The sequence below is a fragment of the Faecalicatena contorta genome, assembly GCF_001404335.1.
Classification (GTDB): domain Bacteria; phylum Bacillota; class Clostridia; order Lachnospirales; family Lachnospiraceae; genus Faecalicatena; species Faecalicatena contortus_B.
Window position 1 is genome coordinate 1 of the sequence record NZ_CYZU01000033.1, and the last position, 57671, is coordinate 57671.

Annotated in this window: 45 protein-coding genes and 1 pseudogene (1 of these 46 running past the window's edge); 41 read left to right on the forward strand and 5 right to left on the reverse strand. The window is 44.7% G+C overall.

Translation table 11 applies throughout. From position 1 onward, the window contains the following. The 12 genes and pseudogenes from ARB69_RS15840 to ARB69_RS15905 form a co-directional block, all read left to right on the forward strand. Nucleotides 1–986, forward strand: a pseudogene (locus ARB69_RS15840) (sodium:proton antiporter); the annotation flags it as partial. 85 nt (nt 987–1071) lie between these two features. Then, the gene (locus ARB69_RS15845) at nt 1072–1905 is read left to right on the forward strand and encodes an arylamine N-acetyltransferase family protein (protein ID WP_055154188.1); all 834 of its coding nucleotides are present in this window, start codon (nt 1072–1074) and stop codon (nt 1903–1905) included. A 337-nt stretch (nt 1906–2242) separates the two neighbouring features. Then, the gene (locus tag ARB69_RS15850) at nt 2243–3853 is read left to right on the forward strand and encodes an MBL fold metallo-hydrolase RNA specificity domain-containing protein (RefSeq protein ID WP_055154244.1); all 1611 of its coding nucleotides are present in this window, start codon (nt 2243–2245) and stop codon (nt 3851–3853) included. A gap of 1121 nt (nt 3854–4974) precedes the next feature. Further along, complete coding sequence (locus tag ARB69_RS15865; RefSeq protein ID WP_050642668.1) at nt 4975–6450, forward strand: aminotransferase class I/II-fold pyridoxal phosphate-dependent enzyme; 1476 nt, start codon at nt 4975–4977, stop codon at nt 6448–6450. After that, nucleotides 6431–7285, forward strand: a complete 855-nt coding sequence (gene speE, locus ARB69_RS15870) for a polyamine aminopropyltransferase (RefSeq protein WP_055154246.1) — start codon at nt 6431–6433, stop codon at nt 7283–7285. The genes ARB69_RS15865 and speE overlap by 20 nt, the downstream gene beginning before the upstream one ends. Further along, a complete protein-coding gene (locus ARB69_RS15875) occupies nt 7286–8545 on the forward strand; it encodes a saccharopine dehydrogenase family protein (protein ID WP_050642666.1) in 1260 nt (419 codons plus the stop codon). A 139-nt stretch (nt 8546–8684) separates the two neighbouring features. Next, nucleotides 8685–9827, forward strand: coding sequence for a carboxynorspermidine decarboxylase (gene nspC, locus ARB69_RS15880; RefSeq protein WP_050642665.1), 1143 nt, complete (start codon nt 8685–8687; stop codon nt 9825–9827). Further along, nucleotides 9827–10936, forward strand: coding sequence for an agmatine deiminase (gene aguA, locus ARB69_RS15885; RefSeq protein WP_055154192.1), 1110 nt, complete (start codon nt 9827–9829; stop codon nt 10934–10936). The genes nspC and aguA overlap by 1 nt, the downstream gene beginning before the upstream one ends. Continuing rightward, the gene (gene aguB / locus ARB69_RS15890; protein WP_055154194.1) at nt 10933–11799 is read left to right on the forward strand and encodes an N-carbamoylputrescine amidase; all 867 of its coding nucleotides are present in this window, start codon (nt 10933–10935) and stop codon (nt 11797–11799) included. Before aguA ends, aguB begins: the two co-directional genes overlap by 4 nt. 1033 nt (nt 11800–12832) lie before the next feature. Continuing rightward, nucleotides 12833–13612: an RNA polymerase sporulation sigma factor SigG gene (gene sigG / locus ARB69_RS15895; RefSeq protein ID WP_025657846.1), complete on the forward strand. Its 780-nt coding sequence runs from the start codon at nt 12833–12835 to the stop codon at nt 13610–13612. A gap of 131 nt (nt 13613–13743) precedes the next feature. Beyond that, the gene (locus ARB69_RS15900; RefSeq protein WP_050642662.1) at nt 13744–14397 is read left to right on the forward strand and encodes an HAD family hydrolase; all 654 of its coding nucleotides are present in this window, start codon (nt 13744–13746) and stop codon (nt 14395–14397) included. A gap of 18 nt (nt 14398–14415) precedes the next feature. Then, nucleotides 14416–14679 (forward strand): glyoxalase, encoded by a 264-nt coding sequence (locus ARB69_RS15905; protein ID WP_050642661.1) that lies wholly within the window; start codon nt 14416–14418, stop codon nt 14677–14679. 39 nt (nt 14680–14718) lie between these two features. Here ARB69_RS15905 and ARB69_RS15910 read toward each other — a convergent pair whose 3' ends face one another. Next, nucleotides 14719–15153: a hypothetical protein gene (locus ARB69_RS15910; RefSeq protein WP_050642660.1), complete on the reverse strand. Its 435-nt coding sequence runs from the start codon at nt 15151–15153 to the stop codon at nt 14719–14721. Nucleotides 15154–15326: 173 nt separating this feature from the next. Between ARB69_RS15910 and pth the strand changes: the two genes are divergently transcribed. The 3 genes from pth to ARB69_RS15925 are packed head-to-tail and all read left to right on the forward strand — an operon-like array spanning nt 15327 to nt 20371. After that, nucleotides 15327–15905: an aminoacyl-tRNA hydrolase gene (gene pth / locus ARB69_RS15915; protein ID WP_055154248.1), complete on the forward strand. Its 579-nt coding sequence runs from the start codon at nt 15327–15329 to the stop codon at nt 15903–15905. 5 nt (nt 15906–15910) lie between these two features. Further along, nucleotides 15911–19270, forward strand: coding sequence for a transcription-repair coupling factor (gene mfd / locus ARB69_RS15920; protein WP_055154196.1), 3360 nt, complete (start codon nt 15911–15913; stop codon nt 19268–19270). Between the two features lie 48 nt (nt 19271–19318). Continuing rightward, nucleotides 19319–20371, forward strand: a complete 1053-nt coding sequence (locus ARB69_RS15925) for a peptidylprolyl isomerase (RefSeq protein WP_050642658.1) — start codon at nt 19319–19321, stop codon at nt 20369–20371. A 208-nt stretch (nt 20372–20579) separates the two neighbouring features. Here the strand turns inward: ARB69_RS15925 and ARB69_RS26750 are convergent, their stop codons facing one another. Then, nucleotides 20580–20729, reverse strand: coding sequence for a hypothetical protein (locus ARB69_RS26750; RefSeq protein ID WP_156320712.1), 150 nt, complete (start codon nt 20727–20729; stop codon nt 20580–20582). Between the two features lie 673 nt (nt 20730–21402). Here ARB69_RS26750 and ARB69_RS15930 point away from each other — a divergent pair. Continuing rightward, on the forward strand, nt 21403–21963 hold the full coding sequence (locus ARB69_RS15930; protein WP_055154198.1) for a manganese efflux pump MntP family protein: 561 nt from the start codon (nt 21403–21405) through the stop codon (nt 21961–21963). Between the two features lies 1 nt (nt 21964). Here the strand turns inward: ARB69_RS15930 and ARB69_RS15935 are convergent, their stop codons facing one another. Together ARB69_RS15935 and ARB69_RS15940 are read right to left on the reverse strand one after the other, a co-directional pair. Continuing rightward, the gene (locus tag ARB69_RS15935) at nt 21965–22837 is read right to left on the reverse strand and encodes a metallophosphoesterase (RefSeq protein WP_055154199.1); all 873 of its coding nucleotides are present in this window, start codon (nt 22835–22837) and stop codon (nt 21965–21967) included. Then, entirely contained in the window at nt 22834–23727 is an 894-nt protein-coding gene (locus tag ARB69_RS15940; RefSeq protein WP_055154200.1) for a DUF4474 domain-containing protein, read from the reverse strand. The genes ARB69_RS15935 and ARB69_RS15940 overlap by 4 nt, the downstream gene beginning before the upstream one ends. A gap of 170 nt (nt 23728–23897) precedes the next feature. On the opposite strand from ARB69_RS15940, the gene ARB69_RS15945 reads away from it, so the two are divergent. Next, a complete protein-coding gene (locus ARB69_RS15945; protein WP_055154203.1) occupies nt 23898–24929 on the forward strand; it encodes an SDR family oxidoreductase in 1032 nt (343 codons plus the stop codon). Next, the gene (locus ARB69_RS15950; protein ID WP_055154205.1) at nt 24929–26200 is read left to right on the forward strand and encodes a dicarboxylate/amino acid:cation symporter; all 1272 of its coding nucleotides are present in this window, start codon (nt 24929–24931) and stop codon (nt 26198–26200) included. Before ARB69_RS15945 ends, ARB69_RS15950 begins: the two co-directional genes overlap by 1 nt. 458 nt (nt 26201–26658) lie before the next feature. On the opposite strand, the gene ARB69_RS15955 is transcribed toward ARB69_RS15950, so the two are convergent. Further along, nucleotides 26659–27144 carry an AAA family ATPase gene (locus ARB69_RS15955; RefSeq protein WP_050642652.1) on the reverse strand — a complete coding sequence of 162 codons (486 nt, stop codon included), beginning with the start codon at nt 27142–27144 and terminating at the stop codon, nt 26659–26661. 596 nt (nt 27145–27740) lie between these two features. Here ARB69_RS15955 and ARB69_RS15960 point away from each other — a divergent pair. From ARB69_RS15960 to ARB69_RS16070, 23 genes are all read left to right on the forward strand, one after another. After that, nucleotides 27741–28286: a hypothetical protein gene (locus tag ARB69_RS15960; protein WP_055154207.1), complete on the forward strand. Its 546-nt coding sequence runs from the start codon at nt 27741–27743 to the stop codon at nt 28284–28286. A gap of 71 nt (nt 28287–28357) precedes the next feature. After that, the gene (secD, locus tag ARB69_RS15965) at nt 28358–30514 is read left to right on the forward strand and encodes a protein translocase subunit SecD (RefSeq protein ID WP_055154209.1); all 2157 of its coding nucleotides are present in this window, start codon (nt 28358–28360) and stop codon (nt 30512–30514) included. 147 nt (nt 30515–30661) lie between these two features. Then, nucleotides 30662–32389: an LCP family protein gene (locus ARB69_RS15970; protein WP_242857616.1), complete on the forward strand. Its 1728-nt coding sequence runs from the start codon at nt 30662–30664 to the stop codon at nt 32387–32389. A gap of 26 nt (nt 32390–32415) precedes the next feature. Beyond that, a complete protein-coding gene (locus ARB69_RS15975) occupies nt 32416–34425 on the forward strand; it encodes a polysaccharide biosynthesis protein (RefSeq protein ID WP_050642649.1) in 2010 nt (669 codons plus the stop codon). Nucleotides 34426–34445: 20 nt separating this feature from the next. Next, nucleotides 34446–35648, forward strand: a complete 1203-nt coding sequence (locus tag ARB69_RS15980; RefSeq protein WP_055154211.1) for a DegT/DnrJ/EryC1/StrS family aminotransferase — start codon at nt 34446–34448, stop codon at nt 35646–35648. Nucleotides 35649–35825: 177 nt separating this feature from the next. Beyond that, nucleotides 35826–36521, forward strand: coding sequence for a sugar transferase (locus tag ARB69_RS15985; protein WP_050642647.1), 696 nt, complete (start codon nt 35826–35828; stop codon nt 36519–36521). 13 nt (nt 36522–36534) lie between these two features. Further along, nucleotides 36535–37758 (forward strand): glycosyltransferase family 4 protein, encoded by a 1224-nt coding sequence (locus ARB69_RS15990; protein WP_055154212.1) that lies wholly within the window; start codon nt 36535–36537, stop codon nt 37756–37758. A 16-nt stretch (nt 37759–37774) separates the two neighbouring features. Next, nucleotides 37775–38860: a glycosyltransferase family 2 protein gene (locus tag ARB69_RS15995; RefSeq protein WP_055154214.1), complete on the forward strand. Its 1086-nt coding sequence runs from the start codon at nt 37775–37777 to the stop codon at nt 38858–38860. 30 nt (nt 38861–38890) lie between these two features. Then, complete coding sequence (locus ARB69_RS16000) at nt 38891–40285, forward strand: O-antigen ligase family protein (protein ID WP_055154216.1); 1395 nt, start codon at nt 38891–38893, stop codon at nt 40283–40285. Continuing rightward, nucleotides 40282–41400, forward strand: a complete 1119-nt coding sequence (locus ARB69_RS16005; protein WP_055154218.1) for a glycosyltransferase — start codon at nt 40282–40284, stop codon at nt 41398–41400. Before ARB69_RS16000 ends, ARB69_RS16005 begins: the two co-directional genes overlap by 4 nt. Nucleotides 41401–41536: 136 nt before the next feature. After that, complete coding sequence (locus ARB69_RS16010; protein ID WP_055154220.1) at nt 41537–42535, forward strand: glycosyltransferase family 2 protein; 999 nt, start codon at nt 41537–41539, stop codon at nt 42533–42535. Nucleotides 42536–42546: 11 nt separating this feature from the next. After that, nucleotides 42547–43572, forward strand: a complete 1026-nt coding sequence (locus tag ARB69_RS16015; RefSeq protein WP_055154222.1) for a glycosyltransferase family 2 protein — start codon at nt 42547–42549, stop codon at nt 43570–43572. A 5-nt stretch (nt 43573–43577) separates the two neighbouring features. After that, nucleotides 43578–45041 (forward strand): flippase, encoded by a 1464-nt coding sequence (locus ARB69_RS16020; RefSeq protein ID WP_055154252.1) that lies wholly within the window; start codon nt 43578–43580, stop codon nt 45039–45041. A 3-nt stretch (nt 45042–45044) separates the two neighbouring features. Next, nucleotides 45045–46907 (forward strand): hypothetical protein, encoded by a 1863-nt coding sequence (locus ARB69_RS16025; protein WP_055154224.1) that lies wholly within the window; start codon nt 45045–45047, stop codon nt 46905–46907. Nucleotides 46908–46994: 87 nt separating this feature from the next. Further along, nucleotides 46995–48314 (forward strand): UDP-glucose dehydrogenase family protein, encoded by a 1320-nt coding sequence (locus tag ARB69_RS16030; RefSeq protein WP_055154254.1) that lies wholly within the window; start codon nt 46995–46997, stop codon nt 48312–48314. 17 nt (nt 48315–48331) lie between these two features. Next, nucleotides 48332–49312 (forward strand): glycosyltransferase family 2 protein, encoded by a 981-nt coding sequence (locus ARB69_RS16035; RefSeq protein WP_055154256.1) that lies wholly within the window; start codon nt 48332–48334, stop codon nt 49310–49312. A 5-nt stretch (nt 49313–49317) separates the two neighbouring features. Then, entirely contained in the window at nt 49318–50337 is a 1020-nt protein-coding gene (locus tag ARB69_RS16040) for a glycosyltransferase family 2 protein (RefSeq protein ID WP_055154226.1), read from the forward strand. Nucleotides 50338–50352: 15 nt separating this feature from the next. Continuing rightward, nucleotides 50353–51306 carry a glycosyltransferase family 2 protein gene (locus ARB69_RS16045; protein WP_055154228.1) on the forward strand — a complete coding sequence of 318 codons (954 nt, stop codon included), beginning with the start codon at nt 50353–50355 and terminating at the stop codon, nt 51304–51306. Continuing rightward, entirely contained in the window at nt 51307–53106 is a 1800-nt protein-coding gene (locus ARB69_RS16050) for a hypothetical protein (RefSeq protein WP_055154230.1), read from the forward strand. 21 nt (nt 53107–53127) lie between these two features. Continuing rightward, the gene (locus tag ARB69_RS16055; RefSeq protein ID WP_055154232.1) at nt 53128–54639 is read left to right on the forward strand and encodes an MATE family efflux transporter; all 1512 of its coding nucleotides are present in this window, start codon (nt 53128–53130) and stop codon (nt 54637–54639) included. Nucleotides 54640–54650: 11 nt separating this feature from the next. Beyond that, nucleotides 54651–55682, forward strand: a complete 1032-nt coding sequence (locus ARB69_RS16060; protein ID WP_055154234.1) for a polysaccharide pyruvyl transferase family protein — start codon at nt 54651–54653, stop codon at nt 55680–55682. Between the two features lie 18 nt (nt 55683–55700). Continuing rightward, nucleotides 55701–56906 carry a Coenzyme F420 hydrogenase/dehydrogenase, beta subunit C-terminal domain gene (locus ARB69_RS16065; protein WP_055154236.1) on the forward strand — a complete coding sequence of 402 codons (1206 nt, stop codon included), beginning with the start codon at nt 55701–55703 and terminating at the stop codon, nt 56904–56906. A 3-nt stretch (nt 56907–56909) separates the two neighbouring features. Next, a protein-coding gene (locus ARB69_RS16070; protein ID WP_055154238.1) for a glycosyltransferase crosses the window boundary here: on the forward strand, nt 56910–57671 show its 5' portion. Its footprint extends 237 nt past the window's final position; only the first 762 of its 999 coding nucleotides appear in the window; it begins with the start codon at nt 56910–56912; its stop codon lies off the right edge, out of view.

Genomic DNA, 57671 nt, shown 5'->3' on the forward strand with positions numbered 1-57671 from the left:
TAGTGTTTATGAACACGCACCAGCTGAACCTGAATGAGATCCGTGGATTCGGGCGTAAGAAACCGTTCTTAAACCTGGCCTTTCTGATGGGGGCCTTAGGGATCGGGGGCATCCCGTTCTGGAACGGGTATATCAGCAAGACTCTGCTCCATGAGAGCATCATCGAGTATTCCAAGGCCCCGGTGTTCGTGTTTGTGGAATGGATGTTCCTGATCAGCGGGGGGCTGACGGTGGCGTATATGCTGAAGCTGTATGTGTCGGTGTTCTGGGAGAAGAATGCAGACCCGGCAAGGCAGGCGGAATTTGACGGCATGGGGAAACATTATATCAATAAGCAGAGCATGTTTGCGATTGGCGTAAGCGCGGTGGTCTTGCCGATCCTGGGGATGACGCCGGTGAAAACGATGGAAGCGCTGGCAGGGGCGGCCCAGGGCTTTATGCGGATGGAAGGGGAGGCACATATCCCCCACTTCTTCAGCATGGAGTGCTTAAAAGGGGGGCTGATCTCAATCGCCATCGGGGCCCTGGTGTATCTGCTGGTGATCCGGAGGGTGTTCCTGCGCAAGAAGGAAGGGGGCGCCAGCACCTATGTGGATGCGTGGCCGAAATGGCTGGATCTGGAGAACCTGGTGTACCGTCCGCTGATCCAGCGGGTGCTGCCGTTTATCGGGATCTTTGTGTGCCGGATCGGGGATTCACTGGTAGACGGCCTGGTGGTGGCGCTTAGGAAGACGCTGTATAGGGACCGGAAGATCCCCTACCGTACGGGTTCGCTGCCGAAAGTGGACACGGCCATCGGGAAGCTGCTGGATCAAGGCGCGGCGTACTTAAAGAGGCAGGAGGAGAATGTGTCATATCGGAGGAAGCTGGGAATCCGGGCGCTGGAGAGGAAGGAGAGCCGGGATATGATCCGCTACAGCCTTTCTTATGGGCTGCAGCTGGCGGGGATCGGGATGATCCTGATCCTGGTGTATCTGCTGCTGTAGGGCAGGATAGCTGAGGAAGAAAATAAATGGGGAACGACCATTTATAATAAAAGAGAAATAGAAGAGAAAGGATTGGTATCAGAATATGGAAGAAGTAAGAGATATAATCAAAAAATTTTCTCCCGAACAAATCAATCAATATCTGGACCGTATAGGAATGCCTCCGGTGAAGGAACCTACCAGAGAAGTATTAGACGAGCTGATCTATCGCCATCAGTGCACGATCGCATTTGAAAATCTAGACAGCTACGACTTTCATAAGGAAGTATGCCTGGATGGCGACTATTTGTTCCAGAAAATTATCCAGGGAACAAGAGGCGGTTACTGCCTGGAGTTAAACGGCTTATTTTACCGTCTGGTGGTCAGCCTTGGATATGATGCAAGGCCATGTTTTACAAGGGTTTTACTGGGAAAAAATGACCTGAGATGGCCGGTTGACCACAGGGGAACCCTGGTAAAGCTGGACGGTATAGAATACTTTTGTGACGTCGGTCTTGGCGGGCCAATGCCGTCAGGCGCGCTAAACATCGAAACCGAAGAATGGCAGACCTTAGGAGATGAGTCATTCCGTGTCGTTCCCTGCATGAGAGGCTGGTTAGCAATCCATCGCAAAACCCGCATCAAACAAGAAGTCGAACCGGGGAAAGCACCTCAGACCGAAAGAATTGAAGTGGTCATATCCGACATCGCATGCTTTGACACAGACTTCAACTTCTTAAACTACTATAAATCGACTAAAGAAGAGTCTTTATTCTGTGCCCACAGAGTCTTTAACCTAAGAATCGACGGTGGGTATCGGTCGATAAGAGACGATATGTATAAAGAGGTAACAACAAAAGGCGTTGTTATAGAAAAAATCAGTGAGCAATTGGAAGAAATAGAACCATTGATAAAGGAAAAGTTTAATATAGAAATATAACTGACAACGAAACCAGCTCCAAAAGGTGTACCGCTGTAACAGTTCAGGCTTGCCTGAACTGTTAAGTACCGCTTTCTACCCCATCCACTTTCCATAAGTACGGACTACTAGTACATCATAAAATATGTAACTGCCACTTAAGCTGAGATAAATTTTCGAGAGTGCTGCTCCACAAACGCAGGCAAAGCGGACTACGCGAGGCTTGGGGAGCAGTGCTATCAGCAGTGCTATCGGAAATTTAGGTCGGCTTAAGTGGCTGTTAATTATTATTTATTATATGAGGTACTAGTTTTGGGCAAAAGATGATACAATGAAAAGAAAAGGGTTGGTGAAGCTTATGAAACTGACATTTATTGGAGCAGCCCATGAAGTGACGGGAAGCTGTCATCTGCTGCAGGCGGCAGGTAAGAACATTCTGATTGACTGTGGCATGGAACAGGGCCCGGATCTGTATGAGAATCCGGGGCTTCCGATTCCGGAGACGGATATCGACTATGTGTTTTTAACCCATGCGCATATTGATCATTCGGGAATGCTGCCTTTACTTACGAAAAATGGGTTTAAAGGCCAGATTATCACAACTTATGCAACGGCCGATCTGTGTAACATTATGCTTCGTGACAGTGCGCATATTCAGGAATTTGAGGCGGAATGGCGCAACAGAAAGGGCAGGCGTGCAGGGCAGCCGGTGTATGAACCCATCTATATGCTTCAGGATGCGCTGGATGCGATAGAACTGATTGTACCCTGCCAATATCAGGAACGTATCCGGATCTGTGATGGCATTGAAGTACGTTTTACAGACGTGGGGCATCTGCTGGGATCTGCGAGCATCGAAGTATGGGTTGCGGAAGACGGTACTACAAAGAAGATTGTATTTTCCGGAGATGTGGGCAATACAAATCAGCCGATTATTAAAGACCCAAGTTATACCGAGTCAGCCGACTATGTGGTGATTGAGTCCACCTATGGGAACCGCGTCCATTCTGCAGAAAAGATCGATTATCTGAAGGACTTTACAAAGGTGCTGCGGGAGACTTTTGAGCGCGGCGGCAATGTGGTCATTCCCTCCTTTGCAGTCGGCAGAACACAGGAGATGTTGTATTTTATCCGTGAGATTAAAGAACAGAATCTGCTGAAAGAATACCCGGATTTTGAGGTTTATCTGGACAGTCCGCTGGCCATTGAGGCGACAAAAGTCTTTACAAAAAACATGCGGGAATGCTTTGATGAGGATGCAATCAAGCTGGTAAATGAAGGAATCAATCCTTTGGTATTCCCTGGGCTGAAGACCTCGACCACCAGCGAAGATTCAAAAATGATCAATTTTATCGAAAAGCCAAAAGTGATCATATCTGCTTCCGGCATGTGCGATGCCGGCCGCATCAGACATCATCTTAAGCACAATCTGTGGAGGCCGGAGTGCACGATTTTATTTGTAGGATATCAGGCAAATGGCACGCTGGGAAGAAGGCTGCTGGATGGAGACAAGAATGTCAAGATATTTGGTGAGCCTATCGAAGTACGTGCCCGGATAGAAAGTCTTCACGGGGTCAGCGGCCATGCTGATATGAATGGCCTTCTGGACTGGCTGGGAGGATTCAAAACACCTCTGGAGAGAGTTTTTGTCGTACATGGTTCAGACAAAGTAACAGAAGAATTTGCAGAAACGATACAGGAGAAGCTGGGGCATCCAACCTGGGCGCCATTCCCGAGCTGTGCAGTCGACCTGTTAACCAACGAAATTCTGGACGAGGGCGTCAAAATCCCAGTCAAGGCGAAGAAACCAACCCAGAAGAAGGCGGACGCAGCATTCGAAAGACTGCTTGCGGCAGGCAAGAGGCTTCTGGATGTTATTTACAGAAATCAAGGCATCGCAAACAAAGACAAGGCCAAATTCGAAAACCAAATCAACAACCTCGCAGACAAGTGGGATAGCTGGGAGTAAGGGCGGGGGGGAGGTCGCTGCAGCGAATCCCAAAGTGCAAAGCGTCCCGGGAACCGGACACAGGGGTGTCTGGAAACGGGTATGGCAGTAAGCTGGAGTAGAGCAAAAAGTAAGGAAAACCAGGGCAACCTGGCCACATCACGTGAAGCCCTGATGGCTTCACGCGCTGGGGCCAGGGATTCTTGTGATTTGTGATCACAAGAATCACCCTGGTTTTCCTTACTTTTTACTTTACTCCAGCTAACAGCCATACCCATGTTTCCAGACACCCCTGTGTCCGGTTCCCGAAACGCTTTGCACTTTGTGATTTCCTGCAGCTAGGTGCCTCCAGGCGGGGGGGCGAATGGTAAACGTTTTGACGGCTATTAGGGTGAAAGGGGATTATGTCTTCTCTTTTATTAAAGGTCTGATGCAGCATAAGAAAACGCAGATTCAACTCAATCCGCTGCTCCCATCTGGTTGCCCTACCGGGGCATGAGTTATACTTCTGACTGGATGAACACAGCCTGTCCGGGATGGTGGATTTGGCGGCAGAGGGAATCCCCCTGCATGCATTCCCTCTGCCGCCAAATCCACCATCCCGGACAGGCGTCCCCTCATCCATTCTTTCACAAACTCATTCTCCAAAAACTATTGACTTTTGGTTGTGATATGCTAAAATTATCGTGACATGCATAGATACAATCGTTCTATCATGCAAATATAGGCCTGACAGTTTTTTCTGTGAAAAGCTCATCGGACAGGGCTGGCCGCTGCCGCGGGTGGCGATAGCGCCACATTTATTGATCGAGTTAAAAGCTCAGTTTTATAAGTTGGTTACTTTATAACCTGCAAATGCATACCACTTGTGAAATGTTCAATAGAGGAGTAGTAAAAGTATATTTGCTGTATAGACTCTGATAAGAGGACAAATTGATTGTATACGCTGTGCGGATATTCTATCTTTCCGGAGGAAAGGCGGACTTTATTACCCATAATGTATATGACAGGTAGTGTTGCTTTTGCACACTGCCTTTTTTATATAGGTAATTATTTTGGAATTTCTTATTGCGAATGTTTTCTGTTTTGTGTTATATATCTGCAAAACTTAACGAAATCACAGATACACAGGAGAAAGAAGAATGGATAAAAAGCGACAATTACAGGCACCGATTTACAGCGCTCTGGAGCGTTTCCGCAAGCAGCGGGTCGTACCTTTTGACGTGCCGGGCCATAAAAGAGGCAGAGGGAATCCGGAGCTGGTGGAATTGCTGGGGGAAAAATGCGTCGGAATCGATGTGAATTCCATGAAACCGCTGGATAATCTCTGTCATCCGGTTTCTGTAATCAAGGAGGCGGAGGAACTGGCGGCGGATGCGTTTGGCGCGGCACATGCTTTTCTGATGGTGGGCGGAACGACCTCCTCTGTGCAGAGCATGGTTCTCTCCGCGTGCAAAGCGGGGGATAAGATTATACTGCCCAGAAATGTACATAAAAGCGTGATCAATGCGCTGGTGCTTTGCGGGGCCGTTCCGGTATATATTGACCCGAAAGTAGACCAAATGCTGGGGATTCCGCTGGGAATGGAGCTGGAGGACGTACGCAGTGCGATTGAAGAGCATCCAGATGCCTCCGCGGTCTTCGTTAATAATCCGACTTATTATGGAATCTGTTCTGATATCAGGAGCATTGTGGAGCTGGCGCACAGCAAGGGAATGCTGGTGCTGGCAGATGAGGCTCACGGGACGCATCTTTATTTTGGTCAGGGCCTGCCCTGTTCTGGTATGGAGGCGGGGGCGGATATGGCCGCGGTCAGCATGCATAAGTCCGGAGGGAGCCTGACTCAGAGTTCCCTGCTGCTTCTGGGACCGGGCATGAACGAGCGCTATGTGTCCCAGATCGTGAACCTTACGCAGACGACCAGCGCTTCCTATCTGTTAATGGCAAGCCTGGACATCTCGAGGAGGAACCTGGCGTTAAGAGGCGAGGAGACTTTCCAGAAGGTGGCCCAGATGGCGGAATACGCCAGGGAAGAGATCAATGGGATCGGAGGGTATTATGCCTATGGCTCCGAACTAAAGAATGGCGGCAGCATCTTTGATTTCGATGTGACCAAGCTGGCTGTCTATACGCGGGACATCGGGCTGGCTGGGATTGAGGTTTATGACCTGCTGCGTGATGAGTATGACATACAGATTGAATTCGGGGATATCAGTAATATACTGGCCTACATATCTATCGGGGACCGGCTGCAGGACATCGAGCGTCTTGTGGGGGCGCTGGCGGATATTAAGAGGCTGTACCGGGAGCCAAAGAAGAATGTTTTTCTGGCGGAATATATCGCCCCGGTTGTGGTAACAACGCCGCAGCAGGCATTTTATGCGGAGAAGGAGAGCCTGCCGATTGAGGAGACCGCGGGAAGGGTCTGCGGGGAATTTGTGATGTGTTATCCCCCGGGAATTCCAATTCTGGCTCCGGGCGAACAGATTACGGAAAAACTGATCCACTATATCCGGTTTGCGCAGGATAAGGGATGTTCTATGCAGGGGCCGGAGAGCCTGGATCTTTCGAGGCTGAATGTGCTAAAGGAGGTTGGCGATGGATTTTTGGGTAAGTGAGATGCATACCAATAATGTAAAGATCTCGATTCGTGCAGAGAGGCAGCTGTTTAGCGCGCAGAGCGAATTTCAGCGGCTGGATATTTTCGAGACGCCTGAATTCGGAAAAGTACTGACTTCGAACGGAAACGTGATATTTACGGAGAAGGATGAATTTATTTACGATGAAATGATTGTCCATGTGCCCATGGCGGTGCACCCTCATGTCAAAAATGTACTGGTGCTGGGCGGCGGGGACGGCGGAGTGCCGAGAGAGTTGTCGTATTATGATGAGATAGAGCATATCGATGTGGTCGAGGCGGACCAGCTGTTTGTCTATGCGTGCCGGGAACATTTTCCGGAGGATGCAAACGGGCTGGATGACGACCGGGTGTCCATGTATTATGAGGACGGACTGAAGTTTCTGCGCTCCAGGCAGGACGCCTATGACCTGATCATTAATGACTGTACGGATCCTCTGGGGCATGCGGCGGGGCTGTTCACCAAGGAATTTTATGGAAGCTGTTTCCAGGCGCTCCATGAGGACGGGATCATGGTGTACCAGCATGGAAGTCCATTCTATGCTGAGGACGAGGAAAGCTGCCGGATCATGCACAGAAAAGCATACCGCAGTTTTCCCGTAAACCGGGTCTATCAGGCCCATATCCCCACCTGCCCTGCAGGGTACTGGCTGTTCGGCTTTGCATCGAAAAAGTACCATCCACTCAGAAACCTGGATGCAAAGAGGTGGAGAGAACGGGGAATTCAGACGAGTTACTACACGACAAACCTACATACAGGGGCTTTTATGCTCCCCAAATATGTGGAGGATTTATTAGAAGAGGAGGAAGCTTGAATGAGCAGAATATTAGTGATCGGCTGTGGAGGCGTTGCTTCGGTTGCCATTAGGAAATGCTGTCAGAATGAGAAGGTGTTTAAGGAACTGTGTATTGCAAGCAGGACGAAAGAGAAGTGTGATGCACTCAAAGAAAAGCTGGAAGGGAAAACATCCGTAAAAATTACAACCGCGCAGGTGGACGCAGACCATGCATCGGAGGTTGCGGCATTGATCCGCAGCTATCAGCCGGATGTGGTTTTGAATCTGGCGCTGCCATATCAGGATCTCTCCATCATGGAAGCCTGTCTGGAGTGCGGCGTCCATTACATCGATTCCGCTAACTACGAGCCGGAGGATACGGATGATCCCGCGTGGCGTGCAGTCTATGAAAAACGCTGCAGGGAGAAAGGATTTACTGCGTATTTTGATTACAGCTGGCAGTGGGAGTACAATGAGAAATTTCGGGAAAAGAATCTCACCGCGCTGCTTGGATCCGGATTTGACCCTGGGGTGACAAGTGTATTTACCGCCTATGCAATGAAACATTATTTTGATGAGATCCATACGATTGATATACTGGACTGCAACGGCGGGGACCACGGCTATCCGTTTGCAACCAACTTCAACCCGGAGATCAATCTGAGAGAGGTGTCTGCAAACGGGAGCTACTGGGAGGACGGCCACTGGGTAGAGACTGAACCGATGGAAATAAAGCGCACCTACGATTTTCCACAGGTGGGCCAAAAAGAGATGTACCTTCTGCACCATGAGGAGATAGAATCTCTGGCCGTGCATGTTCCGGGAGTGAAGCGTATCCGTTTCTTCATGACCTTTGGAGAGAGCTATCTCACCCATATGAAATGCCTGGAAAATGTAGGGATGCTCTCCACCAGCCCGATTGTTTTTGAGGGAAAGGAGATTGTTCCCATTCAGTTTCTGAAAGCGCTGCTTCCGGATCCTGCCACACTCGGGCCGCGCACAAAGGGAAAGACGAATATTGGCTGTATCTATACAGGCGTGAAGGACGGACAGGAGAAAACCATCTATATCTATAACGTGTGCGACCACGAGGAATGCTACCGGGAGGTGGAAAGCCAGGCTATCAGTTATACCACAGGGGTACCGGCGATGATCGGGACTGCATTGGTTGCTTCGGGTATCTGGAATAAAAGAGGCGCTGTGAACCTGGAAGAACTGGATCCGGATCCGTTTATGGATATGCTGAACCAGTACGGCCTTCCCTGGGTGGTGAATGAAAATCCTGAAACCGTGGAGTAGGGAAACACATATCCGGCAGGAGGTGCGGCAGGCCGCAGAATCATGAAATTTCGTAACAGTTCAGGCCTGTCTGAACTGTTACGAAATGGCGGTGGCAATTTCTTTTATAAAAGCTTAATGAAAACACGAGGAAAGAGTATTGAAAGAAAACTTATTAAGAACAGAAGAACTAAGGACACCGGTTTATCTTGTAGATGAAGCAAAACTGGAGCATAATCTGGAGATACTTGAAAACGTGCAGGAGGAGACCGGATGCAGAATCCTTCTGGCCCAGAAAGCATTTTCCATGTATCGGGTGTATCCGATGATCCGGCGTTATCTTGCGGGCGCTACCGCAAGCGGACTGTATGAGGCGAGGCTGGCTGCGGAGGAGATGGGCGGAGAGAATCACGTATTTTCTCCGGCGTATACTGCAGAAGAGATGCAGAAGCTCTGCGAGATTTGCAGCCATATCAGCTTCAATTCGATTGCACAGCTTGAGCGCCACCGGACATTGTGGGAAACGAAGGGGATCAGTGCAGGGCTTCGGATTAACCCGGAGCATTCTACACAGGAGGGGCCTGCCATTTATGATCCCTGTGCGCCGGGATCGAGGCTTGGAATCCGGCGGGAACAGTTTCCCAAGCGGCTTCCGGCAGGGGTGGAAGGCCTGCATGTCCACACCCTCTGTGAGCAGGATGCGGCCCCGCTTGTGGAGACGTTCGAGGCGGTAGAGGAAAAGTTCGGGGAATACCTTCACCAGATTCGATGGCTCAATCTCGGAGGCGGGCACCACATCACAAGGCCGGGATATGATATTGCAGCATTGAAGGACCTGCTCTGTCGGATACGGGATACCTACCATGTACAGATTTATCTGGAGCCTGGGGAGGCGGTTGCACTGAATGCCGGATATCTGATCACGGAAGTGATGGATATTGTGGAGAATGAAACTCCGGTTTTGATACTCGATGCATCCGCAGCCTGCCATATGCCGGATGTGTTGGAGATGCCTTACCGCCCGCCGCTGAGGGATAGCGGTAAACCGGGGGAAAAGGCAGTAACGTGCACGCTTGGCTGCAGAACCTGTCTGGCGGGGGATGTAATCGGAGATTACAGCTTTGATGAAATGCCCGGAATCGGGGAACGCCTGGTGTTTGAAGATATGGCGATCTATACGATGGTGAAAAATAATACCTTTAACGGTATGCCGCTGCCGGACATTGCGCTTCTCAGAAAAGACGGGATGTGCGAGGTTATTAAACGGTTTGGCTATCAAGATTTTAAGGAGCGTTTATCCTGATGAATAAGTTGACAACGCCGCGGGAAGACGGCTATTTTATGCCTGCGGAATTTGCCCCTCACGAGGCTGTTATTTTAATCTGGCCGGTGCGGCCGGGAAGCTGGGGAAAGAATCCAGAGAGGGCGAAGAAGGCATTTTTAGAGATTATACGAGAGGCGTCCCGGAGTGAAAAAGTATATTTACTGGCAGACCGGGAACATGAGGAAGAGGCGGTACGCGCGGCAGGAGGGTTTGCTGAAATTCTGACAGTGGAGAGCGATGATGCCTGGGCCAGGGACGTGGCCCCCACCTTTGTCACCAATGGAAGGGATGTCAGGGGCATCAGCTGGCGTTTTAATGCCTGGGGCGGCAGCACAGACGGCTTGTATGCTTCCTGGGATAAAGACGATGCGGCTGCAGGTGCGATTCTGGACAAACTGGGCTATTTTTGCTACGATGCGGGAGATTTTGTGCTGGAGGGCGGTTCTATCCATTCTGATGGGGAAGGCACCATATTGACAACAAAGAGCTGCCTGCTTAGCCCCGGCAGGAATCCGCAGCTGTCAAAGCTGCAGATCGAGGAAAAATTAAAAGAATATCTGGGAGCCGAAAAGATACTGTGGCTGCCCAGGGGAATCTATATGGATGAGACGAATGAACATGTGGACAACGTCTGTGCATTTACTGCACCAGGAGAGGTTGTGCTTGCCTGGACAGATGACCGGGAGGATCCCCAGTATGAGCTTTCCAGGGCCTGCCTGGATTATCTGGAAAAACAGACGGATGCAAAAGGCCGCCGGCTGACCGTGCACAGGCTGCCCATACCCGATGTACCCGTGAGGGTGACACGGGAAGAAGTGGAGCAGTTTGTATTTGAAGCCGGAGAAGATATGCGGGAAGCCGGGGAACGTCTGGCCGCCAGCTATGTGAATTTTTATTTTACCAACGATGCCGTGCTGGTGCCTCAGTTCGGTGGTGAGAATAAGGAAAGTGACAGGCGTGCGCTGGAGATACTGCGGCCCCTGTGCCCCGGACGCAGGGTGACAGGGATAGACAGCAGGGCGATTCTGCTGGGAGGCGGCAATATCCACTGTATTACCCAGCAGATTCCAGAAGGAGGAGGACAATGAGTGAGGTTACGGTTGCAGTGATTCAGATGCAATGTACTGCAGATGTACAACAGAATATGAGAACAGCAGAACGGCTGGTCAGGCAGGCGGCAGAGCAGGGCGGTCAGGTGATTCTGCTTCCGGAACTGTTCGAGCGGCAGTATTTCTGCCAGGAACGGCGATATGAATACTATAACTATGCCCTTCCGACAGAGGACAATCCTGCGGTGCGTGCCATGCAAAGCCTGGCAGGTGAGCTGGGGCTTGTGATTGTGGTAAGTTTTTACGAGCGGGCGCAGAACACCTTGTATAACTCTGCAGCTGTGGTGGATGCAGACGGCAGCCTGCTGGGAGTGTACCGGAAGACACATATCCCGGACGATCATTTTTATCAGGAAAAATTTTACTTTACACCGGGAGACACCGGATTTACCGTATGGGATACAAGATATGGCCGGATTGGGGTCGGGATCTGCTGGGATCAGTGGTTCCCGGAGACGGCCAGATGCCTGGCTCTGAAAGGAGCCGATGTGATCCTGTACCCAACTGCCATAGGCAGTGAACCGATTCTGGACTGTGACAGCTCGGGACATTGGAGAAGAGCCATGCAGGGCCACGCGGCGGTCAATATCGTGCCGGTGGCGGCTGCCAACAGGTTCGGATTGGAAAAAGTAGAGCCATGTCCGGAAAATGCGGGCCAGAGTTCCAGCCTGGAGTTCTATGGCAGCAGTTTTATAACCGATGAAACAGGAGTCGTTCTGTGTCAGGCGGGCAGAGATACGGAAAACGTGCTGTGCGCCCGGTTTGATTTCGAGAAGATCAGAAGAGAAAGGCTGGAATGGGGGCTTTTCAGGGATCGGCGGCCAGAGTGTTATTGGAGTTGACGAGATGTCGACTTGGCGGCGGATGGGGCCGCACCGTAAAGGGATAGCCGGGAAGCGCCGGAAGAGTATATGCCCGGCGGAAGTGCACCCCGTACATTAAGAAATTCTAAGCAGAAAAAGGCAGAAAATTGGAGCACAGCTGACACATCACGAGAAATCGGATGATTTCTCGCGCTGGGTCAGCAGAAAACGTGCTTCGGAAGCACGTTTTCTCTCCAATTTTCTGCCTTTTTCTGCTAAGAATTTCTAAGATGTACTCCAGCACTTCCGCCGGGCATATACTCTTCCGGCGCTTCCCGGCTATCCCTTTACGGTGCTGGGTTCATCCAATCGGCAGGCAAGAGCCGTTCGTCAGGTGGGCTCCAAACGGGGGCAGTGTATGAATTCGTTTGGTGTAGCGACGTATCCCCGGTACATAGAAAAAAATTATCTTTTGCAAAGGGCGATGTGATGTGCTTACAGCGTAACTTTTCATACTTCCGAAAGTTATACCTTTCCAATTAATAATAAATGGAGATTTTTTTGTTCCGCCAAACGAATCAATACGCCGCCCCGGTTCCGAGCCACCCGAGTTGACAAGCATAACTACCAATTGGATGCACCCAGCGAAATGAAGGGAGAGACGCAAGCCTCCCAAGTGCACATATGCCGTTTCGAGGTGCTAAAGCGGACCTTAGAAATTCTTGGAAGCCGGCAGCTGAAAAAGTAGGGAAATTTTGTGATCACCGAATCACAAAATTAGGCGGCCCAGCGCGAGAAATCATCAGATTTCTCGTGATGTGCCGCCGGTGCCCTGCTTTTTTAGCTGCCGGCTTCCTAGAATTTCTTAGGTCCGCGTCCGCATATCGAAACGGCATATGTGCACTTGGGAGGCTTGCGTCTCTCCCTTTATTTCGCGCCCCCCCTTTCATCAATTCCCCGTTCATTTGTCAAGGTCTAAAACTTTTTTTAATTTGCGCATCTTCGAATAACCCGCCTCTAGATTGAGAATGATTTTACTAGATTCAAATTTTCATCTAGGAGGATTTTTATTATGGCACTGAATAAAGTTGAATTGTGTGGGGTTAATACGGCGAAGCTTCCGCTCTTAAAGGAAGAAGAAAAAGAAGCTTTGTTTGTGAGAATCAAGGCAGGAGATGAGGAGGCCCGTGAGGAATATATTAAGGGCAATCTCCGCCTCGTTTTGAGTGTGATCAAGCGGTTTTCCAACAGCAATGAGAATGCGGATGACCTGTTTCAGATTGGCTGCGTGGGGCTGATGAAGGCGGTGGATCATTTTGACCCGGACAGACTGGTGAAGTTCTCTACTTATGCGGTGCCCATGATTATCGGAGAAATCAGGAGATATCTGCGGGATAATAATTCCATCCGGGTGAGCCGCTCCCTGCGTGATACGGCCTATAAAGCGATTTACGCAAAGGAAGGCTACATGAAGAAACATCTGAAAGAACCTACCGTGCAGGAGATCGCCGAGGAGATCGGAATCTCAAAAGAGGATATCGTCTTTGCACTGGATGCGATTCAGATGCCGATGAGCCTGCACGAACCGGTATACAGCGACGGAGGCGATACGCTCTATGTGATGGATCAGGTCAGTGACAAGAAAAACAAAGAAGAAAACTGGGTGGAGGAGCTGTCCCTTGAGGCCGCTATGGAACGCCTGAATGAAAGGGAACGTTATATTATTACTTTAAGATTTTTCGAGGGAAAAACGCAGATGGAAGTCGCGGAGGAGATTAAAATATCCCAGGCTCAGGTGAGCCGGCTGGAGAAAAATGCGCTCAAGGTCATGAAACAGTATCTGCTGGGCTAAAATAAGCTGCCGTGCATACCATGGCCCTGCACTGAAACAAAAATATATAGAATCCCTGTATTTTATGGTTGAAATTTCCATGACTTCATACTATTATAAACGTAGACTAAAGGAAGGTATGGAGAGGAACCATGTATAAGATATGCATTTTTGATTTAGACGGAACTTTAACGGATACGTTGGATTCTCTGACTTTTTCTGTGAATGAGACATTGAAGGAGATGGGGCTTTCCCCGATCACCAGTGAACAGTGCCGCATGTTTGTAGGAAATGGAGCAAGGGTATTGATGGAGAAAGCGCTGTGGGAAAGCGCCAAGGCTGGTCCGGAAAGGCTGGACGAGGCAATGGAGATATACGGCCGTATATTTGACGCTAACTGCACATATCATGTAATACCATATGACGGTATCTTAAAGCTCCTGGAGGGCATGAGGGCACGCGGTATCTGTCTGGCAGTGCTGTCAAACAAACCTGACAGGCAGACCGTGCATGTGGTGGAAGAGATATTCGGCAAGGATACGTTTCAATGGATTCAGGGCCAGAAAGAAGGCATACCCAGAAAGCCGGATCCTTATGCCGCCCTGCAGATCGCCGGGAGGTTTGGGGCTGAGCCGGAAGAGTCACTGTATGTAGGGGATTCGGAAGTGGACATTGCAACCGGCAGGGCAGCCGGGATGAAGACGATAGGAGTGTCCTGGGGCTTTCGGGGAAGAGATGCGCTTGCAGAGGCGGGAGCCGTGCATGTTGTAGATTCTCCGGAGGAGATTCTGAATTTGATTACTTAAAAGGGAGGGAAAAGAGTCATGTATGAATATGATGACGAGTGTCTGCTTACATTTTTAAAGAAGCAGTCTCAGCTATTTGATGAGCCGGTGGCAGAGACCATCGAGGCAGCGGAGGCTTTCCTGGAGGAATGCATGGCCGCAGTCGTGGATTCCCTTGATGAGGTGAGGGAATATTTTGAGGAAAGCGGGATTGACGTGGATGGAATGTCGGACGAGGAATTGGAAGAGGCGTCCGAGGTCTTTGCACTTCCGAACGGACAATATCTAATTGTGGAAGGTTAATCCGAATACTTAAAGCAATGAAGCACAAAAGCCGCAGCATCATTTCACTGCGGCTTTTTCTGTGGCCTCTTTTATGGCGTCCAGTATAACCTGAGATGTGTAGGGGGTGTCGTCTGACAGTGAGATATCCTCCAGGGACTGCTTGTCGTAGACCTGATCTGCTATATCTTCGATTGCCGGCTGAATCAGAGGAAACATGGTGGTCATTGCCTCATCCAGATTGGAAAATCGGATGGAATTGATGTGGGACTCATCCACGGATACTTCCACTTCCAGATTTGTATTGTTTAACGTCAGCGTCGAGGTATAGACTCCCGGAGTATACTGCTTTTTCGCATCTGCACTCTTATCTTTTCCGCCGGGACGGAACATGACAATCAGCAGTATGATCAGAAGAATGCCAAGTGCCGCGAAGACTGCCGTATAGATGATTTCTTTCATATGCAGAACAATAATTTTTGTTTTGGAACCCATTGAAGAGACCTCCCGTGTTAGTCAATTTTACTTCCCTGTAATGGGCAGGTAAGGAAAACTGTCCATTGCGCTTTTTATAAGTGTATGACGTGAAGGGAAAAAATATTCGCGTCTTTTGCGTGACAAATAGAATGGCATCCTGTAAAATGGATAAGAATGAAGAGGTGAAAAGGATGTATATCATAGCAGGTCTGGGAAATCCGGACAGACAATATGAAGGTACGAGGCATAATGTGGGATTCGAAGTGATAGATACCATTGCTTCGAAATATAATATAGCAGTGGACACGAAAAAACACAGAGCCTTCATTGGCAAGGGTGTGATAGGCGGGCAGAAGGTGATTCTGGCAAAGCCGCAGACATATATGAACCTGAGCGGAGAGAGTATTATCAGCCTTGTGGAATATTATAAGATTGATGAAGAGCAGGAATTGATCGTAATATACGATGATGTCAGCCTGGGGGTCGGGAAGCTCCGTATCCGTGCAAAGGGCAGTGCCGGCGGCCACAATGGAATCAAGAATATCATTGCTCATCTTGGAAGTGAGGTATTTCCCAGGATTAAAATAGGAGTTGGTGAGAAACCGCCCAAATATGATCTGGCGGACTATGTACTCGGACATTTTACCAAAGCGGAGCACGAGTTGATGGAGGAAGGTTATGGGAATGCGGTCCATGCCGTAGAGATGATAATATCCGGTGAGATTCAGGCTGCAATGAATGAGTATAACCGGAAAAAGAAGGAAGAGTAGATAATATGCAGGCTTTTTTAGCGCCGCTTGCCGAGCTGGCGGAGTACAAGGAGATATTCGGCAGACGAAAGAAAAACAGCGGAGTTCTGCAGATTACAGGCTGCGTCAATTCCCAGAAAACACATTTGATGTATGCATTGAGCGATGGTTGTTATTATAAAATCATCGCTTTTTCTAGTGATGAAAAGGCAAAGAAGGCTTATGAGGAATACCGGTTCCTGGATGAGAATGTGTATCTGTATCCGGCGAAGGACCTTCTGTTTTACCATGCGGACATTAAGGGAAAGTACCTGATCAAGCAGCGGATGGAGGTGGTACGCGCCATACTCGAGGCGGAGGAAATGGAGAGCATGGATGAGGGCGGAATCACGGTTATCACAACGATGGACGCTTTTTTGGATGGTATGCCTTCTCTGCGGGAAATTGCAAAGCGCAGGATCCATGTGGAGGGGACGGGGACACTGGATTTTATAAAGCTGCAGGAAAAGCTTTCCGCAATGGGGTATGAACGGGAGGTTGAGATCGAAGGCCCCGGGCAGTATGCGGTCAGGGGCGGTATACTGGATGTGTTCCCTTTGACGGAGGAGCTTCCGGTCCGCATTGAACTGTGGGGGGACGAGGTGGATTCCATCCGGACATTTGATGTGGAAAGCCAGCGGTCGATCGAGAACCTGGATAATGTGGACATTTATCCCGCAGCGGAATTTCTTGGAGAGCGAGGAAAAAGCGTTTCTTTTCTGGATTATTTCCCAAAGGAAAAGAGCCTGTTGTTTTTGGATGAGCCTCTGCGTCTGGCAGAACATGCGGATGAAACCGCGGAAGAGTATCTGAACAGCCGGAAAAACAGGGAAGAAGCCGGGATGCAGGAGGAAGAGGAACCGGAAATTTTTTCAACGAAGGTGATTGTAGATAAGATGAACCAGTATTACGGCATCGGTCTTACAACGCTGGAATCTAAATGCGGCGGTTTTCATGTGCGGGATACCTACAGTCTGCAGACGAAAGGGGTCAATCCCTACAATAACAGCTTCGAGATGCTTACAAGGGACCTGAAGCGCCTGAAAAGAAGCGGTTACCGGGTGATACTGCTTTCCGGTTCCCGGACCCGGGCAAGACGGCTTGCCGAGGATCTGCGGGATTATGACCTGAGCAGTTTTTACAGCGAGGATCTGCACCGGGAAGTGCAGCCCGGGGAGATCATGGCCGCCTACGGACATGTTGCGGAGGGGTACGAGTACCCGATGCTGAAGTTTATGGTGATATCCGAGACGGATATTTTCGGGAAGCAGAAGCGCAAAAAACGGCGCAGGACCTATGAAGGCCAGAAGATCCAGAATTTTTCCGAACTCAAGGTAGGCGACTATGTCGTTCATGAAAATCACGGCCTTGGGATCTACCAAGGGATTGAGAAGATTGAAGTTGATAAAGTAACCAAAGATTATATGAAGATTTCCTATGCTGGCGGAGGGGCGCTGTATATTCTGGCTACCCAGCTGGATCTGATCCAGAAGTACGCCGGTGCGGATGCGAAAAAGCCGAAACTGAACAAGCTGGGCACCAGCCAGTGGACAAAGACAAAGAGCCAGGTGCGCAGAGCTGTCAGGGCAGTGGCAAAGGATCTGGTGGAGCTTTATGCGGCAAGGCAGGAGTCCCAGGGATTCGTATATGAACCGGATACCGTGTGGCAGAAGGAATTCGAGGAGATGTTTCCTTTTGAGGAGACCGATGACCAGCTGCAGGCGATTGCGGACACAAAGCGGGACATGGAAAGCAAAAAGATCATGGACCGGCTGATCTGCGGGGATGTGGGTTACGGAAAAACAGAGATTGCGATCCGGGCGGCATTTAAGGCGGTACAGGAAGGGAAACAGGTAGTCTATCTGGTACCGACCACGATTCTGGCCCAGCAGCACTATAATACCTTTGTGCAGCGGATGCGGGATTTTCCGGTCAGGGTAGACCTCCTGTGCCGGTTCCGCACATCGGCTCAGCAAAAGAAGACAGTGGAGGATTTAAAAAAAGGGCTGGTGGATATTGTGATCGGCACCCACAGAGTGCTCTCCAAGGACGTACAGTTTAAAGACCTGGGGCTGCTCGTGATCGATGAGGAGCAGCGTTTTGGCGTTACCCATAAAGAGAAGATCAAAAAGCTCCGGGAGAATGTGGATGTGCTGACGCTGACAGCAACGCCGATCCCGAGGACACTCCATATGAGTCTGATCGGGATCCGGGATATGAGCGTCCTGGAGGAGGCCCCTATGGACAGAATGCCGATCCAGACCTATGTCATGGAATACAACGATGAGATGGTCCGGGAGGCCATAGAGAGGGAACTGTCCAGGGACGGGCAGGTATACTACGTCTACAACAGGGTGAGTGATATCGCGGATGTAGCGGGGAGAATACAAAAGCTGGTGCCGGATGCAGCCGTTTCCTTCGCGCATGGACAGATGAATGAACGCCAGCTGGAAAACATTATGTATGATTTTATTAACGGGGATATTGATGTTCTGGTGTCCACAACGATCATCGAGACCGGGCTGGACATCTCCAACGTGAACACCATGATAATCCACGATGCAGACCGCCTCGGGCTGTCACAGCTGTATCAGCTCCGGGGGCGTGTGGGCCGTTCCAGCCGGATGGCCTATGCATTTTTACTGTACAGAAGAGATAAGATGCTCAAAGAAATGGCGGAAAAACGTCTTGCGGCCATCCGGGAATTTACGGATCTGGGATCCGGGTTTAAGATCGCGATGCGGGATCTGGAGATCCGCGGAGCAGGCAACCTTCTCGGGGAAGAGCAGCACGGCCATATGGAAGCCGTGGGGTACGACTTGTACTGCAAGATGCTCAATGAAGCGGTGAAGCAGCTTAAAGGCGAACTGGAGGAGGATGTCTACACCACAACGATGGACCTCAATATTGACGCTTATATTCCGGAATCCTATATCCCGAACGAATTTCAGAAGCTGGATATATATAAACGGATTGCCAGCATCGAGAACGAGGAAGAGATGGATGATATGATAGAAGAGCTGATTGACCGTTTTGGGGATATTCCGAGGAAGGTGCAGCAGCTTTTGAATATTGCTGGTCTGAAAGCGCTTGCCCATTCCGCCTATGTGACCGCGGTCGAGCAGAAAGGGGATGCTTATCAGTTTACCATGTATGAAAAAGCGAAGGTACAGCCGCAGAAAATCCCGGGTCTTTTACAGGCCTATCATGGGAGCCTGGTGTTCAAAGCAGATACTCCTCCGTACTTCCTGTACCAGAAGAAAGGACGCAGCGGAAGGGAGAAGGATGAGAACGTGCTGGAATTGGTGAAAAAGGTGTTAAATGACATAAAAGGCTTGTTAGAATAAGAAAAACAAGCTATAATAATGAAGTTAAAATGTACGTAGGAGGATGTTATGGGACAGTTCAAAAAAAGAGTGATGATCATGGCTGCTGCGGGCCTTATCGCGGTTTCTTCCCTGGCAGGGTGCAGCCGCTCTATGAATAATGATGCCGTAGTTGCCGAAGTAGGAGAAGACAAGATTGTGCTGGGGGTTGCTAACTTTTATGCAAGGATGCAGCAGGCACAGTATGAGACATATTATGCCGGGATGATGGGAACCACCGGCGAGGCCATGTGGACACAGGAAGTAGAAGAGGGCAAGACCTATGAGGATACGACAAAGGAAAGTACCTTGAAAGCAATCGAGGACATGTATCTTCTGAAGCAGCACGCGGCCGATTATCAAGTGGAACTGACCGATGATGATAAAAAGGCGATTAAGAAGGCAGCAGAATCCTTTGTGGAAGACAACACGCTGGAGGATAAAGAGGTGGTGTCTGGTTACGAGAAGTACGTCAAGACATTTCTGGAGTTGGCTACCATTCAGGCAAAGATGAATGCTCCGATGAAAGAAGGCGTGGACGAAGAGGTTTCCGACGAAGAAGCGGCGCAGAAGAGTATGCAGTATGTGCTGTTCTCCTATAATAAGACAGATGGGGAAGGCAATTCAGAGGCCATGACGGACGATGAAAAGTCGGCCCTGAAAGAGACAGCAGAGAAGTTTGCAGAAGATCTGAAAAACAGTGACGGTAAGGATCTGGAGGCAGCGGCTTCAGAAGCAGATCTGGAAGTACAGACAGCAACCTTTGATTCCGAATCCACATCGCCCACGGCTGACCTGGTAAAGGCAGCAGATGCGCTGGAGGAAGGCGATGTAACCGGCATCGTAGAATCTGACAACGGAATCTATGTAGCAAAGCTGACCAGCAACCTGGACAGAGAGGCCACAGATGCAAAAAAGGAATCCATTGTGGAGGAAAGAAAGCAGGAACAGTACGATTCCCTCCTGGAACAGTGGAGAAAAGATACAAAGATAACAGAACATGAAAAAGTATGGAAAAAAGTAAAATTTGAAAAACAGGGTGTGACTATCGTACAGAATGAGGAAGAGGGGGCGGACGAATAGTTAACGAGTTTTAGTTTCGTTGGCGGAGGGGGACGCTTCATGACAGGGCTGCCGGGAAGGGACTGGGGCTGTATATGCCGTTTCGGTATGCACCCGTGCTGCTAACTGCTTCTAAAAAAAACGATGCCGGATATACGGGCACGGAGAACACATCACGGGGAATCTGATGATTCCCCGCGCTGGGTTCTCCAAAAACTTGATTTGGAGATCAAGTTTTTTCCCGTATATCCGGCGTCGTTTTTTTAAGAAGCAGTAAGCGCACTCCAGCATACCGAAACGGCATATACAGCCCCAGTCCCTTCCCGGCAGCCCTGTCATGAAGCTGGTTCATCCAATCGGGAGGATAATATACATTCATTTGGGGCCTCTGGACGGGAGCAGCGGATTTGAACTGGCTATGCGCAGCGGATCGCACTCCAGGGAGAGATATGCTTTTGTCTGTTAGCCGTCCTGTTCCATGCCAAGCGTCCCCCATCAAAAAAATATTTTATACTTGAAGTTTTCCTGATGGGATGGTAAAATATTAGGAGTTCGTGAGGGAGTAATTAGCGTAGTGCATACGTGGTAAGTCAACATACTGGCCGAGGAGGTCTGGCTTATCTTAAATAATGAGACTCATGTACAGTTTTTTGCTGTACATGTGTCTCTTTTTATGTTGCAGCGCAGGCTAGTACAGCAGTGCATTAATCTTTCAGTAATAAACGCCTGATATCTGCGCCAGAGTTGTGCCTGCTTTCGCGACGGCGTAGTGGTTCCTACGTCTAGCGAAAGCAGGTACAGCTATGGCGTAGAGAGCAGGTGCTTATTGCTGAATTATTCGTGCAATGCTGTACTAGTACATCGAATAATAATTAACTGCCACTTAAACCAATTTAAATTTCCGATAGCACTACTCCACAAGCCTCAGCGTAGCCCGCTACGCCTGCGTTTGTGAAGCAGCACTCTCGAAAATTTATATCGGCTTAAGAGTCAGTTACTTATTTTTCGATGTACTAGCACGTGGGAAGGTTCACAAAGGAGGAAGATGACAGATGGGAATTATTGAATTGTTTTTATTGGCGGTAGGTTTATCAATGGATGCTTTTGCGGTGTCTGTCTGTAAGGGGCTGGCGATGCCGAAGATTACCGTGAAAAAGGCTTCCGTTGTGGGGCTGTGGTTCGGTGGTTTTCAGGCGCTGATGCCGCTGGTGGGGTACTTTCTGGGGGTGCAGTTTAAAGATAAGATTACGGCTATTGATCATTGGATTGCTTTTATTCTGCTGGGCATCATTGGATTTAATATGATCAGGGAGGCGTTGTCCCCGGGCTGCGAGGCGGCCAGCGATGCGCTGGATGTCAAAACGATGTTCGTCCTTGCTGTTGCAACCAGCATAGATGCCCTGGCTATTGGTATTACTTTCGCTTTTCTTCATGTAGATATTATATCAGCGGTTTTCTTTATCGGAGTGACAACCTTTCTCTTATCTGCAGCCGGCGTGAAGATCGGAAATGTTTTTGGAACAAAGTATAAGGCTAAAGCGGAGCTGGCGGGGGGCGTGATTCTGATCTTGCTGGGACTGAAAATTCTGCTGGAGCACCTGGGGGTTCTTTAAATCAGAAATCCCAGTTTTCCCCCAGCGTTTCGCGCGCAACATACAGGGTGCGGTCTTCTCTGGTGCGCAGCGTCCATTTTACCAGCGTCAGGCGACGGTTTTGGATTTCAATGCAGGTAATGCAACGGGGGTGTACACAGCTGCCGGTATTGAAGTAGGGAGAGGCATCCGATCCGGTCATAGGGCGGTGGGTATGGCCTGCTATGAGTACTTTCTGTTCCCTGAGTGCCCAGTCGGAGAGACGCTTTTCTACTTTTTTCTTCCTGGAATAATTTCTGGCGGCACTGGTTGGATCGGATACCCCAAGCGCCTCCAGCGGCTTCCAGAGGTACCGCACGAGAAATCTTGCGGCCGGGCTGCCTGTACTGTTTAGAAAATCAGCCTGGTGTCCGTGGGTCAGATACAGATCTCTCCCATGTTCCATATCTTTTAATATCACCCCCTGAAGATAGCACATATCAGGAAAGAGAGGGACTTCGTCCGCCTGTCCGCTGGCGTGGTATGTGGAACAGTGTTTTCGGCAGTAGCCGCAGTGGCGTTTGCTCTGGTCGTGGTTTCCGTAAAGCATATACAGCCGTCCTTTGTTTTTAAATTCCCGGAGCAGCCAGAATACATTACTGTGAATGTCTATGATTCTGGAAAATGACCTGTTTTCCCACAATTCATCTCCGTCACCCAGTTCAATATATGAAAATCCCCTCTCATAATAGTAATTTAGGGCCGCAAAATAGAGGTTCTGATTCTTTAGAAAATTGTCGTTGTGATCACCGGTGCCGCGATGGCAGTCACTGATAAGCACAAAACGTGAGGTGCTGTATAAGGGGACTTCCGGTGCTTCTGAAAAAGCACGCGAAATCCTCTGATACCAGCTCATGAGTGCCTCCCGGTTCTTTTTCCAATTCTGCGGATGCGAAGTGTCTTCCGAAACAGAAAAGGAGACAGATAATAGAGGAAAAGAAGCCTGTCAGCGGTGCTGTAAAACGGCCTGGTTATCCAGAGGTACAGTCGGCAGGCCAGCCTAGATTTCCACATTACATAGCTCTGTACCCAGGTATCCCATGGAACGCCCGGCACTTTGGGGTCAGTGAGGTAAAATTGTACGGTAGTGCCGTAGACCAGGATTTCACTGTCTTTATAGCCCAGCCCAATGAGGGCGCGGGTAAAAGAGCGGCACATAGATTCTTCCGGAAAAGTCAGTACCGCCTCCAGAAGCAGGTCCTCCGGCTGCGTACAGGTACCCATGACAAATCCCCCCGGCCGCCAGTGGGTCTGGGACAGATTGAAAAACGGGCATTCTGGTCCGATCAGCCTGAGCCGGACAGGCAGCATTTCTTCCGGTTCTGCGGCTGGAAAGATTGTCTGGCGCCGCAGCGCAGGCGGTATGATCGTATCTGCATGGCAGATTCCGGCCTCGGCCCCGGTACTGATCCCATACTGCCCCTTCCAGAACTCGATCAGCCAGGTCCTACCCCGATAATTAAAGTAGACGGGCTCACGGTCAAAAACCATGTTTGCAGACAGGGCTGTCTGGTCGTAAAATTCCCCGCAGCCGGATTCTTTTTGCCACGCGTCCGTACTGGTAGTAAAAATATCCTGTACAAACTGATACGTGAAGCCGAAAGGCTCCGCGAGTTCATTCAGGAGGCTGCATTTTTTCGTGCAGGACATTTTCCGGACCTTTGTCAGGCTCCGTTTTCTGCGGATGCAGAAAAACGCGCAAAGTAATAGCAGTATTACAATGATAGAAGTGATGATAAGATACATACGCAAAATCCTACAGTGATTCTTCCTATATTATATGCAAAATTCTGTAAAATGGCCGTAAAACCTTGAAATTTGGGGGAATCCCATATATAATACACGGGTTGTGGATATGACAGGAACAGTGTACAGCTGGGAATCAATTGAGGACTTTACGGAAGGGAGAAGAGCGAATGGGATACGACTATGGGAAAATCTGGGTTGCAGGCGCGGCCGGACGTGTGGGTACGATGATACACAATATGCTGGATATGCGGGATGTTGAACTCCTGGAGACAGATGTGGAGGAACTGGATATTACCTGTGCAGCTGAAGTGAATTTGTTTGGCAGCAGAAATCGTCCGAACACAATTATTAACTGTGCGGGAATGACGGATGTACAGGAATGTGAGGATAATATAGAACAGGCCTACAAGGTAAACGCATTGGGTGCGAGAAACCTAAGCGCCATTGCCAGAAAAATTGATGCAAGGATCATTCAGATATCAACAGATGATATTTTCTGGGATAACAGCTGCAGGAGTTTTCACGAGTTTGATACGCCAAATCCGAGAACGGTCTATGGAAAATCAAAGCTTGCCGGGGAAAATTTCGTCAAAGAACTGGCGCCTAAGCATCTGATAATCAGAAGCTCCTGGGTATATGGAAAGGAAGGGCATAACTTTGTAAATTCCATTATAGAGCAGGTTCAACATGGCGGCATTATCGAGGCTGCCATCAATGAATATGCATGTCCCACCAGCGCAAGGGAGCTGTGCAAGGTAATCCTGCGTCTGATCAAGGAAGAGCAGGAGGGAATCTACCATGCAGTCTGCAGCGGGTCCTGCAGCCGCTATGAACTGGCGCAGGAGATACTGCGGATCATGGGCAGACAGGATGTTAAGCTGGAACCGGTAGAACTGGAAGAACCTGGGCAAGAGCCTTGCAGGTATACAGAGAACTGTGGAAGCACGTATATCCAAAGTGCATCCAGCAACTCATGCACTTCGGGCGGATCTGCAGAAAACTGCGGAATAAGGTATACCCAAAGGGTACCCCGCAATGCATGCCCTACGGGCGGATCCGCAGAAAACTGCGGAATAAGGTATACCATTCTGGATAATATGATGCTTAGGATGTGCGGAATTGAAGAGCCGGGACCGTGGCAAGCCGCACTGAAAGAGTATTTACAGGAGCTTAACCTGCAGGAAGGAGCGGAAATTTAATGGAAGAGACAAAGAAGAAAAAATTTGGTCTTACGACATTGATTTTCATCAGTCTGCTGCTCGGTGCGGCGGCAGGGATTATACTCCACTATCTGGTGCCGGCAGGATATACCAGAGATACCGTTATCATTAACGGGATCTTTTATGTGATCGGCAATGGATTTCTCAGGGCTATGCAGATGCTGGTTGTACCGCTTGTGTTTTGCTCTCTTGTCTGCGGCAGTATGGCGATAGGGGATACAAAGACGCTCGGGAAGGTGGGCGTTAAGACGATTATTTTTTATCTGTTTACTACGGCAGCGGCGATCACGTTGGCACTGGGGATCGGCAATCTGATCAATCCTGGAGTGGGGTTGGATATCAGCAGCGTGGAAAAAACAGAGACAGCAGCTGCAGAGGCAGTCAGTTTTGCGGATACTATCCTGGAAATAATTCCCAAAAATCCGATACAGGGATTGGCGGAAGGGAATATGCTTCAGATTATATTCTTTGCTATATTTGTGGGGATTCTGCTGGCGAAAAGAGGAGAGCGCGCAGCGTCTGTTTCTCAGTTCTTTGCCCAGTTCAATGACCTGATGATGGATATGACGATGGCGGTGATGAAGGCCGCCCCGATCGGGGTGTTCTGCCTGATCGCAAAGACCTTTGCCGGAATCGGATTCGATGCATTCCTTCCCATGCTCAAATATATGGCGGCGGTATTTTTAGCGCTGCTGCTGCAGGGGTTCGGTGTATACCAGATCCTGCTGAAAATATTTACAGGGCTGAACCCTGTTAAATTCGTAAAGAAGTTTCTGCCGGTTATGGGATTTGCATTCTCTACGGCAACATCCAATGCTACCATACCGCTATCCATAGAAACGCTGGATAAAAAAATGGGAGTGTCCAAAAAGATATCCTCCTTTACGATACCGCTCGGAGCAACGATCAATATGGATGGAACAGCAATCATGCAGGGAGTGGCTGTCGTTTTTGTGTCCCAGGCCTTTGGAATCAGCCTGTCGCCGGCGGATTATATTACGGTGATCGCAACCGCTACATTGGCGTCAATCGGAACGGCGGGAGTACCGAGCGTCGGGCTGATTACACTCTCCATGGTGTTCAATGCGGTCGGGCTTCCGGTAGAGGGAATTGCACTGATCATGGGCATTGACAGGATACTGGATATGACGAGAACGGCGGTTAACATAACGGGGGATGCGGTTTGCACAACTATCGTGGCACATCAGAATAAAGAACTGCGCAGAGAGGTCTTCGAGAGGGGAGTTTGACGCCCAGCGAACCGCAAGAGGAAGGATGCCCTGTGAGATGCGGGACGGAATGCGCGGCAAGGTCTGTGCTGTTTTGCAGGGCGACCCGCAGGCGAACCAGCAGTAGGAGAAAAAAGACAGGATTGCAGAGAACCAGAGACATTCACCGCTTAAGCTGATGCTTAAGCGGCTCAGGTCTCTTTGGAAATTGCTTTGGAGAGCAATTTCCATCTCTGCAATCCTGTCTTTTTTCTCTTACTGCTGGTAAGCCTGCTCTACGCCCTGCAAAACAGCACAGACCTTGCCGCGCATTCCGTCCCGCATCTCACAGGGCATCCTTCCTCTTGCGGTCCGCTGGGCTGGTGCATCCTGGCGGGAGTGGGAGAAGCGAATTGAACTGGGGGACGGGGGATGTGCTGGACTCGGCAGGGCTGTGAAGCTATAATGGATAGCTTTTTTCAGGCGGTTAAATATTTTGTTTATATGTACTCTAGTTTTTCGAAGTAATGCATCAGGATGTCGGCGCAGTTTTCTACTCCTAGTTCGGAGGTGTCCAGGATCATGTGGTAGTCGTTTACATCACCCCAGGTTTTGCCGGTGTGTTCGTAGTAGTAGGCGGCTCTTTCTTTGTCGGTACTCTCGACTTTTTCTTTGGCTTCCTCGTGGGTGAGGGATTCCAGCTCCATGATGCGGGATATACGGTCTTCTTTGTCTGCGCAGACGAAAATATTCAGGACGTTTAGACGGTCTTTCAGAATGTCGGATGCGCAGCGGCCGAGGATGATGCAGGGGCTTTTGGCAAGTTCACGGATTGCTTCGGCTTCTGAGTCGTACATTTTGTCATCTATTGTATGTTCAATGTAGGCTTTGTCGTATACCGGGATGTTCAGTCGCTGGGACAGCTCATTTGCAATGATACTTGCTCCGGTACCAAAACGGCGGCTCATTGTAATTATTAATTTCATAGTTTTTCCTCCTTCGTGTATACACTTGGGTTTGGCTTATGGGTCTATGTGTTTCCTTATTATAACACTGATGTGCGGAAAAGTGTAGATTTTATTGCTTAGAAATCTTAGTATTCGCGGGTGGGGGACGCTGAGAAAAAGGGGAGGAAGGTTTCTGCCGGGGCTGTATATGCCGTTTCGGAAACCGGCCGTCCGCTAAGAATCCGTAGAAGAAAAAGCGGGAAAAACAGAGGGATCAGCGGCATGCAACCCGAAATTTGATAATTTCGGGTCTTAGGCCGCCTCGGAATTTGATACGGACATCAAATTCCGCCCTCTGTTTTTCCCGCTTTTTCTTCAACGGATTCTAGTACGGACTTTAAGGCTTCCGAAACGGCATATACAGCCCCGGCAGAAACCTTCCTCCCCTTTTTCTCAGCTGGTGCATCCGGGCGGTAGGATTTAATTTCTAAGGAGGGAGTAAATCCGGGAGAGGCTTATGTGTGTTTCTTTGGTGTTGCTTTGTCTTCTGAGGAGGGGATAAATGATATGTGAGGGACTTGTATTTTTAGAAATTTGGTGTTGTGATAAAAGGGGAGGGAGGTTATAATGGGGCTGTGACAGAAATCGGCGGGAAAGGCGGGAAGGGCATCGTGAAGAACAGGAATCAGAGAGCGGCTGTGGTTGTTTTGATTGTTTGTATGGTGTTTTTTGCGGCTTTGGAGAGCGTTGGCGGATTTCGGGCGGGCTGTCGGAATGAAGGGAGCGGTGCGCTGCAGTCTGCTGCAGCTGTTTTGGGAAACGATACATGTGCAGAGCGTTTGGGAGAAGGATTCCGGGCTGGCGGATGTGGGTATGCGGGGCAGCGGATGGACGGGGGAGACAGCCTGCGTACGGGGAGTTTGGATTTTATGCCTGCTTCGGAAGCGAAGGATACGGTTTTTATGCGCGGCGGCAGGATGGATGAGGATTCTGCGGAGCCTTCTTTGTTTTTTGTTGAAGTCTTTCTTATATTAAGTGTTTTTCAAATTCTTCTGGATGGCAGGATGTGGTCTGCGGTTCAGTCTTTTTGCATGGGTTTTCAGAATTATGCCATGCTTCAGGTTCATATTATCCAGCAGCGGGACGGGAAAAAGGGCCGGCTTTCTTATTCTTTTTCATAATGAGTGTTCATAAGTGAAAATAGGGAGGATCCTCAGGGGATCATCTGGTTGAATAAGAGGAGGCTAATACTTTGAAAGAACATAAACGAAATATATGGATTGTGCTGTGTGTAACCGCAGTGTTTCTTTATGCTGCCATTTTCGGACTGGGCAGTGATTTTAAGGGTGCGGTGGATATGCGTTTTGGGATTGATATACGGGGCGGTGTGGAAGCGGTCTTTGAGCCGGAGGGTGTGACAGAGACTCCGTCCGCAGAGGATCTGGATGCGGCGAGAACGGTGATAGAAAACCGGCTGGATGCGCAGAATATTTTGGACAGGGAGGTAACTGCAGACAAGGAGCATGGGAATATTATTGTACGGTTTCCATGGAAGTCGGATGAGAAAACATTCAATCCGGAGGCTGCCATTGCTGAACTGGGTGAGACTGCGAAGCTGACCTTCAGGGACTCACAGGGGAATGTTCTGGTAGAAGGCAAAAATGTTGCGGACAGCAGTGTGGTTAAGAACAAGCAGACAGGAGAGTATGAAGTGTCTCTTGAATTTGATAAGCAGGGGGCAGAAGACTTTGCAGATGCCACGGAGAAGCTGGTCGGACAGTCCATGGGCATTTATATGGATGAGGAACAGATATCCAATCCAGTGGTCAGGGAAGCAATCAAAGGCGGGCAAGCCGTGATCAATGGCATGGGTTCTCAGGAAGAGGCGGAAACGCTGTCTGAAAAAATTAATGCGGGGGCGCTGCCGTTCTCTTTGAAGACGACGAACTATAATACCATCAGCCCGACGTTGGGAAGCGGGGCTCTTAAAGCGATGACAACGGCTGCGGCCACGGCCTTCATTCTGGTCTGCATTTTTATGATTTTATATTACCGGCTTCCGGGGACGATCGCCTGCCTGGCGCTGGTATTTCAGATGAGCCTTCAGGTTCTGGCTTTGTCTGTGCCCCAGTATACCTTAACACTGCCCGGGATTGCAGGGCTCATCCTGTCCCTGGGAATGGCGGTGGATGCAAATGTGATCATCAGCGAGCGGATCGGGGAGGAGCTGCAGAAAGGCTCCAGTATCCGGACGGCAGTGCGGCGCGGCTATAAGAATGCTTTTTCTTCCGTACTGGACGGAAATGTGACGACCGCGGCAGTGGCGGTGATCCTGATGATTTTTGGCTCGGGTACCATGCTGAGTTTTGGCTATACTCTGCTGACGGGGGTACTGATCAATCTGGCAGCAGGCGTATGGCTTTCCAGGGTCATGCTGAGTTCTGTGATTCTTTATCCGGGATTCCAGAAGCTCAAACTGTTCCGTGTAAAAAAGGAACGGAAAGTGATCGACTTTCTCGGCAAGCGTAAAGCTATCCTGATATTTACGGTATCCGTGCTGGTGGCCGGAAGCATTATAAGCGCGGTGAGGGGTGTAACGCTGGATACACAGTTTACCGGCGGGGTAATTTTAAAATATACCTGTGAGGGCACGCCGGATACGGAAAAAGCTGCCAAGGCAGTCGAAGGCGTATTAGATCGTCCTGTCAGCGCCCAGGCGGGAGAGGATTTTGTGTCGGGGCAGGAGAAGCTGGTTTTGAATCTGGGAGGCAATCAGGGTATTTCACCCCAGGAGCAGGAAAAGGTGCTGCAGCAATTGCAGGCAGTTCAGCCGGAATTAAACTATCAGTCATCGGAAACCTATGCGGTGGAACCATATATCGGAGCCAGGGCTCTGAAAAATTCTGCAATTGCCATCGTTTTGGCCGCTCTGTTTATTGTTGTGTATATCAGACTGCGTTTTTCCGCGCTGTCGGGCTTTTCTGCGGGAGTGTCGGGAGTGATTGCTCTTCTGCATGACGTTTTCATTGTATTTCTGGTATTCGGAGTTTGTAAAATACCCTTAAATGATGCGTTTGTATCAGTAACTTTGACAATAATCGGGTATTCTATTAACGATACGATCGTACTGTACGACAGAATACGGGAGCATATGAGCGGCCACACAAAAGAAGGCCTGGTTCCGCTTGTGAACAGGAGTATAACGGAAACATTAGGGCGTTCTGTTAATACGGCGTTTACCACGGTGCTGTGCGTGGCAATTGTGCTGGTGTTTGCAATCATTTATAATATAGAATCTATTAAAATATTTGCACTTCCTATGCTGATCGGTATGATCAGCGGCTGCTATTCCTCAATCTGCGTAGCCGGAGCGGTCTGGGTTACCTGGAAGGAACGGAAAAAATCTTAATATTTGCGTAATATAATATTAATAAGTTTCCATCCTGTTGCGAAAAATGTTGAAAAATGCTATTATGTTTTGGTATGTAACTTAGTTTTGCATATAGAAAGTATATAAATTATTGAAATAAGATAAAGAAATGGAAGGGGCATACCGATGGGCCAGAATAAAATGAGCGATAGCGAAAGAGAGGCGTACAGGAGAGAGCAGGCCAGACAGCGCCGCAGAATGGAAGAAAAGCAGAAAAAGACGGTACAGGGGAATCCGGCCAAATCTGTGGCCAAAGGAGGCAAAAGCGGCAATGGTAAGAGCAAAGCTGCAAGGCCGGGAAGCGCCGGCAGCAGGAATGCGGCGAACGGCGGCAGACCCTCCGGGGGAACAGGTAACGGCAAAAAAGGCAATTCCGGCAGGCATCCGGCGCCAAACAAAGTGAGCAGACAGGTAGGGCTCGTACTCTGCGCAGTTCAGCTGGCTGTAACGCTGGTGTTTATAGCCGCATTGTTTGTTTTGAATATGCTGCCCATGAAATATCTGGGGATTATTATTGCGGTCCTTGTATTACTTTGGGTACTTCCGCTTTCAAGCCAGCTGATATCTAAGAAAAAAGCGATTGCCGGAAAAGTGCTGAGCGTGCTGATGTCCATCGTGCTGATCCTGGGATCCTATTATATATTTAAGACAAACGGCACTGTAAAGGACATTAGCGGCGGCAATAAAAAAGTCGATAAGATGGTTGTCGCTGTACTGGCGCAAGACCCCGCAGAAAACATCAAGGATGCATCCGGCTACGACTTCGGCGTACAATACGCGATGAAGGGCGACGATGTGAAATCTACGGTGGATATCATCAATAAGGAAGTGGGCAGCAGCATCTCGACGGTAGAATACAGCAGCCTGAATGAGCAGGCGCAGGCGCTGCATGACGGCGCTGTGGAAGCGATCATTTACAACGATGCCTATACGGCTATTTTGGAAGAGGCATTTACAGGATACAGCGACAGCGTAAAGATTATTTATACCCATGAAATTACAAGCAAGCTGGAGAATACTGCAGCTGACGTAAAAGTAGATGATGACTGTTTTACAGTCTATATAAGCGGAATCGATGTATTTGGCGCGATTGAGACTAACAGCCGAAGCGATGTGAATATCATTGCGGTTGTCAATCCGACGACGCACCAGATCCTGCTTGTAACGACGCCGCGTGATTATTATGTAGAGATTCCGGGTATTTCGGGCGGACAGCTGGATAAACTAACTCATGCAGGAATTTACGGGGTGGATGCATCAATGGCGACGCTGGCGAAGCTGTACGATACGGATATCGACTTTTATGCAAGAGTGAACTTTACATCCCTGGTACAGATGGTGGATGCACTCGGCGGTGTGGATGTCGTTTCGGAACAGGAATTCAACACCAGTTATGATTCAGGCCTTGAGATGTATGTGGCCCAGGGAGTCAATCATTTTAACGGACAGCAGGCGCTGGCATTCTCCAGGGAGAGACAGAATGTAGACGGCGGGGACTTCCAGAGAGGAAGAAATCAGCAGGCCGTCATCACTGCGATGATCAAGAAGGCGATATCACCGGCAATCCTGACAGGCGCAAACGGTATTCTGAGCAGCATCAGCGGGAATGTAGACACGAATATGTCCCAGGAGCAGATTCAGGAGCTCATTAAGAGCCAGCTGAATCAGCCGTCCGCATGGAATATCAAATCCATGTCGGCAACGGGAACCGGGGATGATCAGGAATGCTATTCCTCTCCGGGAAGCATCCTCTATGTAACGCAGCCGGATCAGAATTCAATTAACGAGATTAAACAGGCCATTGACGCAGTGGAGGCAGGAGAAACGCTGCCGGATTCTGAAGTGGCACAATAAAATTCTAAGATACCGAGGAAAAGAATATGATGAAACTGTTAAAAAAGTGGGATCTTTCGATTATCTATAAAGCATTGCTTGTAGTTTTGGATATCGTATTTATCAATGCCAGTTCCTTTCTGGCATTGTGGATCCGCTTTAATATGCAGATCAGTGAGATACCTGCCGAATATTACACCTCTGTGCTGGATCTGGTCGTAGTTAATACGATTGTGACCGTTGTGATCTTTGCTGCCTGCAGATTATATACAAGCCTTTGGAGATTTGCGAGTATCAAAGAACTGGTATATGTGATTGAAGCCTGCCTGGCATCGGTTTTGTTTAATATTCTGGCCTATTATCTCACTTACAGGACCATATACAGGGGATATTTTCCTCTTTATGTTGTTGCCTTGTTTCTGCTTACCTGCCTGAGCCGGTTTTCATACAGGCTGGCAAGGCTCTTGTACCGGGGGAATATTCACGGGAGGCATGTGCGCAATACCATGATTATCGGAGCCGGCGAGGCCTGTAATGTGGTGATGAAAGAACTGGAACTTAGTACGGAGCTGGATGCAAAAATCTGCTGTGTAATCGATGATAATCCAAGAAAACGAGGTACATTTATCCACGGAGTTAAGGTAGTGGGCGGCAGGGAAGAGATCCTGCACAGTGCGGAAAAATACCGGATTAATGAAATCATCATTGCAATCCCAAGCGCAGATAAGCGGGAGCGGCAGAAAATCCTGGATATCTGCCAGAAGGTGCCGGACTGTGAGCTGAAGATTCTTCCCGGCGTATACCAGCTGGTAAATGGAGAAGTCAGTGTATCAAAACTGCGCAATGTAGAGATTGAAGACTTGTTGGGAAGAGATCCGATTCGAATTACGACGGAGAAAATCGGGCGGTATGTGTCCGGCAAGGTGGTACTGGTGACAGGCGGAGGCGGAAGCATTGGAAGCGAGCTGTGCCGCCAGATAGCGGCAAACGGTGTAAAACAGCTGATTATTTTTGATATCTACGAAAACAATGCCTATGATATCCAGCAGGAACTGAAAGCAAAATTTCCGTATCTGGATCTTGTGGTGCTGATCGGATCGGTCAGAAACGGAAGAAAGGTGAATAGTGTTTTTGCCCAGTACCGTCCCGATATTGTCTATCATGCGGCCGCGCACAAGCACGTACCGCTGATGGAGGACAGTCCCAATGAGGCGATCAAAAATAACGTCTTTGGAACTTATAAGGTAGCGCTTGCGGCGGACAGGTACGGTGTTGATAAATTTGTGCTTATTTCTACGGATAAGGCGGTTAATCCGACAAACATTATGGGCGCCTCCAAGCGGATGTGCGAGATGATTATCCAGGCCTTTAACAACCGTTCAAAGACAGAGTATGTTGCAGTGCGTTTTGGAAACGTGCTGGGCAGCAACGGAAGCGTGATTCCGCTGTTTAAGAAACAAATTGAAGCAGGCGGGCCGGTTACCGTGACCCACCCGGATATTATCCGCTATTTCATGACGATTCCGGAGGCCGTCTCACTGGTTCTGCAGGCAGGGGCCAGCGCTAAGGGCGGAGAAATCTTTGTGCTGGATATGGGCCAGCCGGTGAAGATTGTGGATCTGGCAAAGAACCTGATCCGGCTGTCGGGCTATACACTTGGAATGGATATTGAAATTAAGTATACCGGACTGCGGCCGGGAGAGAAGTTATATGAAGAACTTCTGATGGCAGAAGAAGGTCTGGAGAATACGGAAAATGAAAAAATACACATCGGAAAGCCGATTGAATTTGATGAAGAAGAATTTTTAAACGATCTGGAGGATTTATATCGTGAGGCATATGCGGAGACCGACCGTATGAAATATATTGTCCACAAGATTGTTCCGACCTATCATCTGCGGGATGCAGATATTATCAGGGATCAGCAGATACAGGCCGGATGGAATAAAGATTTTTCAGACACCCGTTCCAAACTGCCCAGCGCTTTTTTGGACAGAGGGATTGCGGATGCAGATATACGGACAGACAGTCCCAAATCCAGAAAAAACCTATCATAACAGGAAAGAAGGCACAAAATATGAAGGTACCATTTTCACCACCGGATATTACCGAAGAAGAAATTACAGAGGTTGCGAAGACCCTGCAAAGCGGCTGGATCACTACCGGGCCGCGGACCAAGGAATTCGAACGCAGAATCGCGGAATACTGCGGTACACGTAAGGCTGCCTGCCTGAATTCCGCTACCGCCTGTATGGAGATGACACTCCGCGTGATGGGAATTGGAGCAGGAGACGAAGTGATTACGACTGCATACACGTATACGGCTACCTGCAGCTGTATCTGCCATGTGGGGGCAGTTCCTGTTTTAGTGGATACGCTGCCCGGATCCTATGAAATGGATCCAGAGAAAGCGGCGGAGGCGGTGACGGAACGCACAAAAGCAATTATATGCGTGGATCTGGCCGGCATTATTTACAGCAGATACGATGAAATCTTCCGTATTGCCGAAGAAAAAAAACAGATCTACCGGCCGGCTAATGAGCGGCAGGAAGCGCTTGGCCGTATTCTTGTGATGGCAGACGCCGCGCATGCATTTGGCGCGCGCAGGGAGGGCAAAAAATGCGGAGAGATTGCGGATTTCACCTGTTTTTCATTTCATGCAGTTAAAAACCTGACTACAGCCGAAGGCGGGGCGGTGACCTGGTCCGATACATTGCAGAAGGCAGGTCTGGACGCGGAAGGACTATACAGGGAATATATGCTTCTTTCCCTTCACGGGCAGTCCAAGGATGCTCTGGCAAAAACACAGGCAGGTGCTTGGGAATACGATGTTGTGGCGCCTTATTATAAGTGCAACATGACGGATATTATGGCGGCTATAGGACTGGTGCAGCTGGAGCGGTATCCGGAGATTCTGGAGAGAAGAAAAAAAATCATCGGCATGTATGATGAGGGGCTGGTAGAAAGCCCGGTGCAGGTGCTGACACACTATGGAGAGCATCATCAGTCCAGTGGACACCTATATCTTGTACGTGCGCTTGACAAATCACGTGAAGAGTGTAACAATATTATAACAGAATTGGCAGAAGCTGGAATTGCGTCCAATGTCCATTACAAACCACTTCCGATGCTGACCGCTTATAAGAAGATGGGATTTGACATACAGGACTTTCCGAATGCTTATGCACAGTTTGAAAATGAAATTACGCTTCCGCTTCATACCTGCCTGACTGATGAACAGGTGCAGTATGTATCCGATACATTTCGGGCGCTGCTATGAGCGCGGATATAGCATTACGATAGAATAGAGATCCAATGTTAAGAGCCCTTCGGGACTTGGGACATGATGAAAGATGTATGCTACTGTGCACGCCCGCAGGGTGTAACAGTAACAGGTGTATAGGAATGTTATGACAGGGCGTAGCAGCCGTTATTCTTACAATCAGGAGTAAAAAGAATGATCAGATGGGAACAGCTGCCGGATTCGATGAAGAACAAGACACTCCGGCCTTATTATGATAAATTGAAAAAAAAGAAGTTCAGTCTGTGTATGAAACGCATCATGGATCTTCTTTTTGCAGTGGTTTTGACCGTTGTTTTAGCACCGGTCATGGCTGTGCTTGGACTATGGATAAAATTGGACAGCAGAGGGCCTGTCTTTTACAGACAGGAGCGGATTACACGATATGGGAAACCATATCGTATTTTCAAGTTCAGGACTATGGTTGCAGATGCGGATCAAAAGGGGCCTTTAGTCACCGGCAAGGCGGACAGCCGCATCACAAGGGCAGGAAAGATGCTCCGCAAATGCAGGCTGGATGAGCTGCCGCAGCTTTTTAATGTACTAACCGGGGACATGTCTTTTGTTGGAACCAGGCCGGAAGTAAGAAAGTATGTGGAGCAATATACCGATGAGATGATGGCAACGCTTCTCCTTCCCGCAGGAATCACATCCCGTACCAGTATTATCTTCAAGGATGAGGATTTGATGATGGAAAAATATCTGAGGGAGACGGGGAAATCGGTGGATGAAGTATATGTGGATCATATACTTCCCGTGAAAATGAAACATAACCTGCAGTATCTCCAGAACTTTCATTTCTGGGGAGATATCAGGGTAATGATAGATACAGTACTGGCAGTGATAAAGTAGAGGGGGATATACGATGAAGAAGATAGCAGTCATTACAATGGGGGTAAGACTGGATGGAGAAAAGGGCTATACCCGATTCCGCTACCTTTGCGATTTTCTGACAAAATCGGGATATCAGGTGGATTTGATCACGACCACATTCCAGCATTGGGAAAAAGCCCAGCGGGATATGGAAAAGATTAAAAAAGAGGATTACCAGTTCGGTATCAAGTTTATATATGAGCCGGGATACAAGAAAAATGTGGATCTGAAAAGAATCCGCAGCCATAAGATCGCAGCAAAGAATCTGACGGCGCTGCTGGAGAAGGAAGGGGATTATGATCTTCTCTATGCGGAAATTCCGCCCAATGATGTGGCGCTGGCGGCAGCCGAATATGCGAAGCGGCGGGGCATTCCTTTTGTGGCCGATGTAAACGACCTTTGGCCGGAGGCCATGCGGATGGTGCTGGATATTCCCGTGGTCAGTTCTATTTTATTCCATCCACTGCAGAGAGATGCAGAAAAGGTCTATTCCCTGGTATCGGGAGTCATCGGCACATCGGATGAATATAGAGACAGGCCGTTTCAGAATCAGAAGAGGGAAGTGCCTAAGGCCACGGTTTATGTAGGCAACGAGATCTCAGAATTTGATAAAGGCGCCGAGGAGAATGACGCTCTGGTTGCAAAGACAGAACATGAGTTCTGGGTGAGCTATGCCGGCACAATCGGAACCAGCTATGACATCCGTACCATGGTGCTGGCTGCGGAAGAACTGGCAGGAAGAGGCAGGCAGAATATCCGGATCAAGATACTGGGCGGCGGCCCGATGAAAGATGAGTTGGAAGCGCTGGCGCGGGAACGCCAGATCTACAATGTAGAATTTGTTGGTTATGCACCCTATGATAAAATGGCAGCTTATCTGAAAAAGTCGGATATTCTGGTCAATTCTTTTGTAAGAAAGGCTCCGCAAAGCATTGTTACCAAGATCGGTGATTATCTTGCCGCCGGCAGGGCAATGATTAATACATGCATGAGTCCTGAATTCAGAAGAAAAGTAGAGGCGGACGGCTTTGGCGTAAATATCGAACCGGAGGATGTCAAGATTCTGGCGGATGCGATCGAAGACTTGTATGAGAATGAAGAAAAGCGCCTGGAAATGGGGGAAAAAGCAAGAAAGATTGCGGAGGAACAGTTTGACAGGCCCAAATCATACAGAAAGATAGAAGAGTTAATCAGGGAACTGACAGAAAAGAACTAAATTGAGAGGTACATTTATGGATATAAAAGAGGCAAAAACGCCTTATTTTTCCATCGTTATGCCTGCGTACGGCGTGGAGAAATATATAGACAGAGCGATTCAAAGCATACAGAATCAGACATTTGACAATTGGGAGATCCTGGTAGTAGATGACTGTACTAAGGATGGAAGCGGAAGGATTGCAGAAAAATACGCCTCGGAGGACTCCCGCATCCAGGTGATACGCCATGAGGTGAACAGGGGGTTGAGCGCAGCACGCAATACCGGAACCAGAGCGGCCCGCGGAGAATACATCTGGTTTATGGATCCGGATGATTATGTGGATCCTGCCCTGCTGGCGCAAGTGTATGCCTCTATCGAGAAAAATCCCGCGCAGGCAGTGCTGTTCGGTCATATTGAAGAATACTATGATAAGAAGGGGCATCTCCAATATACACATCCTATCTGCCCGGAAGAACATTATTACCGGTCTGCTGAAGAATTCCGGCCCCATATAATAGAGCTGGAACAACAGACACTGTATGGGTATGCCTGGAACAAGTTTTATCTGCTTTCCTATATCCGGGAGCTGAAGCTGGATTATGAAAATGTCAGGCTGATCGAGGATATCGTCTTTAATGTTAAATATTTTATGGATATAGAAAGATTGAATATTCTGTCCATTGTGCCGTATCATTACGGCAAAAGGATGGAAGCGAATCTGACGAATAAGTTTGTACCGGATTATTTTAAACTCCACAGGCAGCGGATTGAGATGCTGTTTGACCAGTTTTCCTACTGGGGGATCTGTACGGAAGAAGTCAGGAGTATTCTGGGGAGCCTGTATGCAAGGTATATTCTTTCCGCTCTGGAAAGAAACTGTGACAGGCGTTCAGGAATGAATCATGCACAAAGGTATAAGTGGTGTAAGGGGGTGTTTGCCCAGGGCCTGTTCAATGAATTGATACCGATGGCACGGGCCAAGGAAAGTGTGACGCTTCGGACTGCACTGATGCTGTTCCGCTGGAAGAAAGCAATCCCATGTTTGATGATGGGGAGGGGAATCTATATGGTAAGGAGATTTCTGCCTATGGTTTATTCGAGGGTGAAATCAGGACGTTAACGTGTTTTAAAAATAACTGCAAGGAGAATTATGACAGAGAATAAGAGATTTAAACAGGTACTTTTTATATTTAAGATGTATTATATGATTTATTTACTGCTGGCTTTCAATGCCTTTGTAAACGGGACTGTATGGATGAAGTATGCGACGATTTTATCGGCGGTCTGGGGAGCGGTGCTGGGGCTTTGGATGCTGAAGGATTACCGGCTTTATCTGAAGGTTCCGAATCTTTGGCCCCTGGCTGCGTTCTTGCTGAGCGCGGTATTCAGTGCGGTTATGAATATAAGGTATGGATATCTGGAGAATATAGAAGGCCTTGTATGGATGTTTATCTCTTTGTTTATTATATATATACCGACCTGCACGTATAGCAGGGAAGAGGTATTGAAGGAATTGAAAATTACGGCGGCGGTGTATGTTGTCTACTGTACCGTTGTTCATATAATCAGCCTTTCTATGGTGTATTGGGGCAGGAATATGGGATATACAGACCCTCTGGGGACAGAGCACATCGTAGGATTCAACTGGGGACGGCTTTGGGGAATCTATGACGAACCCAATAGGGGATCTGTTATCGCGCTGGCGGCAGTATTTCTGGCAGTTTATCTTTTCTGGATATCCAAAAGGAAAGCCGGGCAAGTTTTCTGGGTATTCAGTATCATGGTGCAGTTCCTGTTTCTTGTATTTTCCGATTCCAGAACTGGGGAGGTCGCTCTGGCTGCCGGTCTGTTTGTAATGGCAGGTCTCTGTCTGTACCGCCGGTTTGGAAGATTCAAAGGAAGGGCTGCGGCAGCGTTCGCTGCGGCGCTGGTGATCGGATTGGCAGCAGTTGCGGGAACCATGGGATTTAAACAGGTCTATAATACTGTAGATAAAAAAATAGAAGCAGTGCACAGGGCAAAGAAAAATATTCCAAAGAAGAGCAACTCAGGAAGGAAAGCGATCGGGCGGAAAGCCGATCTTGCGCATGACCTTAGTAATGGCAGAATGGGAATTTGGGAAAGCGGTCTTGAGATCATAAAGGCATCTCCGGTATACGGCGCCAGTTACCGCAATATTACGGAATTTGCAGAGGACCGGTTTCCGGAAACATATCTTGTGAAGAATTCTTTGGGTATCAAATATGACTCTATGCACAGCATGGTGGTGGATACGGCTACGGCACAGGGCGCTTTGGGCATAGCAGCGCTTATATGGCTCATGGTTAATACGCTGTTGTATATGAAGAGAAAGGTAAAGGGAGCGCCACCTGATATCTTCAGACCTGCGGTGGCTGTTTTCACGGTAATGGTTTCTATTTCGGCGGCGGCCACGGTGCTTTCCACGATCTTTTATGTGAATTCACCGGAGACATTTTGTTTTTGGCTGTGCTTTGGATATTTCATTGCCCTGCTACAAACAGGGCATAAGGAAGAGGCAAAATGAAAAAGGTTTTAATTGGATTTATTATGGATGGTACAGGCGGAGGGATTGATGGATATCTGCTTAATTTTCTGGAAACCGCCGGGGGAGAGGATGTGCAGATGGATTTCCTTACCAACCATATCGATGAGGGGCTGCGGCAGCGGCTCGAAAAGTATCATTCCCGTTTATTTGAGATTCCCAGCCTGCGCCACCCTTTTAAACAGTATGCAAAGGTGTGCCATTTGATCCGGAATAACCACTATGATATCGTTTATTTAAATATATCTACGGCAATAGATTGTGTGGCAGCTCTGGCAGCAAGAAAGTGCATGGTAGAGAAACGGGTCCTGCATTGCCATGCCAGTGGGAATGACTGTGCAAATTCACTGAAACGACTGGTCTTTAACTGCATTCATAAAATATGCAGACTGTTTTTGTACCGGACAGGCACCGAGTTCTACGGTGCTTCCAGACTGGCCGGAGAGTGGGCATTTCCGAAAAGAATCGTGGATTCGAATCGTTTTCATGTAGTAGTGAGTGGAATTGATACCCAAAAATATACATTTAATCAACACATCAGGGATGACGTGAGAAGGGAACTACAAATAGAGGACTCTTTCGTGGTCGGTCATGCTGGTACGTTTACCTATGTGAAAAATCATGGGTTTCTTCTGGAAGTATTCCGGGAAATCTATAAAAAAGATTCCAAGGCCGTTCTTCTGCTGATCGGAGCAGGAGAGGAAATGGAAATCATAAAAAAGAAAGTGCGGCAGTATGGGCTGGAAAGCGCGGTGCGTTTGACGGGCTGGAGGAATGATGTGGACAGGCTTCTTCAGGGCATGGATTTTTTTGTTCTTCCGTCTCATTTTGAGGGTCTTTCCATGATCAGTCTGGAAGCACAGGCTGCGGGGCTGCGCTGTGTATTAAGCAGTGGTGTGCCCGAAGAGGCAAAGATCAGCAGGGAGTGTTATTTTCTTCCGTTAAGCGCAGGTGCTGATAAATGGGCAGAATTTATATTAGCTCACAGGGAATATGACCGAAATAACGTGAAAATAGATATGGACAGCTGTTTATTTGACCTTAATGCCCAGAAGGCTGTTCTGAGAGGAATATTATACCCAAAGGGCACCCCATAACTCATGCCCTGCGGGCGGGTCTGCGGAAAAGCCGCAGATTAATATATAGAATGGCGGCAGCTGTTTCTGGATTTGAACAGCTGAGAACCATAAAAAACTGGTGATAAACTCTGCCAGGAAGTGAGGAAATATACACATGGTATTGGTAAGTGTTGTAGTTCCTGTGTATAATGTGCAGGATTTTCTTGAAAAGTGTGTAAAAAGTATAAAAGCACAGACATATCAGGAGTTGGAAATTATACTGGTGGATGATGGGTCCACGGATCGCAGTAATGAGATGTGTGACAAATTTGCACAGGAAGACTCCAGAATTCGGGTAATCCATAAGAAAAACGGGGGACTGAGCGATGCACGAAATGTGGGGGCAGGACAGGCTGCAGGAAAATACCTTTTTTTCCTGGACAGTGATGACTATGTGGGCAGCAGGCTAATTGAGAAAGCAGTGGCGGCAGCAGAAAAATTTGACAGTGACATCGTATATTTTGACTATAAACGGATGGAACCAAATGGGGATGTTGAGGTATGTGCCTGTAATCTCCCGGAGATGCGTCCTATCAGCCTTAAGACGAACCCGGAGCTGATGCTGCAGACACTTTCTGTGTGTGCGAAACTGTTCCGCCGGGACTTTTTTACCAAAACAGGCCTGTTTTTCCCGGTAGGATACCGCTATGAGGACCTGGGGACGATTCCCAAATTAGTTCTCACGGCAGACAATGTTGTATATTTAAGAGAACCGTTGTATTATTATATGATAAGGGAAGGCTCTATTACCACCGGCACGGAGGATGAAAAGAATTACACCCACAGAAGAAAAATGGTGGAGGGGGTTCTGGACTATTATCGGGAAAACGGACAGTTTGAGACTTTCCACAGGGAACTGGAGTATCTGACATTTTATAATATGTATTTTATTCCTGCCAGGGAAATGATATATCATGACAGGAAAAGTCCCTATGTGAAAAAGTGCAGGGATTTAACCGCAAAACTGTTTCCCGGGTTTCGAAAGAATCCTTATATAAAAAATATGGGCAGGAAAGAAAAAATACAGTTCTGGATACTGGAAAAAGGGCAGTTCTGGATGATGAATGTACTGTCCTGGGCGAGAAAACAGTCGGACAAGATGAGAAGACGATAGGAGAAAAGACAATGGATAAGGTATTATCAGTAGTTATTCCATCATACAATGTGGAACGTTTTTTAAGGCAGACACTGGATTCTTTTCTGGATGAAAGAATATTGAAGGATATAGAAGTGTTGATTGTAGATGACGGCTCTTCAGACGGTACGGCTGCAATAGGAAAAGAATATGAGAACAGATATCCGGACAGCATCCGCCTGATTTCGAAGAAAAACGGCGGGCATGGTTCTACAATTAACCGGGGGATAGAGGAATGCAGAGGGACATACTTTAAAGTGGTCGATGGCGATGACTGGGTAGATAAAGATGGATTTGTCTGTATGGTGGAGAAACTGAGAACGTGCAGCGCAGACTATGTTGTATGTAATTATTATGAGGTGGACGATCAGACAAAAGAGAGGACACCGCGTGAGTTTAAAATGCTGCAAAGGGAACAGGGCAGCGGGGAATACTGGGATTTTAGTGATATTGTAACAAAGACACAGATCCCAATGCATTCGCTGGCAATCCGCTCGGCAATTCTCAAGGAACATCATATCCGGCTGGACGAGCACTGTTTCTATGTTGATGTAGAATATATTTTGTATCCGGTTCCTTATGTGGAAAAGGTTGCTTATTTTGATATTTATGTTTATATGTACCGTCTGGCTCAGGCGACTCAGAGTGTCAGCATGCAGGGATATCAGAAGCACATACAGAATCATATAGATGTGATCATGCATCTGACAGATTTTGTTACGGAATATGCAAAACAAGAGGGGAGCCAAAAAGAAAAAATTGAGTATATTTCAAAACGGATTGCGGAGATGGTAGGGGAGCAGATTACGATCTTCATGAGTTATCCGGTTGAGAATGAGGAAATGAAGCAGAAATTTGTAGAATTTGACAGGGAGCTGCTTGCGAAGAATCCCGAGGTTTACAGGCTTGCGGGGCTTGAGAGCGGAACGTTAAGTCTTTTGCGGCGGACGGGGTTTAAGGGATATAAGACGATAGTGAAAATGGGGAAAAAGAGAAACGGGATGGAGGAAGCATAATGGCCCTGAAGGTAAATTCGGTGAAGTTTAACTTCATTATGAATTTCATACTGACGGCATCTTCTATTTTATTTCCGTTAATTACCTTTCCTTATATATCCAGGACACTTTTAGCGGCAGGAAGCGGAGCGGTATCGTCGGCAGCATCGGTGCTGACATATTTCGCGATGTTTGCATCGCTTGGGATCCCAACTTATGGAATCCGTGCCTGTGCAAGAGTACGGGATAATAGGGAAGAACTGTCAAGAACCGTTCAGGAGCTTCTTATCATCAATACGGTAACAACGGTGCTGACGTATGCTGCATTCTTAATTCTCCTGGCTGTTGTCCCTAAATTTGCAGCAGAAAGAGAACTGCTTCTGATTAACAGTGTATCGCTGTTTCTTAATGTTATAGGAGTGTCATGGCTTTACAGTGCATTGGAAGAGTATGGGTACATTGCAAGCAGAACTTTGATTTTTAAAGTGATATCAATCGTATTCATGTTCCTGATGGTAAAGAGCCCGGATGATTATATTGTCTACGGCGCTATCAGCGTGTTTGCGGGAGGCGGTTCTTATGTGTTGAATTTCCTGCGTTTACGCAGATATGTGGATTTAAAAAAGACACAGCGCTACCGTTTTAAAGAGCACTTAAAACCGATTATGATTTTTTTCGCCACTTCAGCGGGAATCAGTGTATACACGAATCTGGATACCGTTATGCTGTGGATGATGAAGACAAATGTAGATGTAGGATATTACAATGCAGGCATTAAAGTGAAAACAGTTTTGACCACTCTCATTACATCATTAGGGACGGTACTTTTGCCCAGGTTATCCTACTATGCAGAAACAGGAAATAAAGAAGAATTCTACAAGATTATAGCAAAAGCCTGTAACTTTGTTGTACTATTAGGTACTGGGGTAACTATTTATTTCTGGATGTATGCAAAGGAGTCTATCCTACTGCTGGCCGGAACAGATTTCTACGGAGCTATTGCACCCATGAAATATCTGATGCCTACGGTGATTTTAATTGGACTTTCTAATATAACGGGGATACAGGTGCTTATACCTACAGGGCGGGAACAGAAAGTCCTATATTCTATCCTTGTCGGTGCAGCAACTGATTTTGTTTTAAATTTAGTGTTGATCCCCTATATAGCGTCAGACGGTGCAGCAATTGCAACTACCGTGGCAGAATTTGTCGTGCTGTTGGTACAATGCGTCTATTTGAAGGATACGCTTTCTAAAATTGTAAAAGATATCAGTATACGGAAAGTGTTGGTCGCGTCTGCGCTTGCAATGGCTGGTGGTGTGGTTGTACAATTATTGAATATTAAGAATCTATTTTTGGAGCTGTTCGTATCGGCAGTAGTGTTTTTCGGGATATACGGGGGAATGCTCGTAATGCAGAAGGAAAGTTTTGTATGTGAGATATTAGAAAGCAGTTATCAAATGATAAGGAATAAACTGAACAGGAGATAGAAAATGGAACAGCATAATAAAGGATGGTTCAAGAGAACTCTTCAGTCGATTTGCAGAAATAAATATATATGGCTGGCATTTGCCATAGCATTTTTACCGAGGCTTCCTTTTGTGCTTCAATCCGTACCAGTATCTATTGGCGGGGATGAAATCTTTGCAATGGGGCCGGCGGCAAAGCTGGTTGGATATGACTGGAGTGGGGTTATGCAGGACTACCGCTATTATGGGTATGGGTATACGGTGCTGCTGGTTCCATTTTTTAAATTGATACATGATCCGATCTTACTGTATCGAATGATCGTTTTACTGATGGCTTTAGCTCAGAGCGTCAGTGCACCAATCTCATATCATTTGATGAAGCAGTATTTTCATGTGGACAATGAAAAAATATTATGCGTTTCTTCTATATGCTGTTCCTATCTGGTAGCTGTGAGAGCTGTATATACTTATCCAGAGTTCATCTATGTTCTGGTAATGTGGCTGCTGGCTTGGGTGCTGCTGCGGATGAATTCATGTGTAGATGATTATAAGAAAAAGATTATATATACAGTTGTTCTGGTTTTGGTTCTGTTCTATGCTTCAACTGTACATTCACGCGCAACGGCTGTTTGGATGGCTGTGGCATTTGGGGTTGTTTATTATGGGTGGGCTTATCGGAAAACTTTAGTATCAATTCCAGTGTGCCTTGTGATGGGGACAGGAGCCTTTGTTGTTAGCCAAAAAGGGATGGAGGCTGTGTTAGATTATTTCGTGAAAGCATCCAGTTCTGGTATTGCTAATACAGGAGTTTCTTTTTCAATAGGATATTTGCTGGAAGACATAAAATCATGGCCGGCATGGGTTAATATTATTATAGGACAGTTGAACGAAGCTGTTATTGTAACCGGTGGTTTGGCAATATTTGCGGTCATTGCCATTCTGATTCTTTTGTGGAGAGGCCTAATAAGAGCAAAAAGTAATATGGCAGAAGTTTATCAAATGAGTCCATATATGGTAGTTGGAAGTATTTTTATGGCTGCTGTAATTGTTACAATCGGAGGACAATCAATTAGTTGGCTTGGTGGTGTGACGAGTGCAATGTTTTATGAGGGGGATCCTGATGCATTTCGTGCAATAACTTATTTCCGCTATTATGGGGCCTATGTTGGTCCGTTGCTGATGGCAGGTATCGCCTATTTTTATCATAAAAGACAAGCACTCGGCAAATTATATCCGGTTGTCTGTGTGACTGCCGCATTGCTGCAGGGGTATTGGGTTGTGTGTATCTTGCCTTTTATCAGTGAGTTTAACGGTTCCTGCTGGGATTTTGCACCTTATTCATTAACCAAAGGATTTGAAGATGTGATTAGGCTTCGCACTTATCTGCCAGGTACATTTATAGTATTCCTTATTTTGCTTATCAGTTATATTTTATACAGGTATAATAAAACACATATAATACTAGGTTTATTATGCATTATGCTTATTTATTGTTATTGTTTCAATGCTTTGTATCATGAGGGATACCGGGGGCAAAAAAATTATACTTATGTAGATGATAGCGTACAGCTTCTTAATGACCTTAAGAAAGAAGCGGTTTTACCTGATAAGATATATGTTGAGGATGGCCGTGTAGGAGGAATTGGACAGCAGACAAAATATCTATATCAATTCAATTTATTAGACAAGCCTGTAGTTTCTGCTGAACCGCCAAAAAATGAGACGGAAGCTATCTTTTTGTGTCAGAATCCAAAGGAATGGTCGAAACTTATAGATGAGGGATATTTATGTGGTAAGATAGCAGAGCATGAATACATTTATGTGCTCGGAGATCAACTAAAGGAAAAGATAGGAGAAACTGGTATAACATTGACAGCCGGTTATTAAGGGTAGAAATTATGACGGAAGTGTGTTATATTATTTAAGAGCATGTCGAAATTTGCCAAAAAACAAATGAAGAATGGGGAAGGTGAAATGAAGATAGCGGTTGCTGGTACTGGGTACGTAGGTCTTGTTACAGGAGTTTGTCTGGCTAGTAAAGGACATGATGTTACGTGCGTGGATATAGATAAAAAAAAGGTGGAGATCATGCAAACGGGAAACTCTCCCATTTATGAGCCAGGGTTGTCGGAATTGATGACGGAAAGCTTAGAGCATCTTACATTTACGACAGATTATCAAGAGGCATATCAAGATGCCGAAGTGATTTTTATAGGGGTGGGGACTCCAGAGAAGCAGGATGGTTCAGCAAATCTATCCTATGTATATAAAGTTGCTAAGCAAATAGCAGAAAGTGCGAAGCAGGACTGTGTTGTTGTCGTGAAGTCGACCGTGCCGATTGGAACGAATGATAAGATCGAAGCTTATATTCACGACAAACAGAAAAATGATGTGAAGATTTATGTGGCATCTAATCCGGAATTTCTTTCTCAGGGAACTGCTGTGAGGGACACTTTACATGCGGCCAGGATCGTAATCGGCGTAGAAGATAAAGTCCCTGGGGAAATATTAAAGAAGGTATATAAGGAGTTTGATGCGCCTAAACTTGTTGTGAAGAGAAGAAGTGCGGAAATGATTAAGTATGCATCTAATGATTTTCTTGCTTTGAAAATATCCTATGTTAATGAGATTGCTAATCTGTGCGAGATTGTTGGGGCAGATATAGAAGAAGTAACTGATGGAATGGGTTATGATGCCAGGATAGGAAATAAATTTTTGAATTCTGGCATTGGCTATGGTGGCTCCTGTTTTCCAAAAGATACGAAGGCTTTGAATTGGCTTGCTAATTTTAATGATAACGAAATAAGAACCATTCGTGCTGCAATAGAAGTGAATGAAAATCAAAAGTTTAAACTGATAAAAAAGGCGAAAAAGTATTATGATGATTTTCTGTTTTTAAATGTTGCTGTTTTGGGATGTACATTTAAACCAGGGACTGATGATCTAAGGGAAGCGGCTTCTTTGGTTAATGTTCCGTTGCTATTAGAAGATGGAGCGCATGTACGAGTATGGGATCCAGTTGGAATGGAGAATTTTAAAAAGTATTTTCCGGAAAAGATTCAATACTGCAATAGCATAGAAGACGCTATTTTAGGTGCGGATCTATGTTTGATATTGACGGAATGGGATGAAGTGAAACAGTTTGATGTCCGAAAATATGAGGCATTGATGAATAAGGCAATTGTTCTGGACGGAAGAAACTGCTACACATTAGAACAAATGAAGAATACAAAAGTAGTTTATGATTCTATAGGCAGAAGTGCTGTAAATCAGGAATTACTTAAAAATATATGAAACACGAGGGGAAAACTATGAAATTGATTATTCAAATTCCTTGTTTTAACGAGGCGGAAACAATAGAAGTGGCATTAAACGATCTGCCTAAACATATCGAGGGTGTTGATATAATAGAATATTTGATTATTAATGATGGGAGCACAGACAATACGGTAGAAGTCGCTAAAAACTGGGGCGTGAATTATGTCGTTAATTTCAGAAATAATAAGGGACTTGCCAGGGGCTTCATGGCAGGTCTCGATGCATGTTTAAGGAATGGTGCAGATATCATTGTTAATACGGATGCTGATAACCAGTATTGTGGGGCGGATATTGAAAAATTGATTCAGCCTATTCTGCGTGGTGAGGCGGGGATGGTAGTGGGGGAACGTCCTATTGATAAAACTGAACATTTCTCACCGCTAAAAAAGAGGTTGCAGCATTTAGGAAGTTGGGTAGTACGGAAAGCTTCTAAAACAGATATACCAGATGCACCAAGTGGATTTAGAGCTTACAGTCGCCATACTGCTATGAGATTGAATGTTATAAACGAGTATACTTATACGCTAGAAACTATTGTACAAGCAGGAAGGCAGAAAATGGCCGTAACCTCAGTGCCAATACGGACGAATGCAGAGCTCAGACCGTCAAGACTTTTTAGTAGCATGTTCGGATATGTAAAAAAATCAATGCTAACAATAGGACGGGCATTAATGATGTATAAGCCCTTATATTGTTTCGCGTGCATTGCAACAGTATTCGGAGTTGCTGGATTAGCATTGGGAATTAGATTTATTGTATTTATGTGTATGGGAGCTGGATCTGGACATGTACAATCATTAATACTAGGGAGTATGTTGATTATTATAGCTGTTCTATGTGGAGTAATCGGATTATTAGGAGATGTTATTTCAGCTAATAGAAAATTGCTAGAAGAAATACAGTTTGAGTTGCGTAAGATGGATTATGGTAAAGGACATGAAGAGGCTAAAGCATGTAAAAAGAATGAGAGGTAAGTATAATGCAAGATATCCAATTATCTATAATTATACCTATATTTAATGCAGAAAAATATTTAAATTATTGCCTTAAATCTTTGGAAGGATTAGCTGATAAAGCTGAAATTATTATGGTTGATGACGGGTCAACAGATCAATCGGTAGAAATATGTAATTATTATATAAAAAAACATAGTAGTTATATATATATTAGCAAAAAAAATGGTGGACCTTCTTCAGCAAGAAATAGAGGTATAGAAATTGCTAGAGGGAAGTGGATAACGTTTGTAGATGCCGATGACTGGATTTGTAGTGAAACCTATATTAAAGTATTAGAAAAAGTAAGTGATGATATTGATATATTTTACTTTACATCGGAATATGTAAAGGAGGAAAAAGAAATACTGGATTATAAGGACGGCAAAGCATGTGGGGAATTTTTGCCATATAAGGTCAAAATGGGGCTGCTTAATAGTGATAGTACATATATTAATAAATATATAAAAAGAGGCTTTATTTTTCATGGTCCTGTTGCAAAGTTTTATAAAAGAGAAGTGATTATTTCTAATAATGTTAGATTTCCAGAGAATCTTAGTTGGGGGGAAGATATATACTTCAATTATATAATTTTGGGATATGTAAGCAAACTTATGTATGTTGAAACAATAGGATACTATTATAGAAAAAATAATGAATCTATAATGAATTCATATAAACCAAATAAGAGTAAACAAATGTTAGAACTTATGACTATGATGCATAGAATAGTAGTTAATGAACCAGAAGTTATGGATGCGTATTATAAAATGGGAGTTCGCCAGTATTTATATGCGTTAAAACTAGATATTTTTCATAAGAATAATACATTATCTTATAGTATAAGAAGTAAAGAGGCAAAAAAGTTAATAAATACGGAACCTTTTATGGAATGTATTAAAAAGGCTAATCTTTTTAATTTAAAACCTCAATTAATTTTTATGGGGATTTTAGCAAAAGGACATTGTTTTTGGATAATTGATAAAATAATAAAAATAATATATTAATTATGGTGGTGTATTATGGAATTGATAAGTGTAATAATTCCAATTTATATGGTAGAAAAAGAAATTGATCGTTGTATAAATTCTGTAATGAAACAGAGTTATTCGTATTTAGAAATAATTCTAGTTGATGATGGAAGTTTAGACAGATGTGGGCAAATATGTGATAATTATAAAAAAAAGGATTTGAGGGTAAGAGTCATTCATAAAAAAAATGGCGGACTTTCTGATGCCAGAAATGCAGGTATTGAAGCTGCAAAGGGAGAATATATATACCTTTTAGATTCTGATGATTATATACATCCAAATACAATACTGTTATTATATAAAAACCTTGTTGAAAATAATGCAGATATTTCAATCGCTTCACATATTAAAGGATATTGTGAAGAGTTTAAATGGGGTGTATTAGATAACGATATTGAGATAATATCTGGTAAGGAATTATTAATCAAACAAGACAAAGATAACTATATCGATATTGTTGTCGCTTGGAATAAATTATATAAGAAATCAGTATTTCAAGATCTAAAGTATCCAAAAGGACGTATACACGAAGATGAATATGTAACATATAAAATCTTGTATGCAATGTCTAGATGTGTTTATTCTAAAGCTAAAACTTATTATTATTACCAAAGACAAGAAAGCATTATAGGACAAGGTTATAGTATCAGAACTAAAGATGTAATCCAAGCATTTGAGGAAAGAATGAATTATTTTAAAAAAGAAAATGAAATTTTGTATATTCAGTCATTACAGTATTTGATGAGTGCTCTCTCTAGAAACATTTTGGGTTTAAAGACAATAAATAAAAAGGTTGAGGCTAGGAAGTTGAAAAAAGTATATAAAGGATATCTAAAAGAAAACGTGTATTTAAGTCCTATGCCGAAAAAGAAGAAATTAAAATATAGTATGTTTTATTATTTTGAACCAATATATTCTATTTTAAAACAAAGGATGATTAGTTAGATGCAAAATAGTAATAAACGGATTAATGAAATTCTTTTAATTAGTGCCTTATCGATAATACCTAAATTGGTATTAGTATTTTATGCATACCCTTTTAACATAATCGGAGATGAAATTTGGACTTTGGCCAGCGCTGCCAAAATAGCAGGTTTCGATTGGACAGGAATTTTAGATGGTGGAAGATATTATGGTATGGGTTTTTATTCTCTATTCTTCCCATTGTTTAGAATGATCGATAGTCCGGTGGTTTTATACCGCTCTATTTTATTTATATGTGTAATTATGAATTCGCTTATTTCTATAATCGCATATTTTATACTTATAAACTTCAGCAATATAAAGAAGCGAGGCCTCCGTATTCCTATGGCTGTGCTCGCTTCATATTTTGTTATACTTCCAGTAACATATATCTATAACGAGCATATTTACGTACTTATATGTTGGTGTGTCTTACTATTATTGTTATTATTGGATGCAAATCAAGATAACAAGAAAAAAGTGATGTTATATACGGTTTTACTATTAACTATATTAACATATGCAATGTTAATACATAATAGGGCAATTACTTTATGGATAGCTGTAGTATTTGTTATAATTTTATATTTTATTGCTTATAGAAAATGGATAGTCAATTGGAAAGTATTCTCTATAATGGGGATAATAGTATATATCCTTATTAATATATTTATAGAACATCAAGTTGAGTGGTTATGGATAACCTCTTCTGAAAATTTAGGAAATACTGCTGTTTATAACGGTGGCCTATTAAATATCCTAAAACCGGAATATTGGCAAGCCTGGATAAGTATTATTTTAGGTCAACTTTTTACTGGAGATGTTTTTACAGGAGGGTTATTAATTTTCCTTTTTATAATAGCAGTTGTATTTATTTATAAAGTATTTTGCAAGAGTGAAAAAACAGAAAAAGATACGATTATGTTTATAGTGTTCGTGTTTACTTTAGTTTGCGTAGCGATTACGATTGGTGGGCAATCTGTTAATTGGCTTCAAGGAGTAAAAGAGGCTATGGAAAGAAGAAGTAGCAATGCTGATGCATATAGAGGGGTAACATATTTACGATATTATATGTCTTATGTAGGACCTATGCTTCTTTTAGGATCTATTTATTTAAAAGAAAAGTGGCACGAAAACAAAAAATATGTCCCATATATTATATGGGCAAAAGTACTATTATGTGTAGTTTGGTTTGCGTTTATTTTTCCATACATCATATCAGCTGGTACGGCGGCATCAAGTTTTAGACCTTTTTCATTTCAAAGTATATTTGATATTACAAGTGGCATGCGAACATATTTTCCTGCAGTTGTAGTTTCTATTATACTATTTGTATATGTAATTATAGTTTTACACTACAAAAAATCATACCAATCTATAATATTTCTATTTTCATTGTTCTTTATTTATAAGTATATTTATACAGGAATTACAGTTTTAAATATAGAGAAGGATAATTATCAGTCAATAAATGGATTTGCTAAAGTTGTAGATGAACATAAAGATATCTGCAATAATATTAAAGAAATTTATGTACAAGGCGATAGAGCATTAAAGGAAGAACTACAATTCCTTTTAAAAGAAAGCTTAATTAAAACAGATATTAATTATGCAGATGAATTTATTTTATTCTCGCAATTTCTGGATAATACAAATGCAATAGGAGATTTAGATATATATTATGGTCAGATTGATGAAAACGAATATATTTATGTAAAAGGCAAAGAAAATTTAGATATTATAGAAAATTTAGGGATAGAAGTAATGCAATTGCATGAATAGATAAATTAATAAGGGATTTTTATGAAAAACAAACAGCTTTTTATTAATATGATATCATCATTGATTTCATTTGGGGTAAATTTGGGGATAAATTTATTGCTTACGCCATATATTATAGCTAAACTAGGTAGTGAGGCTTATAGTTTTATACCAATAGCTAATAATTTTATCCAGTATATAAGTATTTTTACAGCTGCGTTAAATGCAATGGCTAGTAGATTTATTACTATTGAATTGCAAAAAAATAATAATCACGGGGCAAATGAATATTTCACATCGGTTTTGATTGCGAATACCGTATTGTCCATGTTTTTAACCATACCCGGGATCTTGATGGTTTTATATATAGACAGTATTTTAAATGTACCGATAGAGGTTCTTTCAGATGTGCAAATAACTTTTACCTTTGTAGGGATTAATCTAGTCATATCATTGATAGGTAATGTGTTTTCAGTAGCAACATTTGCGAAAAACAAGTTGTATTTAAGTTCACTTAAAACAATACAAGGGAATTTGGCTAGGGTTCTTTTAATTATTGTTTTGTTTGTGCTATTTAAGCCACACTTATATTATGTCTCACTGAGCGCTATAGTTTCGACAGCGATTCTGACACTGGGGAATTTATATTATACTAAAAGATTATTGCCAGAGATTAAAATAAAGCGAAAGTTTTTTAAGATCTCGGCCATAAAAGAGCTTTTGATGTTAGGGGTTTGGAATTCTATAAATCAATTAAGTGTAGTTTTATTGACTTCGTTAGATTTATTAATAGCAAATGTTTGTTTGGGAGCAACAGCAGGAGGACAATTTTCGATTGCAAAAAATATACCTACATTAATACAAAGCTTGGTTGGTGTTTTAGTCTCTATATTCATTCCAGAATTTACTATTTTATATGCTAAGAATGAAAAAGAAAAACTTTCAGAACGCGTAAATTTTTCCGTGCAGATTATGGGGTGGCTTATAACTTTGCCTATTGCATTTTTGATGATAAACGGAAAAGAATTTTTTATGCTGTGGGTGCCAGGTGAAGACGCTATACTGTTACATAAATTATCATTGCTCACTATTATTCCTATGATTATTACAGGCAGTGTAAACACTATTTTTAATGTGTATACTGTGACAGGTAAGTTGAAAACGCCAGCACTTGTATTGTTAGTAAGTGGAATTTTTAATGTTAGTGCGGTACTTTTATTATTAAGATTTACAAACTTGGGGATATTTGCAATACCTTTAGTGGCAGCACTTGTTGGAATAATTAGAAATACAATATTTACACCACTTTATGCAGCAAAATGTTTAGAAATTAAATGGTATAGTTTTTATATTGCAATAATAAAAGGAATATTTTGCACTATCACTATGTGCATAATATGTATAATTATAAAACAATTTATTATATGTAATTCTTGGGTGAATTTTATATTTTCTGCATGTATTTCAGTAATAATAACAATGCCAATTAATTTTATTATATTATTTAGTAAAAAGGACAGAAAATCAATATTGGAGCTTATCAGGAAAAAGTAAGAGGTTAGAATATGTTTGAGAAAATATTTAGTATACAGTTTTATTTAAAAACTTATTTTCAAATTTTAAAATCTAGAAAAAATAAGAAGATATTTGTATTTGGAGCTCCATATCATTCTAATATGGGGGATCAGGCACAGACACTGTGTATTAGACAATGGCTAGAAAGAACTTATCCTGAATATACTATCATAATTTTAGAAACATTAATGGCGAATAAATGTGATTTTAAATTTGTTAATATAGTAAAAAGATACATACATTCGCAAGATTTAGTATTTCTGCACAGTGGTTATCATACAACGGATTTGTACATGTTAGAAGAAAAACTACAGAGAAAAGTAGTCCAGGAATTTCGAAATAATAAGCTGATAGCATTTCCACAAACTATTTATTATAGTAATGAGTTAGAATTAGAAAAAGCAAAAAAAATCTATAATGGTCATCATAATTTGGTGATGTTGTGTAGGGATATAACTTCGTATGAAACAGCAAATGATATTTTTCCGAGGGTCAAAACTTTATTATTTCCAGATATTGTTACTAGTAGAATAGGTAAAAGATATTGGGGGGGAGAACGCAAAAAAGTTCTTTTTTGTATGAGAAATGACAAAGAAGGGCTATATAGTTCAGAAGAAATAGAGCAGTTGAGAAAACAAATAGAAAAGAAGGAAGAGACAGATATAACAGATACGACGTTAGGGATTCCTATAAGAAAAATTAGGATGAATAGAGAAGAAATTTTGAATGAACTTTGGACAAGTTATGCTGGGTACAAGTTGGTAATAACTGATAGATATCATGGAACTATTTTTTCGTTAGTCGCTGGAACGCCAGTTATTGTACTAGCATCAACTGATCATAAATTAGAGTCGGGAGTAAAATGGTTTCCTGAGTCGTTTTCATCATATGTAAAATTCGCAAGATCATTAAATGAGGCATATGAATATGCCGAACAAATGCTCGAAACGAAATATGATTATAAGTTAGAAGATTATTTTGATGAAAACTATTATAGCAAGCTAAAAAAATTATTGGAATAGATTTAGGAGTGAAATTAAATGACATATTTGTGTGAAAAAAGTAAATGCACAGGGTGTATGGCATGTTTTAATAAATGTCCGATTTCTGCAATAAGTATAGTGGATGATGAGGAAGGATTCAAACATCCAAATATCAATAAGGAAAGTTGTATTAAATGTGGAGCATGCCAAAATGTATGCCCTATTTTAAAAAGGGTAAAGCCTTACAATTTTCCAAAAGAAGTTTATGCTTGTTGGTGTAAAGATGAAGGCATAAGATTTAAAAGCTCATCAGGAGGAGTGTTTACAGTATTAGCTACTAAGATATTAGAGAAAAATGGTAGGGTGTATGGCGCTAAAGTAGAGGCGGATGGGAGGGTTGTACATTTTAGAGGAACTTGTTTAAATGATTTAGAAAATATGCGAGGTTCTAAATATGTTCAAAGTGAAATAGGGACATGCTTTCAACAAGTGAAAAGGGATCTTGAAGGACAAACCCCAGTTTTATTTACTGGTACACCATGTCAAGTTGCAGGTTTAAGAAATTATCTAGGAAAAGACTATGAGGATTTAATATGTTGTGATCTTGTTTGTCATGGAGTCCCTTCACCTAAAATTTTTAAAGAATACCTTATGTATATGGAGAAAAAGTATAAAGGAACTCCACAAAGGTTATGGTTTCGAGATAAAACAAAAGGTTGGGAAGAATTTTGTATGAAGATTCAGTTTAGTACTGGAATGGTTTATAAAGAATCTACATATAAAGATGTTTACATTAGAGGGTTTTTACGAAACCTTTATTTAAGGAATTCTTGCTATGATTGTATATACACAAATGTAGATAGAATATCAGATTTAACAATTGCTGATTTTTGGGGATATAGAAGAGATAGCTGGAAAGCCAGAGATAATGATAAAGGTATTTCTATGTGTATAATAAATTCAAAAAAGGGGAGAAGTTTATACAATGAAATAATTGAAGGACTTGTTTCACATAAAAAAAATATAAAAGAAGCGGTAGCTGGAAATACTTGTTTAAGTAAAAGTTTCGAAAAACCTGAATTAAGAGAGGCATTTTGGAATGACTTTTTTGAACTGGGGTACGAGTATGTCATTGAAAAATATTGCTATCCAGAGAAAAGGAATTTATTACAGCGATTAAAGGGATCTAGATTTGGAATTGAATATGGTTACATGAAAAGATGGATTAAGTCCTTTATCCGAATAACAAACAATAAGGTATAGTTTATGAAGAAAAAAGATGATTTACAACAGATGATAAAAAATAAGAATATTGTTTATATAGCTACTAAGAATAGTGATTATATAAGAATAAATGAAGAAATACTAATGGTTAAGAGATTAGCTTCATCATATAAAATTATATGCTATTCGGACAAAAAATATTTTAGTCGTATTTTAAAGGTCTATAAATCTATATTGACAACTAGTTTTAAAGATTGTGATATGGTTTTTGTGGGTTTTATGGCTCAAATGATACTTCCTTTTTTATCATGGAAATGGAATAAAAAAGATGTATTAACAGATTTTTTTATATCTATATATGACACTATAGTAGATGATAGAAAAAAAATCAAAGTAAATTCATTAATAGCACTTATCCTAAAGAAAATAGACATGATTACAATAAAAAAATCTAATTGGATTATTACTGATACCGTAGCTCATGCATTATATTTTTGTAAAGAATTAGGAGCAGTTAAAGACAATTGTTACGTTAATTACTTAGAAGCAGACAGAGATATTTATTACCCAATGCAAATAGAAAAACCGATTATGTGGAAGGGAAAAAAAATTGTATTATATTTCGGTTCAATTCTTCCAGTTCAGGGCATTGACGTTGTAATGAATACAATTTCTGAACTTAGATATATAAAGCAAATACATTTTATTATAATTGGACCAGTACAAAATAAAGTTAAAACCGTAGATTACGATACAGTAACATATATCCCATGGTTGGAACAGAATGTACTTGCAAATTATATT

Bases quoted from the DNA above. Each gene is read 5' to 3' on its own strand.
- ARB69_RS15930 (WP_055154198.1), top strand. From the start codon at position 21,403: ATGGGAATTATTGAATTGTTTTTATTGGCGGTAGGTTTATCAATGGAT.
- ARB69_RS16065 (WP_055154236.1), top strand. From the start codon at position 55,701: ATGACATATTTGTGTGAAAAAAGTAAATGCACAGGGTGTATGGCATGT.
- ARB69_RS15940 (WP_055154200.1), bottom strand. From the start codon at position 23,727: ATGTATCTTATCATCACTTCTATCATTGTAATACTGCTATTACTTTGC.
- ARB69_RS15935 (WP_055154199.1), bottom strand. From the start codon at position 22,837: ATGAGCTGGTATCAGAGGATTTCGCGTGCTTTTTCAGAAGCACCGGAA.
- aguB (WP_055154194.1), top strand. From the start codon at position 10,933: ATGAGTGAGGTTACGGTTGCAGTGATTCAGATGCAATGTACTGCAGAT.
- ARB69_RS15925 (WP_050642658.1), top strand. From the start codon at position 19,319: ATGGGACAGTTCAAAAAAAGAGTGATGATCATGGCTGCTGCGGGCCTT.
- ARB69_RS15910 (WP_050642660.1), bottom strand. From the start codon at position 15,153: ATGGGTTCCAAAACAAAAATTATTGTTCTGCATATGAAAGAAATCATC.
- ARB69_RS26750 (WP_156320712.1), bottom strand. From the start codon at position 20,729: ATGAATGTATATTATCCTCCCGATTGGATGAACCAGCTTCATGACAGG.
- ARB69_RS16005 (WP_055154218.1), top strand. From the start codon at position 40,282: ATGAAAAAGGTTTTAATTGGATTTATTATGGATGGTACAGGCGGAGGG.
- ARB69_RS15980 (WP_055154211.1), top strand. From the start codon at position 34,446: ATGAAGGTACCATTTTCACCACCGGATATTACCGAAGAAGAAATTACA.
- ARB69_RS15865 (WP_050642668.1), top strand. From the start codon at position 4,975: ATGGATAAAAAGCGACAATTACAGGCACCGATTTACAGCGCTCTGGAG.
- ARB69_RS15850 (WP_055154244.1), top strand. From the start codon at position 2,243: ATGAAACTGACATTTATTGGAGCAGCCCATGAAGTGACGGGAAGCTGT.
- pth (WP_055154248.1), top strand. From the start codon at position 15,327: ATGTATATCATAGCAGGTCTGGGAAATCCGGACAGACAATATGAAGGT.
- ARB69_RS15845 (WP_055154188.1), top strand. From the start codon at position 1,072: ATGGAAGAAGTAAGAGATATAATCAAAAAATTTTCTCCCGAACAAATC.
- ARB69_RS16015 (WP_055154222.1), top strand. From the start codon at position 42,547: ATGGATAAGGTATTATCAGTAGTTATTCCATCATACAATGTGGAACGT.
- ARB69_RS16000 (WP_055154216.1), top strand. From the start codon at position 38,891: ATGACAGAGAATAAGAGATTTAAACAGGTACTTTTTATATTTAAGATG.
- ARB69_RS15955 (WP_050642652.1), bottom strand. From the start codon at position 27,144: ATGAAATTAATAATTACAATGAGCCGCCGTTTTGGTACCGGAGCAAGT.
- ARB69_RS15945 (WP_055154203.1), top strand. From the start codon at position 23,898: ATGGGATACGACTATGGGAAAATCTGGGTTGCAGGCGCGGCCGGACGT.
- ARB69_RS16055 (WP_055154232.1), top strand. From the start codon at position 53,128: ATGAAAAACAAACAGCTTTTTATTAATATGATATCATCATTGATTTCA.
- ARB69_RS16060 (WP_055154234.1), top strand. From the start codon at position 54,651: ATGTTTGAGAAAATATTTAGTATACAGTTTTATTTAAAAACTTATTTT.
- ARB69_RS16025 (WP_055154224.1), top strand. From the start codon at position 45,045: ATGGAACAGCATAATAAAGGATGGTTCAAGAGAACTCTTCAGTCGATT.
- ARB69_RS15990 (WP_055154212.1), top strand. From the start codon at position 36,535: ATGAAGAAGATAGCAGTCATTACAATGGGGGTAAGACTGGATGGAGAA.
- ARB69_RS15875 (WP_050642666.1), top strand. From the start codon at position 7,286: ATGAGCAGAATATTAGTGATCGGCTGTGGAGGCGTTGCTTCGGTTGCC.
- ARB69_RS15975 (WP_050642649.1), top strand. From the start codon at position 32,416: ATGATGAAACTGTTAAAAAAGTGGGATCTTTCGATTATCTATAAAGCA.
- ARB69_RS15995 (WP_055154214.1), top strand. From the start codon at position 37,775: ATGGATATAAAAGAGGCAAAAACGCCTTATTTTTCCATCGTTATGCCT.
- ARB69_RS15950 (WP_055154205.1), top strand. From the start codon at position 24,929: ATGGAAGAGACAAAGAAGAAAAAATTTGGTCTTACGACATTGATTTTC.
- aguA (WP_055154192.1), top strand. From the start codon at position 9,827: ATGAATAAGTTGACAACGCCGCGGGAAGACGGCTATTTTATGCCTGCG.
- ARB69_RS15900 (WP_050642662.1), top strand. From the start codon at position 13,744: ATGTATAAGATATGCATTTTTGATTTAGACGGAACTTTAACGGATACG.
- ARB69_RS16040 (WP_055154226.1), top strand. From the start codon at position 49,318: ATGCAAGATATCCAATTATCTATAATTATACCTATATTTAATGCAGAA.
- ARB69_RS15970 (WP_242857616.1), top strand. From the start codon at position 30,662: ATGGGCCAGAATAAAATGAGCGATAGCGAAAGAGAGGCGTACAGGAGA.
- ARB69_RS16035 (WP_055154256.1), top strand. From the start codon at position 48,332: ATGAAATTGATTATTCAAATTCCTTGTTTTAACGAGGCGGAAACAATA.
- mfd (WP_055154196.1), top strand. From the start codon at position 15,911: ATGCAGGCTTTTTTAGCGCCGCTTGCCGAGCTGGCGGAGTACAAGGAG.
- ARB69_RS16010 (WP_055154220.1), top strand. From the start codon at position 41,537: ATGGTATTGGTAAGTGTTGTAGTTCCTGTGTATAATGTGCAGGATTTT.
- ARB69_RS15985 (WP_050642647.1), top strand. From the start codon at position 35,826: ATGATCAGATGGGAACAGCTGCCGGATTCGATGAAGAACAAGACACTC.
- speE (WP_055154246.1), top strand. From the start codon at position 6,431: ATGGATTTTTGGGTAAGTGAGATGCATACCAATAATGTAAAGATCTCG.
- sigG (WP_025657846.1), top strand. From the start codon at position 12,833: ATGGCACTGAATAAAGTTGAATTGTGTGGGGTTAATACGGCGAAGCTT.
- ARB69_RS15905 (WP_050642661.1), top strand. From the start codon at position 14,416: ATGTATGAATATGATGACGAGTGTCTGCTTACATTTTTAAAGAAGCAG.
- ARB69_RS16030 (WP_055154254.1), top strand. From the start codon at position 46,995: ATGAAGATAGCGGTTGCTGGTACTGGGTACGTAGGTCTTGTTACAGGA.
- ARB69_RS16045 (WP_055154228.1), top strand. From the start codon at position 50,353: ATGGAATTGATAAGTGTAATAATTCCAATTTATATGGTAGAAAAAGAA.
- ARB69_RS16050 (WP_055154230.1), top strand. From the start codon at position 51,307: ATGCAAAATAGTAATAAACGGATTAATGAAATTCTTTTAATTAGTGCC.